Here is a 57,671-nt window from a genome sequence, read left to right on the forward strand (position 1 = left end):
GGTATAATCAGCGCTTTGCGACACGATGTCATATTGGTTTCGATCAAGCTCGCGCAGAACTACAAATGATGTTTAAAGCAAACTAGTGGGTAACGTTCATAAGAAAAGGAAACTCCCATTTACACAAAATTATTGACGGTCCCTGATATTGTGAATGACTGATGTTAAATATCCTAGTCCTAATGAAATTAAGAATAATATACATATCAATTTTATTTTTTTTATTGAAAGCATTTATTATATTGCTCCTTGTTAGAATATAGCTAAAAGCTAAGTTTAATATTTTTAAAAAATCTTAGGCAATTAAAGCTATTTATATTTGCCTATAAAATTGAATCGGTATTTAATTTATATAAAAGAATTAGTGGACTATTCATTCTATAAAAATGATAGGATTACTTATTGTTGTTTTGTTATAAATAGTTTTTGCATCAGAAGCTAGAACAATAAAGAAATATAAAAAGCAAATGCCCAAAAACGACAGGTTTTTACCCTGTCGCTTTGATTTATGCTTTATCTTCCTTTCCACGACACACAATCAGTAAGCCTACTGCTATTTTCTAATACAGGGGCAACGCGGTATTGAGTTGCTTGTTCATAATTATATGCCATGCCAAGAAGTTTAACTTCACTCCACATGTCACCAAAAAAAGCCAAGGAAAATGGTGAGCCACTTTTATAGTAACCAGCAGGTACAGTTATGAGTGGCATACCACAGATGTTGATTTCTGGAACAGTTGTTGCTTCATGTATTCTTTCTCCTTCAAGAGTAGGAATAGCTTCAGACATTTGTGGATATGCAAATCCATCAAGATTATACTGTTCCATGACATTACGGATGATTTGTAGATATTCTTTACGTGTATTGTTGAAGGTACTTAAATCGGGAATCTTATGCGGATCTTTTAATCCTTCTTCAAAATTGGCTCTTCTATTTTGAAAGTAGTAAAGGGGACCACCTGCTTCCCATGGGATTTCATCGACTTGCTTGAATAACTCTGTAATAGTTGCTTGGTCTTCATCTAGATCCATCCTATTCAAGTAAGACTGAAAATCACTCACTAAAGCATCATAGCCTATATCACCTGTTTTTTTAGACAATTCAGCAAAGCCTGAATCAGCAAATGGGTCAACGATAACCTCTGCTCCTAGTAGTTCAATTTCCTTAACAGCTCGAGCATATAATACTTGAGTCTCCTCAGATAGATTCTGGTCACGCCATCCAAAACCATAAAGTCCTAAACGCTTACCTTTAAGAGAGAAAGCGTTTAGATAAGATGTATATCCACCCTCTGGTATGTAACTATTCGCACCCTTTGTTTTCGGATCCTGTTTATTATATCCCGCGATGATATCTAATATCATGGCTGCATCTTCCACAGAACGTGCGTGTGGCCCAAGTACATCTCGTGTATTGCCACCTAAAGGAGTTGTACCTGTATTTGGAACGAGACCGAAAGTTGGTTTTAAACCGACTAAGGCTTGTGCAGCTGCCGGATTTTGAATGGATCCTCCTGTTTCCTCTGCAATGCCGACAACAGAGAAATTTCCAGACACCGCCGTGGCTGTCCCTGAGCTACTTCCACCTGGTGCAAATACATGATTAACAGCGTTATACGTATTACCATCCCAACTTGTATTTGCACGTGTGCCAGATCCACTAAAAGCAGGCATGTTTGTCTTCCCAAGAATGATGGCTCCTTCTTCTTTTAACAATTGAACAACTGGCGCATCGGTCTTCGGTATAATTTCAATACCTCCTGCTTCTTTACTGAAGCCTTTCCAACCAAAGGTAGAGGGAAAACCCGAGACATCGATTGCTTCTTTAATAACAATAGGGACACCAGCCAACTTACCAACAGAATTCCCTTGTTTAAGCAGACGATCAATTTCCCGAGCCTGCTTCAATGCATCCTCATTCAGAAAAGTAAATGCATTATATTTTTCTTCATACTGATGTATTCGGTCCAAGTATGCTTGAATGACTTCTTCTACTGTGTAATCTCCATTTTTATATCTCTTCGTTAGGCCAGATATCGTAATTTCTTCAAAAGGAAATTCATCTTCTTTCTTCTCTGCAGACACAGTAGGTACCATCTTTTTCTCCCCCTCTATCATAGGTACTGGTTCTAAGAAAGGTGCGCTGTTCTTTAAAATAGAATTAATCTTTTTCATAATTATATCCTCTTTCACCGAGATTAATTTTTATTTTAAGCTTTGTAAGCCAAATTATCTGAAGTTGGAGAAGTTTAATTTTATTTTTGAATGCGCATTCTAAAAATAAAATATTTCCCATGTTATTTCTAAATTAAATAAAGATAATTTTATTTAAAATACTATGCTAAACTAGATCTAATTTTTATTCCATATGACAAGTTTCATTTCAGTCATTTCTTCTACTGCATATTTAATTCCCTCACGTCCAGTCCCACTTTCTTTTACACCCCCGTAAGGCATTTGATCAACACGAAATGTTGGAACATCATTAATTATGACGCCTCCTACCTCCAGTTCATCAGCAGCATGAAGTGCTGTACTTACATCTGAAGTGTAAATACCCGCCTGTAAACCATAGCGAGAATCATTGACTAGTTCGATTGCTTCGTTTACGTTTTTAATGCGATTGATTATGACAATCGGAGCAAACACTTCCTGACAAGATACCTTCATCGTTTTGTCTACATTTAGAAGAACGGTTGGCAGTAAGATATTCTCTTCTGTTGTACCGCCAGTTGCAACAGCGGAGCCTCCTTTTTTAGCCTCTTCAATCCAAGAAAGGGAGCGTTCTACATCTTTCGGAGAAATTAAAGCAGAAATATCTGTACTTTCATCTAAGGGGTCTCCAATTCTCAGTCTTTTTGTCGCTTTGACAAATTTTTCTACAAACTCATCATAAACATTCTCATGTACATATACACGTTGTAAGGAAATACATACTTGTCCTTGGAATGAAAATGCACCCATGACACACCGAGGAATAATTTTATCAATGTTTACATTGTCATCAATGATAACAGCTGAATTTGATCCAAGCTCCAATGTCACACGCTTTAATCCAGCTTTATTTTTAATCGCAATTCCAACACTAGGGCTTCCAGTAAAAGTAATCATATTAATACGTTCATCTTTTACTATAAGGTCTCCAATTGAGCTTCCACTTCCAGTAATAATGTTTAACGCACCTTTTGGAAGGCCTGCTTCTTCTAATAATTCAGCAATGAATAAAGCCGAAAAAGGGGTTTGCGTGGCCGGCTTTAATACCATAGTATTACCTGTTGCAATTGCTGGTCCAACTTTATGCGCCATTAGATTCATTGGAAAGTTAAATGGTGTAATCGCACCGATAACACCAATCGGTTCCCGAACGGTATAACCTAAACGATTTACCCCACCTTCTGCTGCATCTAATGGAATAGTTTCACCGTGGATTCGTTTTGCTTCTTCTGCTGCAAACTTGTATGTTTCAATACTTCGAGCTACTTCAGCCCTTGCAAATACTAAAGGTTTTGCTGCTTCCTGAGAAATAATACATGCTGCTTCCTCTTTTCTTTCTTGTAATAATTTGACAAATTTCTCTAAAATATTGGAGCGCTCATATGCTGGCAATTTTGCCATTTTTATTCTTGCGTCATATGCTGATTGAATTGCTTGTAATACTTCTTCTTTTGTCGCAGCAGGAACCTCACCAATCATTTCTCCTGAATATGGGGACATAATACTTTTATATTCTTTTCCTTGTATCCATTCTCCATTAATAAATAGCTTCTTTTTCTTGATTTGAGTTTTATTTAACATAATAAACCCTTCACTCCTAATTTTTTTGAGTTTCTCACTCTATCTACCTCTTGACTTAAAAAGTGTTTACTGTATGTCATACAATAAAACACTAAGGAAATTAAAAGTAAAACAAATAACCTCACATGAATCTCCTTTATTAGGTAACTATCTCTTATTATAAATATTCTGTTATCACTGTTAGTTTAGAAGAATGCAGATCTTAAGAATGATTTTTTGTGCAGTGTTTACATGATAGTAAGCAATTACGTTCGTAATTCTTATCAGAGGTGTGAATCATCGAGTTACTTCGTTTACATATGGTTAGTTTACTTTCACTGTTTTTTTTTTGTATGGTTCTGCCGTTTTAACAAAAGAGGAAAAAGTGGAAGCCAACATGGATGTTCCAACTATACCTACATAAACAGCTCCCTTTTCATACTCTTGGCACATCACCTTTTGATTACTTGCTACTGTTCCTACTGGAACGTTTAATTTCTCAGCCTTCTGATAAACAAGAGAGATTGCCTCTTGTACTGGTAAGTGATGAGCCCCATCTAAATATCCCATGTTAACTGATAAGTCTGTAGATCCTAGAAAAGCCATATCTATTCCCTCTACACTCATAATCTCCTCGAAATTTTCAACAGCTTTAGGTGTTTCGATATGAGCAACTACTAAAATATCTCTATTAGATAATTCGAAAAATTCTCCTCCTGAATTATTACCGTATTTAGCTGCACGATGGGAATAGGCCGCACCTCTTTCCCCTAAAGGAGGAAACTTTGCTCTTCTAACAGCATGAACAGCATCTTCTTTTGTGTTAACCATTGGAACTTGAATACCTTTTGCCCCACGGTCGAGTGCTTTTTGAATACTAGAAGGATCATAAGATACCCGAACAATAGGCGTTAGATTAACCAGTTCTGCAGTACGAATCATATTTTCAAGTTCACTATAACTAAAGGCTCCATGTTCATCATCAATTACAATAAAATCAAATCCTGCATAACCTAACATCTCCACAAGTCCTGGTGAATAAATTCCAAGAAAAACACCGGATACTTTCTCTCGACTTTGGATTTTTTCCTTCAATGATTTTCCCATTATAAATACTCCTTTTAAAACTCTTTAATTTATAGCTATCTATTCCTAATTTTTTTATAAACTTTTAAAATGTAAAAAATTATATAATGCTCACTTAGCTGTCACTTAACCAATGACGTAATACTTGGGAAACTTCCTTGGGCTGCTCTAAGGTAGTCATATGCCCACTGTTTTCAATAACAACGAGTGTTGATTTAAAGATCTGTTTCTTCATTTTCTCATGTAAATCTACGTTACAAAGTACATCATAACGACCCGTTAATAACATTGTTGGACAAGTGATTTTGGACAATACTTCTCTTCCATCCGGTCGATCTATTAAAGCAGTCATTTGGTTAATCATATTACTTTGTCCTATATTATCTGCCATTTGAATAATTAGGGATGTAATATCTTTTTTATCATAATGATCCGGTTTAATCATATTCGGGAGCAAATACATAGGTGTAATCTTTAAGAAATCCCCTTGCTTAGCCATTTTAATAAATTTTTCCCATCCAAGAATTTGATCTTGCCGGGGAGGATTGGGATTAGTATTCATTAAGGCAAGTTTAATAACTCGTTCAGGAGCTTGTCTAATTACTTCGATAGCTACATTTCCTCCCATTGAAAAACCAGCCAAAGCAAACTTTCTAGGTGCCTGCTTTAGCACAGATTGAGCCATTTTCTCTATTGAATTCTCGTTTAGACTCATCACTTTGCAATCACTTACATCTTGTAGTTCATTTATTTGAAATTCCCACATCTTTTGATTGCATAATGTGCCTGGGAGCAAAATTAAAGGTATTTTATCCATCAAATTTCTCCTACTCTATTAATTTGTAAGAGGACCAGTAGTTTTTCTCACCATGAGTTTTGGTTCTAACACAACTTGAATAGGGGTACGCTGCTCTGGATCTTGAATTAAGCTAATAAGATTTTTTAAAGCAAGATCAGCCATTTTCTCTTTACTTTGAGCAATCGTTGTTAGACCAATGTGGCTATTTGATGCAAGATTTATGTCATCAAAGCCGATAATAGATATATCTTCTGGTACTTCAAGGTTAAGACTCTTAACTGCGTCTAGCACAGCGAGAGCCATTTGATCTGAAATAGCAAAAAAGCTAGTTGGTCGATTTTTAGATTCTAAAATCTTTATTGTATAATTAAATACTTTTTCATAGGTATACTCATCTTTATAAACAAGGTTTTCTTGATATAATAAATCAAAGCTTTCTAATGCTCGCTTGTATCCCTTTAACCTTTGAACCATTGAATAAACGCTTTCGGGCCCCGCAATAAAGGCAATCTTTCTATGTCCCAGTTTAATTAAATGTTCTGTAGCTTGATAAGCGCCTTTTTCATTGTCTACAATGACATAGTTTGTATCCATTCCCTCTAAAGATGCATTATATAAGACTAATGGAAATCTAGATTGATATAATTCTTCAAGCCTGTGGTTATTTTTATTAGTTGATGCGATAATCATACCGTCTACACGTTTTCCAATTAATGTTTGTATAGATTTTTCAAGTAAATGGTCTTGATGATTAGTATTACAGATTATGACATCATATCCTAATTGTGATGCTTGTTTCATCATGACACCTACAGACTCAGCAAAAAATGGATTTTCAATATCCCCTACAATAAGACCAATTGTATTTGTTTTCTTTTGTGCCAACCCTCTTGCAATCTCATCCCTTGTAAAACCCAGTTCTTCAATGGCTGCTAGTACTTTTTTTCGAGTTTTTTCCTTGATAAAAGGATAATTATTTAGTACTCGCGATACAGTTGATTGTGATACCCCTGCTTTTTTAGCTACATCATAAGCGCTAACTCTCATTTTTTTACATTACTCCTTGTCTTTATTGTAGTAGATGAAAAGGCAGTATCTAACCTGCCTTTTCAACTGCCCTCAGACAATAGTCGGAACCTATTCTTTGAGAGAGTCTACTACTTCTTTAGACCATTCTACTACCACCCGTTCATCTCCGCCACTGACAATATATAAGAAACCATCTTCTTCTCCTACACATTTGATACTTCTGTATACATTTGTTGGAACAGACATAATATCCCTTTCGGTTAACACTACGTCACCTTCTTCTCCGTCTTCACTTTTCCATGCTACTTTCCATTGCCCACTAAGAACCATTAATACCTGTGGAACATCTTGCTTATGAAATTTAAATCCATTTCCTGGTTCGGCTTCAATTAATTCAAGGGAGAAGCTATGAGGATTATTTACAAGTGCTGGTCGTGCTGTTGCCATTCCATCTCCAATGATTCCATAGCTCTTTTTCTTTCCCCCTGGAAGATTTGAGTCGAGATAAGCATTTTCAACAGGTTTACGATCATTAAAACGGAAAACCCTTGCTTCCATCTCTTCTAAGCTTACTTTACGCATTTTTTGTAGAACTTCTTTCGAAGCTGATTCAACTACTTTTGCATCTACAGGGACTTCCATACCTGCTAATGTATCAATTAAACGTCCATCTTCTAATAAAACTAACCCATGTCCTTTTGCCTCTTCTAATACTCGAGGAGCCCAAATTACTTTTCCAGGATTATCTTCTCCTAAGATACACAGTAAAAATCCATCATCGGATCCAACATTTTTAAAGCCACGAAACATGTTAGTAGGTAGTGAAATAACATCTCCCTCATGTAAAATAGCTTCTCCTTCTTTCCCATCTTCCCCCCATACAAAGGACCATGTGCCCTTTGAAACAAGGAAGACTTCTGCAGTCTCGTGTGAATGAAGAGAATTTATACAACCATTAGGCATTGCTGCTGCACCAATATTAAATCCATGTGCCTCTTTTAAGTTAATAAAACGATTGCTACTTTCTGATACACCGGGACCAATAATTGTATAGTTTTCCTTTTTGTCAGACCCAGGAGTGCGAGCATCGATAAATGCTGTTTTATCGGCTACTAAATCTTCTTTGCGAATAATACGTTTTTTCATCTTTTCACTAATTTCTAATGCTTTCATGTTTCTTCCTCCTATTTTTGAATGCGGATTCAAATTAGTTTTGTAAATTAAATTTAATAAATACTTTGAAATATATATCGATTATTAATACTTATCCATATCTTTTATGTTATGACTTTAAAACATAATTTAATTTCAATGGATAAATAAATAGAGATATAAGTTCTTCTCCTCCAATAATGCACCTATTGGTAGAGGATTGTATGCCTAAGCTTAATTTATAAGCTAAAATAAAAGTATTAAATGTTAAGATACTGATAACAAACAATAAACTTATCGCAAAAACACACAGTGTCCAATCGAAATAAAATTTTCTGCAAACTACCTGCTCAGCTAGCTTCTCTTTATTTTTCCAGTACACCCTGATAAGCATTTTGATAAATGGATAATACCTCTTCCTCACGTAAACTGTATGGCGTGTTTGACAACAAACGATGGATGGCCATCACTTGTTTTGCCATTTCTGGTAGAGAGCCTTCTTCCACTCCGAGCTCTTTTAATGTAGTTGGAAGATTTAATTTCCCTAATAGGCTAAATAAGTATTGAACAACCGCATTTTGTGCATCATGTGGTCGATTCTCATAGTCTCCGAGCTTTAAGAAAGAAGCCACTTCTACCATTTCTTTCGTGCATGCAGCCCCTGTTAACGCAAAGACATACGGCATAAGAAGAGCATTTGCCACACCATGTTCGATATGATATTTTCCCCCAAGAGGATACGCTAATGCATGCACAGCACCAACTCCGGCATTTGCGAGAGATACCCCTGCTAACACACTAACCCAGCTCATATTTGTTCTTGCTTCTACATCGGAACCGAAATGTACTGCACGAGTGATGGAAAGCGGAAATAACTTCATGGCTTTTTCAGCATACATTTTTGTTAAAGGTGTGGCTCTTACCGCTACATATGATTCAATTGCATGTGTAAAGGCATCCACACCTGAAGCCGCTGTTACACGTTTTGGACATGATACAGTTAAAAGGGGATCAATAATCGCAAGATCCGGTAAAAATGTAGTACTAATAAGCCCGCGTTTTAATTGTTGCTCTTCATCTCCAAAAATGGCATTCATCGTGACTTCTGACCCTGTACCAGATGTGGTTGGAATTAGGATAAGAGAGTGTGTCCGGGATTCAATAGTTTTTTGTCCACTTAAAAAAGGGTGAATCTCATCTTTATCCAACAATGCAGCCACTGTTTTGGCTACATCTAAGGCACTTCCTCCACCTATTCCGATAACGGTATCACAATTCTCCTTTCTAATTCGTTTATAAACGTGTTCTAATAAAGTAAAAGTAGGCTCTCCTGCAAGATCAGAAAAAGAGGTTGTTCCAACTGGAAGCGTTCGGCATAACTGGATGGTTTGAGAGACTAAACCTGCTTTTTTTAATCCTTTGTCACTGATAATTGCTACTTTTTTCGCTTGGAGATTTTCCAATACCTTTGGCAGCTCAGCAAAAGCCCCAACACCAAACCGAAGGTTTTTAGGTATTCTAAAATCGTGAGAAACAATTGTTTGTGTACTTAATGAACTAATGGTTTCTATCATAATTTTCCTCTCCATTTCTTTTTGATTGCGCATTTAAAATAAAAGATATTTTTTTGATGTTTTACCAAACTGTCCAACCCCCATCGACTACGATAGTTTGACCCGTAACCATATTAGATGCATCGGACGCAAGATAGATGATTGCCCCAAATAAATCTTCCTCTTTTGCTAAACGTCCTAATGGAATACGAGATAATACCTCTTGTTTAAACGCCTTATCCTGAAACATTTTTTCTGTAAAAGAAGTTTCAATAAAAGTAGGTGCTACTGCATTTACTAAAACATTATTCTGTGCCCATTCAACCGCAAGAGCTTTTGTAAGCTGTGTTAAGCCACCTTTACTGGCACAGTAGGCACTACGCCGATAATAACCAACGAACGCCATCTGAGATGACATATTGATGATTTTTCCCTTTTCCTCCCTCTTCATATAATTGCCTACGTTTTGGCTAAGAAAAAAGACACTTTTCAAATTAATATCTAATACAGCGTCCCAATCCTCTAGTGTAGTGTCTTCTGCTTTTTTAGGAATGTTTACACCAGCATTGTTGATTAAAACATCAATCGTACCCATTTCTTCAATAATTGTGTTTACCGCATTTGGAATCTCTTCAAATTCTGTTAGATCAAGTGATATGGACATTACTTTTTGTTGTCCATTTGTCATTTGTCGAATTTCCTCTTGTACCTGCACTAAATCCTCTTTATTTCTTCCTATTAGTACGATATGAGAACCTTGTTTTGCCAAAAAGATTGATAAAGACTTTCCAATTCCTTTACTTGCACCTGTTATAACAATGACTTTTTGTTTTAGTGAAAACAGCGTTTCTAAATTCACTATTTGAACTCCTCCCCTTTCAAAAATTAGCTAAATTAACGAAGACGCAGTAACTGAATGTCGTTTAGTTAATTTACATTTGTTAAAATTCATGGTGGAAAAGTCCTCAAGATTTTTATATCTCATATGTTGAAGATCATAAATAATCTCTGACTGTTTGCAAAGAACCTTCTAATAAACAATTCTAGATACTTTTTTGAATGCGCATTCAAAATTTCGTTTTAAAAATTTTCACACAAAATGATATATTGTATTGATAAGTAAATTCAAATAATTAGATTTTTTTCTATTAAATTTATTTTTATATCTAACACTTCCATTTCATTTCTTGTTATATAATCATGAAAACGCATTCACTTAACTAGATTATACATAATAAAAAAAAATAGTAAAGATATAATTTCAAATTTTCGAAAAATTAACCCCCAAAAGAGCACACGTATGGTCAACTCAATCATCTAATCAATTAATCTAGCCTGAGCGACTTTTTGCCATTCGCTTACTTTAAATCATATATCCGAAATCTTATTAATCATTCCGTAATTATATCGTGCGTTATATCTATCTTTTTAATACCACAGGGAATTTACTGCTATTATTATATTACCTTTAAGTCTTACTGAACTTGTAGTTACGACCCTATTCTAGTTAATCTCTAAACAAAGTATTATAAATCTATTATTTTTTACAAGGAGATACAATAGACAATTAATAAAATTTAATTGTTTATAATGAGATTAGATAAAAATAAAATTATTAGAATATTTTTTATTGACACAATATTATCTTACAATTAAGATAGTAGCTGTAGGGAATAAGTATTCATTATGGTTTTCTTTCTTCAAAAATTAATTGTTTTTTCACATTTTGAATCCGCATTCAAAAAATTGAATGCGCTTTCCTTAAGTAGGAATCTACTAATCTTATGCATTGTAGTGACATGCAATAAGACAGTAAATTTTTATTAGTTTTTTAATGTTACACATTTATTGTCAGGCGGAATTTCCAAAAAATAATTACTCTATACGAAAAGGATGGTTATTATGTTAGAAACAAAGACAGATTCAGCTGAATTAACTACACGAGAAAAAAAGAAAGAGCCAACAAAGGCAACTCATACCCTAACGAATTCACCAAACTTTATTTTTTATGCTGATGCTGATGACGTGAATATGATCGATACAAAAGATGATTATGACTACACTAATATAGAGGAAACAAATCAAAAGAAACAAAGGATGAATGGTTTTAACCCTGAATACAACAATATCGTTGATTATATTGTGAAAATCACACGTCAGATTTGGAAAGAAAAAGACATCGGACTTATTTACGATACATATAGTACCAGTATTTCTGTTCATAAAGGGTTGGTTAATAGCCACGGAGTTAACGAAGTCATTTCAGGTACGCTACAAACGTTGCATACTTTTCCCGATCGGAAAGGGTTGGGATGGAGTGTAATCTGGTCTGGAAATGATGAAACAGGCTTTTTCACATCCCATCGAGGACGTTCTGTTGCTACACATCTCGGAGATAATAGTTTGTATGGTCCGGCTACCGGGAGGAAAGTGGTGTTTAGAACAAGCGCTGATTGTATGATTTTAAATAATAAAATTTATGAAGAATGGCTGGTAATGGATACGTATCATCTGGTGGAACAATTGGGATTGGATCCGGTCGACATTGCGAAGAAGATTGCGAAAAGTACACAAAAACTCGCTCCTTCTATTCAATTCGGTTTAAGTGAGACAGCCGAAACTGGACTCCCTCCCAAAATCTTTACTCCATCTTCTGATGAGTTTGAAATAGGTGAGTTTATGCAGCTTGTATTTAATCGAATTTGGGCTCGACGCTCGTTTAATTTTGTCAGAGAGTATTATGAGGAAAATGCAGTTGTTCATTATGTCTGTAATAAAGATGTCATTGGCATAAGTGAAATTCAAGGGATGTTTATTAGCCTCTTTGCTTCTGTGCCGAATGGGAAAGTGATTCTTGAACGCGTAACTTGCAATAAACGAGGATCTGACAATGACTGGGATGTGGCGGTCCGTTGGAGAATTCAAGGAATACATGAGGGATCGGGTTACTTTGGTAGTCCTAGTGGAAAAGCCATAGATATTGCTGGAATTAGCCACTATAAAATTCGCAATGAGAAAATCTCAGAAGAATGGCTATTATTTGATGGAATGGAAGTGTTACGTCAAATACATTTGCCTGATGAGCACGAACTAAAACAAGATAATGACTCTACAATTGAAGATGGGAATTTCACTGGGGTGTCATAAAAAGTTAGAAGAATGGCTGTCTTACAGCCTTCTCTTTATTAAAATTATTAGGGGGAAATAAGATGGATTACATGAAAAAAGCACAAGTATTTGAACAAACTTCTTCAAATGAAGTAGAACAAACGGTAAAGTCCATTATTGCAACAGTAAGAGCAGATGGAGATGTAGCTGTACAGGAGTACGAAAAGAAGTTCGGTAATTCTGATCGTCCAGTGCGAGTTAGTGAAAAAGAAATTGAGGATTGTTTAAGAACACTCCCTGAAGAGACAAAAGTGTTAATCGATCGTGTTGTAGACAGAGTATCTGAATTTGCTCAAGCACAATTGAGTTGTTTATCTCCGTTTGAAAAAGATTTTGGTGAAGGCATAAGAATGGGGCATAGAATTGTACCAATTGAAAAGATCGGAGCCTATGTACCGGGTGGGAGATTCCCCCTATTATCATCAGGTCCCATGGTGGTTGCTCCAGCAAAGGTGGCTGGAGCCAAACAAATCGTTGCTTGTAGTCCTGCTAATTATAAAGGCGGGATCCATCCAGCGGTTTTATACGGTTTGATTCGTTCAGGTGCTACAGACATCTTTGCAATTGGAGGCGCCCAGGCAATTGCTGCAATGGCATATGGTACTGAATCTATTCCTGAGGTAGATGTTATTGCAGGACCTGGAAATCGGTTTGTAGCGGAAGCAAAGCGTCAAGTATTTGGAAAAGTAGGAATTGACCTCATTGCAGGACCGAGTGAGGTGATGGTCTTTGCGGATGATTCGGCATCACCAAGGAAAATTGCTGCTGATTTACTTGCTCAAGCAGAACACGATCCATACGCACGTGCCGTTCTTGTTACAACTTCTCGAACGGTTGCTGAGTCGACTATACAAGAAGTGGAAAGTATTTTACAATCATTTTCATCCACCTCTCCTGCCCACGAATCATGGAAAGAAAGAGGAGAAGTGATATATGCAGACTCGTTACAAGAGGGGCTAGATATTTGTAATGAATATGCTATTGAACATTTGCATGTGCATATTCAAAATAGCCGCAAATTTATGGATAAACTCTATAATTATGGTTCACTGTTCCTTGATGAAGGAAGCTCAGTTGTTTTCTCTGACAAAGTCTCTGGAACAAATCATACGTTACCAACTCAAAAGGCTGCGAGGTATACAGGAGGATTATGGGTCGGTAGTTATGTAAAGATTTTGACACATCAGGAGATTACAGGTCAAGGGATTCAGTTTCTAGCCTCTCACGCAGAAAATCAATCAGAAATTGAAGGATTAGAAGGTCATAAATTATCTGCAACAGTTAGAATAAAATAAAGACACATGCATTATTTCTGTTTTTTCATTAGAAGCTACACTTTATAGAAATTAATGAATCCGCATTCAAAAATAGAGTAAATCCCTAAGGCATAGTGAAAAAAGTAATATTCTCTCACTATACCCCTAATTTAGAAAACAGATAGAGGATTTTGGAGCGTAATAACAAGGTTCAAAGAATGCTTTGTTAACGTATTTGTTTCATCTATTCCCACGTGGAAATCTATTATAGAGACCCTGACGTCAAAGCGCAGATATTATATGCTAATACTACTTAGAGTTTTCTCCCTTTAAAAATAGATTGAGCATAGTATCCGCGTTTTTGACTCTATCTGATTTGTTCCTAGATGTTGATGCAAGGGGAAAGCTAAAATGCATAGGAGCTTGAGTATCAGCCATTTGAAAGTTGGTGAGTATAAAAATAAAGAGGTTTTTATATAGTGGTTATTCATACTGCCACTATTTTTTAAAAAAGGCAAGGTAATGAATCTATTGTTTTTTTAAATATAATTTTCATAATATTTTAAAAATTTATAATATTATTTAAAATTCAGATAGATTTTTTATTCATTTTAAAGCATTTGATAAAGCTCATAAGGCGTCATGAAATTTCCAAACTAAATCAACCGCACATTTTTTGCAAGAGCCAAAAAATAAAATAATCAATGAGGTGACCTAATGAACAAAGCCCAATTTCAATCAAATATTATATTATTTTTTATCATAACCGTACTTTTTTTTATTAGTATCTCAGCTTTTGATCCATTTATTTCATCGTATGCCAAAGATATAGGGATCTCACCGACAGTGATAGGCAGCATTATGGGGATTACAGGATTAGCATCAATGTTTGTTCGATTCCCCCTTGGCGTTTTTTCTGAGGTTATAAACAAAAGAAGATTAATTATCCAAGTAGGGCTTTTAGTTACAATTATTGGTTGGACAATTGCTTTTATTAATCCAAATGCTACTACTTTATATCTTGCAAAATTTCTGGATGGCCTAACGGGTGCTACATGGGTTCTTTATACTGTAATGTTTGCCTCTTATTTTGGTGTCGATAATTCGGCAAAATCTATAGCCTTTTTAACTTTGGCTGATTATATTGGAGCTTTAACAGGCTCTATAACAGGAGGAATTGTTGCAGAGGAGTATGGTTATACATATTCCTTTCTGGTTGCAGTATTTGCTGCTTCTATTGCTTTAATTTTGACTTTTTTCTTGAAAGAAAAAAGCGTTATAGAGAAAAAAGAAAAATACGATCTAAAGAAAATCGTTATAGAACAAGTTACTGATAAAAATTTATGGTTGTTATCTCTCTTAGCAATCATAGCACTGATGGCTTCCTTTGGAATGAGAGTTACATTTACACCTCTTGTGGCAAGGGATCTAGGAGCTAATGCTATTGATTTAAGTTGGCTATCAAATACATTCTTAATTGCTGGAGGCGTTGCTGCTGCTTTATGTGGAAGCTTTTTTTATAAAAGGATAGGTTTAGTGAACACAGCTGCCATAGGAGCATTTTTACAATTCGGTGTTGCCATCTTAACACCAGTTGTACCGAATTTAGTATTACTCTATTGTTTGCAAGCTTTTTCTGGAATTGCATTTGCATTAAATTTTACAGTTTTAATGTCGTTAAGTATTACGGGTATTCCAGAACATAAGCAATCTACAAGAATGGGTCTTTTTCAAAGTTTGTTTTCATTTGGGATGTTTTTTGGTCCTGTTTTAATGGGGTTACTGACAGCTACTTTCTCAAGAAGCTTGAGCTTTATAATAATAGGAATTCTTTCAGCTATCTCAGGTATACTAATAAAACTTTTTATTAAAACGAAAACAATTGAAAAGCAAACCCTTCTCCCCGAAACTGATCGAGTTGGTTAATAGAACTACTTAGCCCATTGATATATAGTACAAATAAAATTGGGTCTATTAAATGTCTAGGTTATAACCTCTATAGTCTATAAGTAAGAATCTGCGGTAGAGATATCTAAATAAACGTGGAGGTAATAAAAATGTCTTTTAAAATCAAAAAGTTTCCACTAGCAGCGGGTATATTATCTGCCTGTCTGCTTCTTTCAACAGCTTGTTCGAATGAGAATGCATCCAAAAATACAGCTAGTAATAATAATAAAAGTGATAAAATAGTGGTTGACGTTTTTCAATTTAAAGTTGAAATCGCTGACCAATTAAAAGCTTTAACGGACCAATATACAAAGGAACATCCGAATGTTACCTTTAATATTGAGACAGTAGGCGGCGGTGCAGATGGTACTTCCGCATTGAAAGCTAAATTTGCGTCAGGCAATCCACCTGATCTCTTTACAAATGAGGGAAATCAAGTAGCCCAAACATGGAAAAATAAATTAGAAGATTTATCCGATCAGCCGTGGATAAAAGATGCATATGACTATGCTTTAGAACCAATGACAATAGACGGTAAAATTTATGGGCAACCAGTTAACCTTGAGGGTTACGGATTTACATATAATAAAGAATTATTTAAGAAAGCCGGTATTAAAGATCTTCCAAAAACATTCTCTGAGCTAGAGGCAGCAGCGAAAAAATTGAAGGCTGCTGGCATTATACCTTTTTCAGTGGGATACAGTGAGGCGTGGACATTAGGACCCCATGGTATTAACATTCCATTTGCCTATCAAAAAAATCCAGATGCATTCATTAAAGGATTAAATGAGGGTACAATTAAAATAGAAGAAAATAAAGAATTTAAACAGTATCTTAAGTTATTAGATTTGACTGTTAAGTATGGGAATAAAAATCCGTTAACAACAGACTACAATACACAGGTAACAAAATTCGCAAACGGAGAGGCGGCAATGATTCAGCAAGGAAACTGGATTCAGCCCTTGATTGACAAACTTAACCCAGATATGGATCTAGGAATTCTCCCTATGCCTCTTAATGATAATAAAGAAGAAACAGATAAGCTAGCTATTGGCGTTCCAAATAGCTGGGTTATTTATAACAAAGCACCTGAGGCTGATAAAAAAGCAGCAAAAGATTTTCTAAATTGGATGGTTACATCTGAGGAAGGTAAACGAGCAATAGTTGAAGATTTTAAGTATGTACCAGCCTTCAAAACAATCGAAGTAAAAGGTATAGGAGCATTAGGTGAAGAAATTGTGAAATATTCAAAAGAAGGAAAAACTCTCGATTGGGAATGGACTAAATTTCCAGATGGCGTGAAAGAGGAATTCGGCGCACATCTACAGGAGTACATTGGAGGTCAACAGTCTAAAAAAGAAGTTCTAAAAGCCTTGGACAGCAGTTGGGATAAGTTAAAATAAGGATACCAAGTAGATGAGCAAATTATGAAATTTTAAAATTAGACTAAAAGAGAACGTTTAATTTATCAATTGTATTATAGATACCTATAAATTAAAATGAACTTTCTTCCTCGGTTCTGGTGCAAAGGTTAAATTTATTTGATAGAGGTATATAGATTCCTAATGGAAACTGCTCTCATGTAGCTATTCCAAATAGTTGATGATTAAACTTCAATTGATTTTGGACAGACTTATCCTTTTTGAAAGTTTGTCCTTTTTCATCATATGCACGAGTTTATTTGTAATAATACTTTTATAGTACATTCTTTTGAAAAAACTAGTTGATTTCTACTACTAACATAAGAAATTTGTTTTTCATTAAAAACCCTTTTAATTTGAAAAGCTTTTGCCTATAATGGCAAAGGCTTTTTTGACGAGTTTCTTCTATTGTATGATATTTTTATCAAGATAAAGATTTAGGTTCCTCTGTTAAAAGCAAAAAAGCATCTTTGTCTTTATTTTTTAATGATTGGTCGATTTCCTCAAGGATCTTACTTTTTTTAAAATCCTTCATCACTTGATTCAAAAACAATTCAGGCAACATTTCATCAGATATATTTGTTTCTATACGCTTAATTTCATTAGATAAATTATTTTCCATAAATCGTCAACACCTTTATCTTTTCTCTCTTCCAGGCATTATTCCCTTTTTCGAATATTTTAATACAAGATTGATAGATAAAATGGTACATAGAATAATATTCAAGATATGCATATGAAATCCTGTTTTCTTTCTGCTCCTTACTATATATGTGATGACCTATAAGGAAATAAAAAATTATTTAATTATAGGATATTATATTGAAACCAGATTATATACATAATGAAATAGTAATAGATTCCACCAGCTAGAAAAACCTAAAAACTCACTTATAAAAATGTAAGTTTAGTCATTTACACTTACTGACGACAAATGACGATTTTCACTTCTTGTCATATACCACTCTATATTCTACCACCCTTTTAAGAAATTTTTATATTTATGATAATCAAACATAAAATCTATAAGTATTTATATTTAATAAGTTTTTAATCATGTAAATTTAATCAAAAATACAAATTTAAAATAATTTATAAAAAAGATTAGATTAATAAACTACCTTATAAAAATAAATATTTTATCATTTACTCTAAATGACGACAAATAGGCGATTTTTCTACAAAGTATGTAATTGTTAACGTTATTTTCACTAAAATAAGTTAATACTTACTCTTATATATAAGATAAAATTAATCATTATTTAAAACATAAAATTAATTTTATAATATATTTTTATAAATAAACACTTCTTATTTATTTATCATTTAATGTTGTTATTTCAACATTTGTTTGTAAAAAAGTATGTATCTTAAGATGCACATATAAAAATTTATCTTTTACTCTTTAACTTTATAATTAGGTTAATTTTCTGAATTTTATATCAGATTATTTTAAAAAGGTTAAATTATCCACTCATCTCTTATATACTAAAAATAGAAAGCTACTCAACGTATATAGGGGAGTGATCCAATGTCAAGTGTAAAAGAAGCTGTATATATTCATTGTGGAACGAAAATGGGTGTTTTTAAACCCGAAGAAATCACAACATTCAGCTACATGCATTCCAGAGGATTTTTTGCTTGCCCAGGTTGTGGTGTGAAAGTCTTTCATAAAAATCAAAGGGGACAACCAACATTTGTTGTCTCACCCACTAATACTCATGCCTATGATTGTCTTTATAAAGAATAGTAAAAAAAGTAGCCTTCGCTCCACAAGAGCAAAGGCTTTTTTTAAACTCGGCGATTGGGAAATGTTTTATCAGTTTAAGCCAAGTTTAATATATACATACATGTTTTTAAAACAACATAGGGCTGAATTTTGCAGTGAATGAATCATTATATAGCATGAACGAGTTTCATTTTGTCACAGTGCTAATCTCAGGCATTTTTTTATAATGCATTTTTATAATTATTTGATACAAAGACCATACGTTTGACTAGTATGAAGAATATATGATATATTCTTCACCTATACATACTATATCCAGTAAGAAACGAGGTAGTTAACTATGAAAAAAGCTGAACTAATCGATGCAGTTGTAACAAAAACAGAACTAACAAAACAAGATTCTAAAAAAGCAATAGATGCGTTGTTTGCAACAATTTCTAATACACTTGCAAAAGAAGAAAAAATCCAAGTAGTTGGATTTGGTACATTTGAGGTACGTAATCGTGCAGAGCGTACGGGTCGTAACCCCCAAACAGGTGAAGAAATGACAATTCCAGCTTCAAAGGTTCCTGCTTTTAAACCAGGGAAAGAGTTAAAAGAAGCTGTTAAATAAGTATTTTAGAAAGCACTTAGATTTATTCTTTGAGCTTTTTTCTATTGAAAGTTCACAAAGTTTACACAATAAAATGTAAGCGTTTGCTAAAAACTGCTGTATAATAAGTATAAAAGAATATAACGTTTAACTTGTATGATTTTCTAACAAATTTAACATGATAATTACTTATTTGAATAACAAGTTCCTACATTAGTTATTGGGAAGAAAGGAGAACTGAGCATGATATTGAAAGCATTAAGAAAGAAAGGTGTCATTACCATTAATTATTATCAAAACGGTTTATTACAAACATGTAAGGGACGAGTAAGTAATCTTAATCTTCATGATCAAACTCTTTCTCTAGAAGATGAACAACACAATATATTTTCTATTCGTTTATCAGGCATTACTGAAATTCATTAAGTCTATCATCGTGTAGTTACATTATTTAATATACTTATTACGTGGAATATTAATGATAACACTATAAAAAAGAGGAAGAGAACTCTCTTCCTCTTTTTTATAGTTATTTACCTTTTTAGTACTATTTCTTACGTCCGCCAAGTTGTTATTCAGCTAATGCTATAACATTCTATAATAAATAGAGAACTATCCTGGGGGGAGAAGACGTTAAATAAAAGAAGAATTAAAGGCTATTACGAAACACTTTGACTTTATCCATAAATTCTTTAACACGTCTAATGTCCACATGATTTTCAAACTTTCCTTCATATTTAAAAGTAGTTCCAACAACTGCTCCATCCGCAATAGACAATTGTTCTTCAAGATTGCTTAACCTTACACCCGTGTTTGCTAATACAATTGTTTCTGGAACTATATCTTTTACACGGCTTAATATCTCTGTATCTGTTTGTGATCCAGCCGTTAATCCTGATACACATAAAGCATCTGGTCTATTATTAAACACGGTAGACTTAGCAATACTTTCGATATCTCGATCTGCTAAATATTTAGCTGCTTCTGGTACAATGTTAAATAACAATTTTACATCTTCTGCTCCAATCCTGTATTGATGTCTAATAGTATCGCCCACATTTGTATTCCATGTTCCAAAATCACTTGCGTATACACCGGTAAAGATTTCTCTAACAAACTTCGCCCCTGTGGCAGCAGCTAAGTCCAATGACTTTTTGGCATCCCATAATACATTTACACCAAATGGCACTTTAATATCTACCATTAGTTCACCAATAATACGAGCCATTGCAGCAACAGTTTCTGTCTTCACTTCTGTTAGATAAGGCAAACTAAATTCATTTGAAAACATAACTGCATCCACGCCTCCATCTTGAAGGGCTTTTAGGTCTTTTCTTGCCATCTCCACCACGTAGTCCATACCCTTTTCCTTATGGAAATAAGGATCACCTGGCAATGGAAGAAAATGGCACATCGCAATAATGGGTTTTTCAGTACCAATGATATCTTTTAACCAAGTCATATTATTCCTCCTAATAATTCACAGTATATGATTCGATAAAAATTTTGAATTTTATACTTTATTAAACTCTAATTTCACATTTTTCAACTTTTAAGACCACTTTTTTTGAAAATCAACTAATTCTTCGGAGTCTGTAGTAATATTTTTTGCTATGCGTGAATAGATGAGTTTCAATTCATTATAGCAAGCCACTTCTTCTTTATTCGGCTGATGATAATAGCTATTTCCAATCATTGCGGAAACAACTGATAGACTAATTACTTCATTGAAGCTATACAAAGCAAGTACCATAGCACCTAGACATGAACTTTCATAATTCTCAGGAATATATACATCCTTATCAAAGATATCCGCCATCATTTGACGCCAAAACGAAGAACGTGAAAATCCACCGGTTGCATAGATTGCACTTGTTTTCCCAGTGAGTTCTTCCACTATTTCTACAATTGAATATAGATTTAATAAAATTCCCTCAAATGTTGCACGTATAATATGTTCACGTTTATGCTGAATACTTAACCCAACATACGAACCTCTTGCATCTGCATTCCATAGTGGAGCGCGTTCACCCGTGACATACGGAAAGAACAGAAGCCCTTTTGAACCCGAATTTGCCCTAGCAGCTGTCTCAGCAAATAAATTGAATGCATCGGCACTATTTTGTTTATTTTTCTCCTCTTCTTGTCCAAATTGATTAAGAGCCCATTGAAGAACCATACCACCATTATTTGAAGCACCACCTATAACCCAATGCTTCTCTGTTAAAGCGTAACAAAATATTCTTCCCTTTGGATCCACAATCGGGCGATCCACCACTGTACGAATTGCCCCACTTGTACCAATAGTCGCAGCAATTACTCCTGGTTCAATGGCGCCTACCCCAAGATTAGATAGCATGCCATCGCTTGCCCCAATTACAAACGGGGTAGAAGGTAAGAGTCCTAATTTACTTGCAATTTCTTCATTTAGTCCTTTTACTTGATATGTTGTAGGTACTGGCTTGGAAAGTTGTTTTGCAGATATCCCAGCAATACAGAGTGCTTCCTCATCCCATGTTAAATCATTTAGATGAAACATGCCCGTTCCTGATGCAATAGAATAATCTACTATATATTTTCCAAAAAGGCGGTGAAATATATATTCTTTAATTGATATAAACATAGTACTTTTTGTAAAAATATCAGAGTGTTCATACCTTAACCATACAAGTTTCGAGAGAGGGGCCATCGGATGAATAGGTGTGCCTGTCCGCAGATATATTTCATGACCATTCCAATCTTTTTTTATTTTTTCTGTCCATTTTGCACTTCTACTATCTGCCCATGTAATACATTGTGTAATCGCTTGTCCTTCATCATCTATAGCAATCACACTATGCATTGCTGAACTAAACGAAACAGTAAGAATATCTTTTGACGCTACTTTACTTTTCTTTATAACGTCTTGAATGGTCTCGATAACAGCATTGTAGATTTCTTCTGGATCTTGTTCTGCCGCGCCAACAGTCGGTGTTTCTAACGGATAGTCTACTCCATGGCTTTCTATCAACTGACCATTTTTTTTATATAATGCTGCTTTTGTACTTGTGGTACCAATATCAACACCAATAATATAAGTATCTCCCACATTAATGTCCTCCTCATTACTCCCTATTGGATCTCTTCTATTTTTTTTTAGTAACCCCCCGCCTTACAATCCTTTGATTGATTATACAAATAAACTCCCTCTACGAATATGTAAAAGGAGTTTTGTTTTTAAACAAACATATCAAATAATAAAGCTCCCCCGAAAGCGATAAATGAAAGTAATGTCTCTAATATAGTCCAAGTCTTAAAGGTTTCTTTTACTGTTAATCCTAGATATTCTTTTACTAACCAGAAACCTGCATCATTTACATGTGAAAACATAAGGGACCCTGCACCTGTTGCAATAACTAATAATTCTAAGTTTACACCCGACATATGCTCAATAATTGGTGAAACAATGCCAGCTGCTGTTGTTAACGCTACTGTAGCTGATCCTGTTGCAACTCGGATTAATCCGGCTACCATAAATGCCAAGACAATTGGTGATAAAGACAAGTGTTCAGACATTTGAGCGATCGACGTACCTACACCACTATCAATAAGAATTTGTTTAAATCCACCACCAGCACCAATGATTAAAATAATTGATCCAACTGGAAGTAAGCATTCTTCTGTTAACTTTTTAATGATATTCTTATCCATCCCTTGACGAATTCCAAGAAGATAAAATGCTGCAAAACAGGAAACTAGAAGTGCAATTACCGGACTACCGATAAACACAAAGAATTTCGTCAAGCCACTAGGTAGTGACATATATGGTACAACAACTGATATTACCATTAAGATAACTGGTAGTAAGATAATAAAGAACGAAACTCCTGTTCCTGGTAACTGTTTTGATGCTGTGGTAACACGAATTAATTCTGGCTCTCCTTCAGGAATTACACGCTTATGCACCCATTTTGCGAACAAAGGGCCTGCAATAATAGCTGCTGGTAATGCAATGAATAGTGAGTAGAGAAGCACTTTTCCTAGATTGGCATTATAAATTCCGATAGCAGTCATCGCTCCTGGATGTGGTGGTACAATGCCATGTACAATGGATAATCCAGCGATTACGGGTAACGCAATTAATAAAATATTTTGCTGAGTTGTTTTACGAATCGAAATGACTAAAGGTAATAAAATTACAATTCCCACTTCAAAAAATACGGGAATACCAATAATAAACCCTGAAAATAACATAGCCCATGGTAATTTCTTGACGCCAAAGAATCTAACAAAGAAATCTGCTACTTGCATACCAGCACCAGAATCTGACATCAACTTTCCTAAAATGGTACCTAACGCTAAGATACCGACTAAATGGCCTAAAACGCTTCCTACTCCAGTTTCATACGCTCCAACGATTTTATCCATTGATAACCCAGACATAATAGCTAAAAATAAACTTGCTACAGTTAAGCTAATAAATGCATGCCATTTCCACCATGATACTCCGAGAATAACAATTACAATTGCTAATAATGTAATTATTAACAAATACATATCTGTACCCATAAAAACCCCCACCTTCTCCCAAATGTGCAAACGCTTACAATATATTCCTAAGAAAAAGATTATAAACCTTTTTCTTACTGAGTTTTATATATCATAATTGACAACATAATCTTGTATTTCTGTGTTATAGTATCCTTTACTATATTCAAGCAAATTTCCCACTTCATCATAAGAATAACGTGATCTTTTTAATAAATTTGTGCCCTTTTTTACACCTAGTTTTTCTTCTAAAAGATAAGAAGCAGTAGTAACAGCAAATTGATCTCGAAACTTTTCTAAAGAAATACCTTGCGCTTCTACCAAATCGTATAAGGATTGAACATTTAAATCTGATAGTTCAATATTCTCCATAAGCTGTATTGTTAAATAATGTTCGTAATAAATATACGGCATATCATTTAGATGATACAGACGTTCGATTCGAAAACACTGATCTCCGAATAATTGATATTCTTCTGTACCTTCTTGGTTAAAGATTACTTCTGCCCCTAATAATTGTTTACGAATTTTATGACCTTTTTCCACCAATACTTCTGTAAAACGTTTTCCTTTAGAGAGTTTTGAAATGGATTTATTTCGAATTACTTTCGTTCCTTTACCACTCTTTGTTTCAAGATAGCCATCTTTAACAAGCTCTTTGATAGCATTTCGAACGGTAATTTTACTTACATGAAATTCATCTTCCAATTGAGGCTCTGAAGGTATATTTTCTCCCATAGGGTACACACCGTGTAAAATTCGATCCTTCAAGATATTCTTTATCTGTAAATATAAGGGTCCTTTTTTTCGAGATACATTCACTTTCACTATTCTATTTCCTACCTTTCTACATCGTTCACTGCTTCTGTCATGGCCCGCATTACATCATCTTTCGAGGACATTGGAGTATCTCCTACAGTTGTATGGGCAAGCATTCCTGCTGTAGCAGCAAATAAGACGGTTTTTTCTGGCGAAAAGCCTTCTAGCTCACCATATATAATACCACTTGTATAAGCATCTCCTGCACCTATTCGGTCATAAACAGAGAAAGTAAGCGTTTTAGAAAAAGTAAATTCTTGATTTTTAAAGATATATGCGCGTAATGAATGCGTATTGTTATCATTAATAGAACGGTGTGTGCCTGCTACTACAGAGATGTTATATTTTTTTGCAACAGTTGGAATCAAATCCATAAGCTGTTCTGTCCGATCTTCCTTGTCGGTTTTCATACTTAAGACAAACATAGCATCTTTTTCGTTCATCATAACAATATCAGCTAAATGCAGCATTTCTTCATAATGTGGTTTTGCTTTTTCATATCCATCTGCTCCCCAAAGTGACGGACGATAGTTGCAATCAAAAACAATTGTTCCCCCATTTTCCTTGACGGCTTTCGCAAATAATTTCATATGGTTACGAACGGAATCGTTCATAGCCAGTGTAATTCCGCAGAAATGAACAACATCTAATTGCTTTGCAATTTCTTTAAAATCATATGTTCCTTCAGAAGCTGTATTAAAGCTACTTTCTAAGCGATTGGAATAGGTGACGCGACTAGATCGCGCCCCAAATCCATTTTCTAAAAAATACATACCAACGTAATCTCCACCTCGAGTAATAAACGAGTGTGTAATACCTAATTTTCGAAGGTATGACACTGCAGCATCTCCCACTGCATTAGATGGCAATGTAGAAACCAGATAACCTGTATGCCCATATCGAGCTAGTGCTGAAGCCACATTTACTCCTGTACCAGAAAACGAGTAGCTTAATGTATTAGCTTGAGAAAGTAATTCATATCCTGGCACTTGCAAGCGCATCATTACCTCTCCAAATGCAGCAAAATTCTTAGCCATGCTGATCAACTAACTTCTTCATTGTTTCAAGCAATTCACGTACATCCTCTACATTTGTTTTTCCTGTTTCTTTGTCAATGATTGATGAGTAGACATGAGGAATGACTTGTGGGACGTTAGCTTCTAAGGCAATACGTAAGATTGCTTCAAAGTTCTCCTTATCGATACCACCAGTCGGTTCTAATGCAAATCCTTCTTCACCACATGCTTGTGCAACAGCACGAAGCTCATCTTCTCTACTTAATCCTTTCATTGGGAAGTATTTTAATGCATTTCCTCCCATGTCACGTACCAATGCAATTGCCGTTTTGATAGGTACAATAGCATGCTCGCCTTGTGCTGCACTAACTGGACCAGTTGAGATATTTACATAACCAACTTTTCCGGTTGGAGATACTAAACTATTAATCCAGCTATCCTTTTCCCCCAGATTCGCACGTGTTGCTCCAACGGCAGGAAACACTTGATTAATGTGACTGCCAGGATAATGCTTTGCAATTTCTGCTACTACAGCTGCCTGACGGTTATCTCCAGCCCCTAAACCGATTGATACTGCTTCATCAATTTCCTGTCCGTACTCTTTCATTGCTTTTACTGCTTCTTCGACAGTAGAATAATCCTTGGATAACACACCTACTAATACATGCCCCTCTGCAGCTTCAAATACTTCTTTGGCATTTTCAATACTATTTGCTAGCACATTTAGTGCAACTCGCTCTTTGTAAAATCGTTTTGTAATGTTTGACATGTTAGTTTCCTCCTACTATTTCGCGTATTCTAGACTCAATTACATGTATATCGTCACCTTTTAAAGGTCTTGGATCGATATCAAAATACCCTTGTCTTATCCCATAATCACGTGTATAAACAGCAATCTCACCTTCACGCAACTCTTTTACAACCTCTTTTGCGGTTGTATTAGCCTGGTCTGGAATGATTTGAATTCGTGCACGGAATATAGATCGACCTGCTTCATCTTGTACAATTGTCACATTAACGCCTTCCATGTCTTTTAATGACATCAATGCTTGTAAACTTTCTTTTTCTTGTTCACTTTTATCTTCTTTCTCGCGATACTCATTAAGTGCTTGAAGTAATCCAAACGTAGTTTCCTTACCAACTTTCATACTTCTTCCTATACAATGTAATTGAACCTTCAACCATTCAATATAGTTACGTTTACCGCCAACAATCCCAGACGTTGGGCCTTCAATTGCCTTTGAACCACTATAAATCGCAAGATCTGCGTATTTTACATACTTTTGAAGGTCTTCTTCTGCCGCGGCATCCACAATCAATGGAACATTATTCTTCTGTGCAATTTCCCACGCTTCTTCCACAGAAATCATATTTTTTTGAACAGTGTGATGAGATTTCACATAAAGAATAGCAGCTGTATTTTCGGAAATCGCTTCTTCAACATGAGTTGCTCTACCCTCATTAGCATAGCCAACTTCAATAAGCTTTCCGCCACCTAAATAAACCATGGTTTCAACCGGTGCCCCGTACTGTACGTTATGACCTTTTAGCATAATAATTTCATTTTTTGAAATGACTTCTTGATGAAGGCGCTCGCTTTTACGGCGGTTTCCTTGTGTAACAAGAGCAGCAATAGAGAGAGCAATTCCACTTGAAGCTGAGTTAACAACCACAGCTGCTTCTGATCCTAGAATGTCAGCAATATGGTCACCTGCTTTATCAACTAAATCAGCAATCTCAACATAATTTTGTCCGCCTTGTTTCATCGCATCCATCACGGTATCTGTTGGTGCTGATACACCTAAAATGCTCATCCTTCCACTAGCATTAATTACTCGTTTCAGCCCATATTTAGCATTCAATGAATGTTCCATTTACTACCACTCCTTTTGCGTCTATTCTTCTTTCCCCTATTCGTTTGTCTCCTTGAGAATCAACCAGTGTAATTGGATCATCTTGAACGGTGAATAATGTTAAGTTAGCAACATCTCCAATTTGTATTCGTCCAAGCTCTGGCTTCTCAAGCCAATCCGCCGCATGTACGGTCACAGCTGAAATCACTTCTTCAAGCGAATACCCCAAGTATAAGAATTTAGATAGTACGTTTGCCATATTGTATACAGGACCATCCAATCGATTTTTACGATAAATGTCAGTGCTTATTGTATTTAAACCAATATGGTATCGTTTGGCCGACTCAGCGACTTTAAATGAGAAACTTGCATTACCATGACCAACATCTAAATGTACACCTCGCTTAATAGCTTCAGTTAGTACTTGAAGTGGTTTTCCTTCATCATCAAAAAGATTATTTTCCTTTCCATTCAGATAATGAGTAATCACATCTTTTTTTTCTAGAAGAGGAATAACTTCTTCAATACTTGGCGGAGCTGAACCTATGTGTACCATTAGAGGTAACGATGTCTCAATAGATAATTCTCTAGCAATACGCAATGGTTCAATACCGTTATCACAAACAACACTCTTACTGATACGCGCCTTTAATCCAACAATAACATCCCCATACTGATCAACAGCTTGTTTTACTTTCTTTTTATCTATCCATTCAATCTTAGATAATTCATCGACTCTTTTTAGGCCGATTCTTGAGATATTCAAAAATGCAAATAAATTTGTTTTTGCCTGCTCTCTACTCTTAACTAAATCAGCAATACGATCGGCTCCACAACTGCCAGCGTCCACAATGGTGGTTACACCATGTTTTATTCCTATTTCGTCTATTTCATCTCCATAAGGACTAAATTCAGAAAATGCATGAACATGTAAGTCAATCCATCCACTGGATACGTACATACCTGAACAGTCGAATAGTAATTCCCCAAACCCACTTCCAGCCTTCGTTATCTCAGCAATCTTACCATCTTCAACTACAATATCAATTTGGTCTTCATTCACACGTTTTACATTACTTAATACAAATCGTTCTTTCATTTATGCCACCCTTTTCTGTTACTTTATCTAAATAAATCACAATGAATTACATTCATTGGATTTTATACATATAGTACAGTTCAGAAAACCAAAATAATTAATAACGTTATAACGTTATGTTAACACAAAAGCATCACAAAGTAAATATAACATTATAATGTTTGTTTTCTAAAAAAATCATAGCTATCTATTCTTGTTACGCTTATAAATATATCCATAATGTAAAAAGTTTATTTGATTCATAACGCTCTTTATTATTTTTACATTTGTAAAGTTGTAAGAGAATAATCTAAACATTTCCTTGACTGTGCTTATATTCTGTAATTATGTGACTTTTATGTACACCCTGGCTGTGTTGAATCTAATAAAAAAGCTTTGCCTAGACTAATTTTGATTATTAATCGTGAGAGGGTACCCACGGTACAGCCTTAGCTTTTACGATTTGGTTGAAATAATGGATGAACGAGGCTTATCGATGGCTCACACCACAATTATGCGTTGGGTTCGTCAATATAGAACAGAATTAGACAGGCGCGTACGAAGCCATCTTAAGAAAACGAATAACTCTTGGAGAGTGGATGAAACCTACATGAAAGTGGAAAGCCAATGGATGTATCTGTATCGTTCCGTTGATCCAGAATTAACTACCATTTATTTCCATATAAGTAAAACAAGATACTATAGGGCTGCAAAGCGCTTTTTCAAGAAAGCTTTTTGGTCTCTTCATGTTTCCAAGCCTCATATGATTACAGTAGACAAGAACTTATTCTATGGCTATTGAAGAGTTGAAGAACAAAAAAAAGATGCCTGTAGGCATCCATATAAGACAAATGAAATATTTCAATAACATTGCCGAACAAGGTCATGGGTTTATTAAAGACGAGTTCGTTTCATGTTAGTATTAAAATCTTTTAGTACTGCTACATCCGTTATTTCTAGAATAGAAGCAATGCATATCACCCAAAAGGGAAACTGATTTTACGAGACAAGTCTGACCAAAATCAAGGGGAGTTCATTCATTAACTATTTAGAGTTGCTGCTTAAAAGTAGAGTCGGTTAGGTCTCTATACGCTACTTTCAAATAGACATATTTTTTGCACCCAAACCCCAAATTTATATATATTACATACTTAGCTAGTTTTTATATGTTGATTCATAACATTACATAGTTATTTTAGTCTTGCAATATCTTCACAATGGAATGGAAAATATCATCTATCTTTTTAATTTACCATTATCGATGATCAGTTGATCATCGATAAATACACTTGGTTTTTTAACAACTCCATCAATATGAACGCCTGCCACAATGGTTCCCCCGAATGTATTGTTGCTTCCGAATGCGATATGAATGGTTCCATATACTTTTTCATCTTCAAGAACGACACCAGTTATTCTTGCTTTATCATTCGTTCCGATGCCAAATTCACCTAGCTCTCTGCCGCACCTGTTCCCTAATACCTGAAGTAATTGATTAGCTGCTTGTCCTTCAGCCTTTACGATCCTTCCTTTTTCAATCGTTAAAAGTAAAGGCGATTCCAATTTTCCGATTCCTGCTAAAGACCCGTCAATCAGAATTTGCCCAAATGCCGTACCTTCTATAGGCGCAATGTATGCTTCACCCGATGGCAAATTCCCTGATTCTCCCGGATTTAGATACATTCCTGTGCTTGAAATTCCTTTACGTCCTTTAATCGAAAAATTGAGTGAATAGCCATCTTTTTCAATCCGAACATAATGCCCCTTCGTTAATACAGTAGTCATTTCCTCCGTTAATTCTTTTACCTTTGAATAGTCTGCGGAGATTGCCCCTTCTAAAAACATATCTTCTGTAATGCCCGGCATTGTGGCTAATCTCGCACCAGCTGCAGTAGCATTTTTTCGGGCTTGTGTATGAGTTAGGGAGTGCTCGGTAATACAAATTACTACATTGGACTGCTCCATAGCTTGGGCAATTGGTGGAGGAGGTTCTTGCCCAGATTTCTCCCTTTCCTTCATGGCAACAAGCATCGCTTCCGCTCCCAGCTGCTTTCCCGCCTCATACACCGATTCAGCAAGATTTCTCTTTACATCATCAGTAACAACAAGAAATAGCTCCTTTTCTTTAAGTCCAAGACAACTTTTGAGGACATTTTTACTTACTTTAATTAGCTGTTCATTCATTCTTTCCCATTCTCTCCTTTGAACTTCCTGTTTAAATCATTTCTGATACTAATTTTGCCATAATAGCATTAGATAAAATAACCGGTAATCCTGATGCCTTGGAAACCAGCTCCCTTGCCTGTTCGGTATAACCCATGCAATCAAGTAAAATAACATCGACTTTGTCCTTCAATTCTTTAGCGACTTCTTGAAAACTAGAGATATCCTTTTCATAAGGTGATATAACAGCAAAAATCGGACGAAGCCCAAGAGAAGTATATTTTGGTTCTAGATTCTCTTCTTGCTCTTTAAGCGGAACAATGACACCAAATCGACGTTTCCTGACAAGTGCTTTAACTGTGTTCGGAATAATATGATCAGGTTCAATAAGATAAGCACGCTTTGTTGTCAAACCGGGAAATACCCCTGTACATAATAGAAATATTTGTTTAACGCCGACATCTTCAAGCTCATTAATTTTCCTTTGCAAAATGGGTTGCATCTTTTTCCTGGACATTATGACAGATTCACCATTTGTTAATCGAGAAGTTAAGACATAGTCTCCTTTTTCTGGATACAAATGCTGTTCAATATAGTCCTTTTTCAATCCATCCAATACTCCAACTTGAACGAGTTCAGCGCGATCCTCCAAGTATTTTTGAACAATTGGAGCTACATCTGCACGTGGCGCTTGACCAATTGTGATCATCCCAAACTTCTCCATATCTAATACCTCCAATGAATATACAGGAGCGAGGTCTAGAGGTACCTGTCCCGCAACGTCAAATGATTATTTCCCCATCGTTTGCAAAATTTTCATCGATCCGTAGAGCTTTGTCATATGTTCAAATTCTTTTTTGTCGTAAAATTGACACGTTCCATTAGTTACTTCTTTTGCCACTTCAACAGAAAACCTTGCTGCCGCAGCGATATCGACTTCGTGGCTTGCACCCGTGCCGCAGCCTGGTACTGCTGATTGGGCGGTAATCGCTACACCGACGACAGGAGAATCCGTTGCTACACACGGTTGTAAAATCGAATTAATATGATAAACATCGTTGCCATAAGGCGTAATATCTTGCATTGTTACTGGGAATGTAACTGGTAACTCCCCAGTCGTCATTTCCATAATTCTTAGCAAGTCCTCACTTACACGAAGTATATACCCTTCCTTCACCGTAGGAGAAATGGCAATTCCTTTATGATTGATTACACGATTTCCTTTTGTCGTGTCAATGGATAATATGACATCCATTGATGGGATTACTTCATGTTTGTTCATTTCCCAAATATCAACCGGGGAATCCATAAAATCAACCGGTTCATGTGGACGCGTTGGGGCGTCGGGACAAATATGCGTGGAAATAATCACATCACCTATTAACATATCTCCCTTAGTTTGCATATCAGCAAGTTTAAGAGCCGAAGCAACCGCTGCAATTGCGCCATCAGCGTCAGAGACAAGTCCGATTCGACTTGGACGCGCACCAATACCTCCGAGGCGACCAATTATTCCAACAGTCGGCGAAGTTCCACCTTTTTGTTTCCCTTCGGTTCCTGGAATCAAAATCTCAATAAAATCTGTACTACCTTTTTCACCAATTACTTTTTTAACTGTTACAGTAACGTTCGGATACTTGTTAAAGAGCTCTTTCACCGTTTCTCCATTAACATAAGCACTGCCCATTGTTTCTAATACAGTAAATGTTTGTTTTAGTACCATTTCATTTCCCTCCAGATCTTCTAATCTATAAAAATGTTTAATTTGCCTCTTAAAGATATGGAAGTATAGGCTTCTTAATAATTTCTTCAACAGGTTTCATTAGATTTTCATTTCTCATTGTACTGCTCAAGATTAAATTTTCTTTCGGGACAGATATTACAGCTAGCGATTGACCTTTTTCCACCTCTGCTGTCACAATTGGTTTAGCCGTTTTTGCATCAAGCGTCATAATAAGATCTGGGAATGTAGCAATCCTTTCACCATTCAATTCTAATGTCATATACTCATTCCAAAATGTTAGTTCATGTGAACCAATTGTTACACTACCAACATCGAAACCTCCTGTAGTTTCCAAACTAAATTCCCTTACCGTACCTTCAGCAACTACTTTTCCACCTAGTTTTGTTACAACGGCGTCAATAGCAGCCTCGCCTTTGTTGTTTAGTAAAGCTTCACCGACTTCAATCGCTTGACGAATAGCTCCAGGGGCACCATTTTCTTTAGCATAAGCAACGGTTACTGGGTTTCTTGCAACTGCTACAAGGCCGCCAGCTTCGACTGATGCAGTACGAACTATAGATGCTGCTTTAGAAAGTGAACCTGAAACGCTTAGTTCAACATATTTGTCGCCTTTACCTCCTAAGGCAGCTTGATGTGATACATAATTCGGACGTTCAGATAAATTAAGAGAACCCATTGAACCTGTCGGATGAGCTCGTCCATTACATGGTACATCAATAACCGGAATTCCCATTACTGAAGATTGAAACCATCCGTTTACAGTTGTACTGGCACCATTTTCATTTGTTGTGATGCCTTTAATGGACTTATCGATCTTTTGTGTAAGTAATTCTAATGCCCTAGAATAATGAATCGGTTTAAGAAATTTTTCTTTTGCTGCAGGTGCACCCACCAGCGACACAGTTACCAGTAAGTCCTCATCATGAAGTTCATCGACGGTTAGAAGTTCAGGCTGTCCGATTTCAAGTGCTAAGCGGCCAATTTGCAATCCTTCTTCGATCCATCCGCCACCGCCTCCTCCTAGGACGGCGCCGCCATAAACCGCATATTCTACCATTTTTTCATCCAGTTTCATTTTCACCATACAAACACTCCCTTTACTTTTTCAAACTGCCAAATATTGAATTAAAGAAACTATATAGCGCATCACCCGCGATAAAACCTGCTGCTAAAATGCTCATTGGTGTTTCAGCTTCTTTTCCTTTAACCTTAAGAACAATCATTCGGATTAAAATCCCCCCAAGAACCGCCCAACATGCGTTAGGTGTCAAGATGAGAAGCCCAGTAGCAAATAGAACGCCTAACTGACGACCGGGACCACCAATTAATTGGATGATTGCTCCTGGAATTGCCCACATTAACAGATGCTTGGCCACTTCAGAAGAAGCACCTGCCGTAATGGTAGAGGCATACACTTTATCAATTGGTGGAACAAGATTTTGTGCAAAGTAACCTTTGTACGTAAAAATAACGGTTAGAAGAGCTACACCAAAAGCAATCATTCCCGTTATATATTGGTGCTTTCTTCCTTGTAGTTCATACTCTGGGTCCTTGCCCTTCCCCCGAAGGATATATCCAGTTTTCAAATCATAACCCATGTCGGCAAAAGCTGGGCCTGTCGCAGCACTAAATCCAGCAAGTAATGCAAGAGCTTCTGTTGGAAACCCTATGAGCATTCCGAAAAGAAGGGTAATAAATGCCACTGCGAAAGCCGGAAACCACCCAGAGTGCATAGCTGCGATTCCAACAATCAATTCATGGATAAATGCGGCAAAAGCAGCGAAGATTAAAAAGCCAATTAACATACCAATGGACATCTTCGTTACAATTCCACCTATCAATGCAATAATAAGCGCGATGACAAGGTATGCAATAAATCCTAAGCCTAATGATCTTCTTGCCTCATTGATTGGACGGGTAACAGGCGCTTGCACGTTCTCAGATGCTATAGAAATCTCACTGAGTCCATTCTTTGCATTTTTTTGTTTACCAAAAATAAGTATGGCAACTTGAATTAAAGCAACAATTCCTGCTCCAACCATAATACCGTGGGGAATGTACAATGCATTAATATCCACTCCGAACCAAGGAATAAAATATTGGCGAATCATAAGACCAATACCAAACATGGTTAAAGCCCAAATATTCCCAATGAAAGCTACACCAAACGCTGACATTGAAATATGAAAGTAGGAACCAATTAGCCCAAGAGCCGTTCCGATTCCGAGAAGGCCTGCTCGTTTTCCACCTTTATCTCCGGCCATAATGGATTCCGCAGTTGCCACACCCGGTGCCCAAGTCTCTGATGCGGGAAAAAGCTTCGAATCAAATATCTTATATAAAATGGCTGCGTCTACAAACATCGCCAAAGCCGCACCAACTAGCATTGGAACGATTAATTCCGGTTTTCCTAGTGTATAAGGGATTCCGATCGGAATTAGCAAACTGTTAGCTGCACCGAAAGTAGCTGAAGAAATAGATGTTTGGACAAGATTTTGCCTGTGAACGGACTTGAATTTCCGTAAAAAGGCTACGGGAATTCGAGCAATTAACATTGCTACTAGGGCCCCAATAATTGATGTGCTTGGCGTAACCCCGAGCGTGGTGACAATTTGCATTCCGATGATTGCCCCTAGAACTGCCGTTAAAATGTTAAGAATAAGAGCGACAGCTTCAAAGACGCTCGGGTGTTTTTCTTTGTTATTCATTGAAACTCCCCCAATCTGGATGTCATTTAAGTTGTTCTTCAATCGTGAAGGTCGATTGAAACATATCGCTTTGTTTTAATAAATCAATTAATTATTTCCTTCCCATAATTGCTGATTTAGCATTAAAATAGTTAAATTATATAATTCATTGAACCTTCAAACACTAATGTAAATCAGAGGCGAATGGTCCTTCTACTTCAACCGCGTCACATAGCAAGAAACCAATTAGCATACCCGGAGAAATTTAAGGAGTTAATACACCTAAAAACAAGGTAATAAGTGCAGTATCCATGTATACGAAATATCTAAAAATAAGTAAGCATTGATACTTAAATTAAAACTTTCATTTATTTTATCCTGTATTAACCAAGCTCCTACTTTTACTTATTTGAATTTTGTTTAAAAAAATATGGCTTTCAAAAGATGGCTAACCATTATAAACAGCAGTTTGATTAATTAATTTTTCTTATCAAAATTTCTTTAATTTCTCATCTCCTTCATTATTAAAATTTTTTCCAATTAAGTTTATAAAATAAGTCAGTATTTTTAATTCCACCTCTCAAATGGTTCTAATATAGAAACAGTGTTTCTATATTTGTTGATAGTAGAATTATTATATAGTTTAAAAATAAAACTTTCAATAATTTTCTGATTCTTTTCATTAGTTTTTCTAGTGTAAAAAAATAGGAATATCTAGGAACTCCTACGCAGAAAACTTTATAAATAGATATCCCTTTCTATTTGGATGGCATAAAAAACCTCGTAGGTTCATAAATGTAAACCCACGAGGTTTTTAATAAAGGAAAGTATAAAATTGGAGTATGTCTTACTTCAGTGATAAAGTTTAAGATGATATTTCTCCATAATGTCCATTAATTTCAGGCTTGTTTCTTTCATAAGCAGCAAATTATGTTCAATAGTCGTATCACTCATACGATAAATAGGACCAGAGACTGTAAGAGATCCGGCGATTTGATTATTATAGAATAAAGGAACAGCAATAGCTGTCACATCAGGAGTATATTCCCCACTGCTTTTTGCCCATCCTTGCCCCTTTATGATTTCTAACTCTTTATGCAATTCTTTGGGATCGACTATGGAGTCTTTCGTATAAGGACGCAAGCCTAATTCAATGACTTGATTGATGGTATCTTGGGGTAAATAAGCGAGAATAGCCCGATAAGTAGCGGCAACATATAAGGGTGCTCGACTTCCCATAGAAGCAGTAAATTTCACTTTATTATCCGTTTCAACAATATCAAGTGTAATAGCTTCTAGGCCATCAAATGTCGTTAAAAATACAGACTCTCCAGTTTTTTTCATTAAATCGGTTAAAAGAGGAGTAAATAACTCTCTTACATTTAAACTTTCATACATGGTTAATCCAAGTTCCCATACGGCAAATCCTAATGAATATTTTTTCGTATCTGGATTTTGTACTAAGAAACGATGCTTTTCAAACGTATCCAATATACGGTAAATATTCGTGTGATTAGTATTTAGTTCCTGTGCAAGTTCCCTTACTCCCCACGACGGCTTGTCTTTTGTAAACATCTTCAAAACTTTTAGTGATTGATCAAGTGTTTTTAACATTTCAATCTCCTTAACATGCAAAATCGGTTTCATGCATCCCTATAGAATTATATTAAATTTTCTATAATAAAGATAGAAAAAGTGGTTCTAAGGCGAAGAATGCACGGAAAACATTCAGTACAAAAGGAGTTTCTTTTTCTTGTACTTTGCTTTGCTTTAATGTTTCTCTTATAAATGCCCATAATTGAGATACGATAGAAGCTGCTGTTCCCAGTAAAAAGAAAGCAATAAAAGCTAAAAAATAAAAGTTACGGATGAATTCAAATCCAGAGTATCCTAAAATGGCAGCGCCCGTAGTGAGTAATAATAACAGCACCTACTGAAATAATGTTAATAAAAAAGCTAAATTGTATATTGCTCATTCCGACTTCGTCAATACCAAACAATGAGGAATATGGAGCAAAAAAAGATGTAGCTAACCCGTATACAAAATTCCCCAGAAAGAGCACCTGAAACGTAGGAATGACCTATAACATCTCAATAGTTTTCTAACTCCCTTTCCTTTTAGCATAATCACGCTTCCCTTTTATAAAATAAATATGAGTGAAAAGATTTTATAATGGATTTACACTAAATTATGCAAAACTTTTCTTTTTTACTTCTTTATCATCATCTATTACTTGTCTCTGAAAATAGGTAGAAGCAAGAGCTTCTCCAAATTTAATGGACTACCCTTATTCTAATTTTTTATTTATTAAGGCATTGTGGATTCCCCCAGAGCTCTTGCTTACTTTTCATTAATTAAAAAAAGTGCCAAGTTTCAGCACTTTCGAAATGGTTTAGCTTTTATCCCTTATGTATCATCGTTTTCGAATAAAAAAGAGCATAAGGGGTTTTTGCTATCACATAGGGTGATAGGCTAGGCAAAGCCTAGCAAAACCGTGATATCACGAAAACCTCTAAAGTGTAAACCTACTGTTGACCTAAGTACTTCCATGTGAAGCTACTGTGAACATAAAAAATTAATGATGTGAACCTGCTGTGAACCTCAAAAAAACACATGTTGACCTACTGTTAACATGTGTTTTTTCACCTTATGGCAAAATCCTGTTGCTTTTCACTTAATTTTTGGATCTTTTCTTGTAGACTTTTTTGGTCACCCTCATAGAACTGAATGCTTTCATCATTAGATTGAATTGCATCTTTTTTATCACAATTTTTGATTCTGTCTCGGCTTTTCCGTAGCCTTTCATTTTCTTTTTTATAAAATCTTTTTCTAACCCATGTGAACATGAAAAAAATAAATATCGACTTCCTGTGAGCGTGTATTTTTTTAGAACGGTAATCGTTTATAGAATAAAATTAATTCATGAATGATGAAAAAGCACGCGTAAATCACTCGTATGATAAGCAAAAAGAAATGACCGTTTTGACCATGAACGTGCGAAAGAAGTTAAAAAAAAGATCGTTTGCTTCTGTCTTATTTTTTAAAAAAACACTTCAAAACGAAGTGACCCTTGAGGGGATATTTATCAACTATGAAGGGTCGGCGAAGGGGTTTCTGGCACAAATGTTGTAATCGCTGAGGGGCCGATGAAGGGACTATCCTCTAATTTGAGGGTGCGCTGAGGGGGTTCTTGCAAGCATTTCCTTGTACCCAAGGTTTTGTTAGGCTCTGCCTAATCCCACACAGTCTGGGGGGGCAAAAACCCCTTATGCTCTTCTCTCTATTTTTAAAAGGGCACCACTATTTTAGGAATTTTAAATAAAATATGGAACTTAAAATAAGAAATGTTGATCCTACTACTGTTAAAAAAATTGATGAGAAAGCAAAGAAACCCGATCAATCATGACAGTATCTTTTAAAAATCAAGTTCACACATTAGCTATTTTTAGTCAACACTCTTCCTCAGAAGAACCACTTGAAAATTCGCTTGGGAATCACATTAAGACAATAGGATAGTATACAACTTCAATGGAAAACCTGAATGATATGTTAGAAGAATTAATCAGAGGATATGAAGATGATGAATAAAACACGCCAAATGATTTCACTCGATGAAGACACTTATCAATCCATTCAAAGTTATATGCTTAAATAAAAATGAGATATCTTAGTGATGCCATATCTAACATTTGTATCAAATTTAGTTATGAATAAAAGAAAGAATAGAATGTAACAGCCATTACAGAAACTATTTCCATTGAGTTGAAAAACGATTAAAAAAAGGAACTTAAAAAGCTACAACTTTGCGTTAACAATACTCTTAAGCATGTGCAAATTGCCAACGATATAGGACAATTTCCACCCTCAGAATTCAATAAAAAAGCAGCTTCTACATAAGGTAGAAACTGCTTTTATTATATCTTTAACTTTTTGCATAGGGTGATTTCCCCTCACCCTCTTCACAAAAAAGGACTATAAAAAATCACCCTACCTTGGAGAACCATTTGCGATTATCATTGAAAGTATACGAATCAATAAACCTTCAAAGTTATTAAAAATCAGGCATTATAACATACTTTTAGATACTTGGGGAGGGGTAAAAAATTACCCCTCCCCAGATTCCACAAATTCAGCTATGATAAAGGCGACTCCTAAAGAAATAACGAATGGATCGTAGCTAATAATACTTGTTTTGATATATTTTGCTAATTTTTTATTGAATTATGAGACGACTTAACGCTATAATAAAACTAACAAAAACGTGCGGAATAGAAAAAAGACTTCAACTGTTTAAGAAGTGCGGGTAACACTCTTAAACCGTCCCCCCTATTTACGGTAGGGAAAACACTTGTCGAAGTCTCTTGTTAATAGAGTTAGTTTTGTACAAAATAAAACTTATGGTTTTATTTTATACGAAATTGACATCTATTTCAAGGGCTTAGTTCATCTAAATCACGGCATTGTTTTCCTTTTACAAGGGAGACAATGTCTTTTTTGTGTTCCTTAAAGGAGAAGATGAACAAATGACAAAGCTATTGACTTGCTATTTAAAAGATGTAGAGACCTTCAATGGGCCATTCACATGGTTATGGAAACAGAAACCTACCCTTCGTAAAAAGAAAGAAGCGTTTTTAGAAACCCTTCGTACTTACTTTAAACAACAACAATTGGCCTTACATAAAGAATTCCCTAAAAAACGGATGGAAATGTTAGATCACGTGATTTATAACCTTGTAGCTACGGGTATTCAGGCGATCCGTTCAGAAACCCTTATGAAAAAATTTAACGTATCTAAAAGTACGGTTTCCCGTTTTGTGAAATCATTAAAAGATACACCCTTTATACTTGTTGCACGTTACATTAAAGAAGATACAACAGGTGCTCATCCTGACAGCTATGTATTTGTTCTTAAAAGTCATAAGAATTTTAACCAAATTTGCGATGAGATCTTTTTTGCCCATGATACAACAGGTGTCCAAATGGTTCAACAAGAAGAAATGACAACTCCTGTGACAACTCCTGTGACAACTCCAGAGAGTGGTGAAAACGTTGATACATCAAGCTTTGAGGGCGAAAAAGTACCGTCTCCCTTTATTAACCTTGATTTACCTGTAAATCATATTAATAATCATTTAATATCTGCTTCACAGTCATTTGCTTATATCAAAGGTGTGCCTAAGAAAGTAAATAATGTGTATGCAGGGAAATATGGTCATCAACTAAAAGACTTTTATGCTCGTATTCAAAATGCAGCCAAAGCAGTAAAAAGAGATACAAAGATTGAGATTGTGAAAGAACAAGTTCATGAAGTCGCTTATACAGCGATTGTAGGCTTAGATAAATATGTCCATGAGGCGAATCATAAGGGTACTACCCTCTCACTGGATGACATGTGCCGTCTTGTTTATCAAATTGCATTCAATCAATTTACCAATCTACTAAAAGGGAATACAGAAGAACAAGCATCTGAGTCAGACATACATACTGAAGCTGAAACAGCAGCCTTATTTACGCCTAAACATATCATCCGTAAGGAATTGGTTCCTGCTTGGTTAAAAGCTGAACAGGAGCAAAAAGAGTCTACACAAGAAACAGCTATTTCTCTGGATCAACAGCTTGAGATGATTCAATTAAAGCAAGATTTAGGACAACAGTTAACACCAAAAGAGGAAACCTTGCTCCAAGAGCACAGTTCTATGTACAGTTCGTTTGAAATGGCGCAGCTGAAGCAGGATCTAGGACAAGCCTTAACACCAGAAGAACAAGCTTTACTGCACCAACATGACCAGTTAAAAGGCTCAGTTTCTTAATCAAAAAATGTAGAAATCCCTTAGAAGCTAATATTTTAATAGATTATGTTTATTTAGATGTATGTTCTAAATAAACAATAATTATACATCTACCTAGGAGGAAATTTCGATGCCCCATAAAATGACCCTAACAGGATCTGCGACAGGCCCATTACGAGAATACGATCGCTACGTTGCCTTTGATATGAGAGAAAAAGGTTCACCTTCTGCGCCTAAAGGTTTAAAAAAGAGCACGTTTATTTCGTATACCGTGTTTGTTGCGAAGAAAGCCTTTAATAAAACCGGACTAACAAAGAAAAGTATTATGCATGAAAAAATCTTAATACAGGGGGAACCGACGTTAGATATTCCCATTGACGAGTGCCCTGGGGAAATTGGTATCATCTGCTTCCAGATTACCGTTCTCCCGAATAAAAATGATAAAGAAGCCAATGATTCAAACGATAAAAAAGAAGCGAAGCAGGAGGTTTCTAAGGCACAACAAGAGGTTGTAGCTACCAAGCAGGAAGAAAAACCAGCATCTGTTTCCCAACCTGTAGCAATAGAAGAGAAGAACGCTGAAATGGTACAGCCAGAAGCGAAGGAAACACCTGTTCAAGAGCAACAGACCGCTTCACAACAGAAGCAGCTACCAACTCAACCAAAAGGAACACAGGATATCGTGAGCTTTGATGAGATAATTGTTCCCGAAGCCTTCTTAAAGACACGCCCAAACCCTGAAAAAACGCAAAAGGTCATTGACTTTGTGAAACGTACTGGGCACTTAGATGAGCCGTTAACGATTGAAAAAGGAACCAAGGTTTTAAAGGATGGTTATCGTCGTTATGTTGTAGCCAAAACCATTAAAATGGATAAAGTTCCGGTGATATATGAGCACCAAAAACAAGAAGGTTAAGGCTTGGTTAAAGAGTCTTTTAATACGAAAAATAAGTAAGGATAGGAACTTTAATGAATAAGCCCACTACTTTAATAGATATTGGAGTAACAAGAACATTTCTAAAATTTTTTTGAGAAATTGTTTAGGGTTCTAGAAGCAAGGGGTAAAGTTAAACATATCTTTTTGTGATCACCTGTTTAATATGTTCGATCTCTCCGTGGAATCCAGTTATCTTTATGGTGACTGGATTGTCTTTCTGTAATTAAGTCATACGGGTAATTATAGCGGTGTATATGGCTAAGACCCCTATCCCCCAAGGGTTCGGTTAATACACCGTTATTTTCCGTTAAGATATTACTATGGATTTTCTCAGCCATTACTCCTACAATTTGGACAATGCATGTTAGATCAAGAACTACCCCTATAGGCTTGGTGTCAGGGTAGCTATCAGTATGCCTATAACGGCTTTTTAAAATAAGCCAAAACGCTTTTTCCTTTTTGATTCCGGTTTTTGTTCCAACATTCTTTTGTTTTGTTCTTGAATTTGTTTGTAGCTTTCAATCAACAATCTGTCGCGTGCCTCAGCTCGTTCATTTTGTTCATCTAATTTCTTTTCTAACTGACTTATATCTGAATTAGGATCACTTAGCAACTCAATTTTTTCTTCCATTATACGATTTCGTTCTTCACTTGCTGCTAACTGCGCTTTTGTCGATTTCAATTCTTTCATAACTTCATCCAAGGTCCGTGCTAGAACCATATTAAATTGTTCTTGTCTTTCGTTGAAGCTTTCTTGATTTTCTTCTTTTTCTAACAATCTATCAATTTTCTTTTCTAATCTACTTTTTTCTTCTATTTTAACAAAGACTTCTTCATCCCCGTTTTTCCACGATAGAACTTGATCCCAAGAGAAGTTCTCTTCCCTTACTAGTCTTAATATTTCTCCTAGTTCTTCGATATTTTCCTTCGTGTACTTTCTATAGCCTGTACCATCGTCTTTTGAGCGTTCAGTTTGAATATTAAAATGGTCTGTATATTTCCGAAGAAGATCTGTACTTACATCTAAAATTTTAGCAACTTCACCGGGTTTGAAATATTTTTTTTCGTGTTTTTGTTCCAAGGAAATCTCCTCCTGTTTTTAAAAACGGAAATGCTGCATCCGTTGGTAGAGTAAGGAAAAATAAAAACGGAATAGAACTTGTTTCGGAAATCATTCCTGTTTTTTCTTCTCATTGTTAATGAAATTGTTTATGTAATAAATTTCTTCTCTCGTTCAGTTTTTCTTCTTTAAAGAAGAAAAACTGAACGTTGTTGTCTTTTTTGTAGGAGTAAACTTAATAACTTTTTATTAAATAATAACAAAATGATTATCGAGAAAAGTTCTACTAGCAAGAAAAAAGGTTTCCTGATCTATTCCAAGAAAACCTCTTCCTGTTTTTAAAAACGGAAATGCTGCATCCATTGGTAGAGTAAGGAAAATAAAAACGGAATAGAACTTGTTTCGGAAATCATTCCTGCTTTTTCTTCTCATTATTAATGGAATTGTTTATATAATATATTCCTTATTTCATATAGTTTATCCTTTTTAAACGGAAAAAGAAAGGAACGTTGTTGTCTTTTTTTTTATAGGAGTAAACTTAATAACTCTTTATTAAATAATAACAAAATGATTATCGAGAAAAGTTCTACTAGTAAGAAAAGGTTTCCTGCTCTGTTCCAAGAAAACCTCTTCCTGTTTTTAAAAACGAAAATGCTGTATTCATTGGTAGAGTAAGGAAAAATAAAAACGGAATAGAACTTGTTTCGGAAATCATTCCTGCTTTTTATTTTTAAAATTCCGGAAATGTTTATGGAATATATTCTTTATTGTGTTCAGTTTATCCTTTTAAAACGGAAAAAGAAAGGAACGTTATTCCTTTTTTATGTAGAATTATTAAACTAGTTGAACATATAGTTCAACTTAATCTTTTGGTTTTTTCTTCAGGTGATTAAGTCCATCTTAAGTTTAACTTAATTAATTGGAGAAGAGGGTGAATGGTAAAACGAATAGAGAGTTTAGAATAAAAGAGGTGAAAAAGCCATTTATCAATTGAAAAGAGAATACTTAAAGAATATAAGTAAGTATTATTGAAAAGAGGGGGAGATTATTTGCAACAAAATGATATAGAACCTTAGGTTTTGGCACCAAAACTTAAAGTTGGCTGTAATTAATCTCCTAAAATTGGACATACTGATACTATAAAATGTTTAATACTTTATAGTATCAGTATGTCTATTTCTGAATTTTTTATGTAAAATGATTGAAATCATATCATACCCATAACAAAGACCGCCCATTACTTATCAGTGTATAAGGCGGTCTTAACTGTATTCATGCTATATGATTATGACAAAAATATCGACATTATTCTAAATAACATTCCACTTTTGTTTATTATCTATTTCATAGCCATCGTAAGAGTTGGAGATTCCTTGTTAACTAACAGCTTTTATAACATCTTAATATAGTCTATGAATCTTTACCTGTCCAATATGTGTATTTTATTCTTCAAAATGAGTATTTTTCTTCTCATTTTAGGCAAATATACTTTTAGGAGGGTGATTTAAATGTTCGGACTGGGTAAAAAGAGAAGTAAGTTAGGTAAATTTCTTGATAAACATAGTATTACTACTACAGAATTTTCTAAAGCCTGTGGAGTTAGTCGAAAGACAATAGGTATAGTTTGTAATGACAAAAATTACATTCCCCGACAAGATATAATAAAGAAGATCTTAAAAACAGTCCGTAGAATAGATAGTAGTGCTAAAATAAATGATTTTTGGGATATATAAATAGATAGAGATAATGTTAATTACATATTGATTATTATTTATCTATTAAATAATTCAAAACCTAACTAATTAAGTTAGGCTTTGAATAGCAGCTTAATTTGAAGACATAAGGTCATGTTAAGTTGATTGTTATTCCACTAGAAGAAGTGTTGGATTTTACTTTTGCATCATGCTGCTTATTGGGACTTTTATATTCCTTCATCAATTCATGAATACTTGCCACTTGAATAATTCGGAGATGATCTGAAGACACTGCATAGCGAATAGGCGTAACCATGATAACGGAAGGGAATATGGCTGCTCAATTCTCTGGCTGCCAATGCAACGTTTTCCACTCATCTGAAAAGAAATACGCCTCATATAAATTAATCTTCGCTTGCATTTTCTGATCTGAATACTGATTTCGTTGAATTTCAATCCAAAACGGAGATCCTTTAAAGATACAAAAGAGATCGGGTTCAATGCCTTCTTTTCGTCCAGTGGGCTTATCTTCGACAATCACCTGTTTAGGTGCACTATACGTACACATTTGTTTATAGATTTCCAAGATAGAAAGGAAATGTAGTATTTTTTGAGAGTTCTTTTTAATCTTCGCGTCTACGGGCAAGTAAACCGTCGGAGAATACTGTTGTGTGCGTTCAATGAGCCCTAATCGATATAAACGTACCATCACGCTATTACATGCATTAATAGGCGATTTCAGCTGTTTAAAGAACAGGTCAACTAATGAGTCGCGATCTACAGCCCGAAATTGATTGATAAATCCTATGATGTCTTTATCACGCTGAGATAACCGAAAGCTCATCGCTGTTCCTCCTTCTCTAATAAACCAAAGATGGACTGTGGTACGACCCCTAGGTCAGGTTCAGGATCTTTTATGCGTGTTTTATAAGGAGAAAGCATTTCCTTACAAGCTCCTTCATCTAAGAAATAAGCTTGAAACTCTTTGACCTCATCAATTTTAATTTTCATGCGCCCTCTGGCTGCAGCATCAATTTCTTCGGCGCCAATTACTCCGGCTACTTTCGCATTTATCGCATCTGCCTGCCTTCCAGAGATCCGAACCCGTAAGTTTGCTTTGAGTGCTGAATTCAACAAATCGGCATCGGGACGCTGCATCGCAATAATCGTATGAACACCTAACGCACGACCTTGGCTGGCAAACTGTTGGATCATCTCTACGAGATCGGTTTCTCTCTTCACGATGGACATTTCATCAATGACCAAAACGATACGAGGTAGCTTAAACGGAAGCCTGCTGATATGCGTCACCCCATGCTCTAACAATAAATCGGCTCGTTTGAGATCGACTAATATCAACCGAAGATCGTCAGGCGATGTATATTTCACCCATGTTGTGAGGATAACCCGCATGAGACTGCTCTTTCCGGCTCCAATTTCGCCAGAAATCAGTAACGTTTCTAAATCAGCAAAATCCCATGAAACGGGGTTTCCATAGATATCTTGACCAATGCATACCGGAAGCTCCATTTTCTCAATATGAGGATGAATGGCATCATACCTATAATCGAGCATCTTAGGTAGGCTTTTGTGATGAACGATAATACTAAAGTTCTTTAAGCTGCCGTTTATTTCGATATTACTGCCTAATACTTGTCGTAATGCCCACCTTTTTTTCGTTAAATGCTCAGGATCGATCCCATTTAGTAAGGAAAAGGCGTACCGCGTATAGGTGAGGTGATGATCGATTTGATGAATTTTCGGAAACAGATAGGAGGTATGGTCTCCACGTTTCACCACCCGGTAAATCTCTGCCGTACGAAACGCCTTAATCAACTGGCCACGCAATTTTAGTTTTTCAAACATCAATATTCCTCCTTAAAACATAAAGGTCGCAAAAAAATAAAATAAGGCCCCATAAAAGGTGACAGGCAGGATAAACCGCATCACTTTCGCAAACTGGTCAGAAAGATCGATGACACCCCATCGCTCTAATATTCGTTCGATGATAGCAATCCCTAAGACAATGCCTCCTATGGTTAGAATAGTGGGGTCAAGCATGGCAAGTGGACTAAATGGGACAAAGGAATATGCCTTGAATGGACGAGGTTTTGTGGAGGGCTTAAAGGATGGTTGATGGAGGAAGTTTTGAAAACCAATATCGTGTGTTTTTCTCATGCTGGTACCTTCCTTCATTCTTTAATTTTTTTGTCTTTCAGGTATGAATAATTTCAGCTCACCGCATCCGGTCGCCCCCTTCGCCTCTTCGGCTCAGCTCCCTTACAGGTTTCAACAAGGGCTTCACTAGGCGTATACAGCTTGTATTAACGCGGTAGCGATACTGAACTAGATACTGATTAGGTAACGGAGTTATAATTCTTTAGATACTATGTAGCTATAGCAGTAAGCTTGCCTGTCCAATCGGAAAATAAAAAATACCTCTTACTGCAGTAGGTAAAGGGTAAGTAGTGATGTAACATGTGCTTGGCTTTTGTATGCTGGGGGTTTGACTACTGGGTTTTATTTTTCATGAAATGGACAAGGAACCAAAGGGTGCGCGAGTGAAAAGATATGGAAAGTTTAGATAACATCTGACCCCTCTACCTTATCTGGATTGATTTATAGTTTACATTGAGTTTACATATATAATTTATGATCTTTATATAATCAATTGCAGATAAAAAGGGAGGATTTTCATTGAATTACATTTCTAACAGAAAATTAGTTATAGAAAATAGAAACTGGGCAGTGGAAGCGCATGGATTGGTCAAAACATTTGGAGATAACCGTGCAGTTGATGGAGTAAATTTAAACGTTGGTACTGGTATGATTTATGGTGTACTTGGACCGAATGGAGCAGGGAAGACGACTACGATTAGAATGCTGGCAACATTGCTTAAGGCAGATGCTGGTTCAGCACGGATTTTTGGATATGATGTGGTGAAGGAGCCGCAGCTTGTTCGTCATTTAATCGGCGTGACAGGCCAGTATGCCTCTGTCGACGAGTCTCTCAGTGCTACCGAGAATCTAATTATCTTTTCTCGACTATTAGGTCTAGGGCGTACGGATGCAAAGCGTAAGGCGATGGACTTACTAGAGGAGTTTGGTTTAACAGAAGCAGCAAAACGTCCCTTGAAAAATTTCTCAGGTGGTATGCGTCGCCGACTAGACTTAGCTGCAAGTCTAATTGCCCAACCCCCACTTATATTTTTAGATGAGCCGACTACTGGACTAGATCCACGAACACGTAATCAAATGTGGGATACGATTCGGCGATTAGTAAATGGAGGATCAACGGTACTATTAACAACGCAGTATCTCCAAGAGGCAGATGAACTAGCTGATCGAATTGCTGTTATCGATCGTGGTAAAGTGGTTGCGGAAGGTACAGTGAATGAATTAAAAGAATCAGTCGGCTCATCATCCTTACATTTAAGCATTCAAGACGAACAAGATATGCAGGAAGCTCGCTTAATTGTTGAGCGAGTTCTTAATACCCAGTCGGCGGTTCCTATGGAAGGTGGAAAAATTATGGCTCCAATGGCAGATGCGGATCGGGTAACGGACTTGTTAATCACGCTTAGAGGGGCTGGTATTCGCCTGTCAGAGTTAAGTGTGCAAAAACCAACCTTAGATGAAGTTTTTCTATCTATCACTGGTTCAAAGGAAGATGCATCAAGCATTTCTAATAACTCTACTAAAGAGGAGGGGTTAGCATGAGTGGCACCACAATAAAATCAGTCAATGAAAGAAAGCTTCGTAATAAATCGGGCTTTCGGCAAGTAGTAAGGAATTCGTTAACAATGGCTTATAGAGGTCTGCTTAAAATTAGACGCACACCTGAGCAATTATTTGACGTTACTCTGCAACCCATTATCTTTACTCTCATGTTTACCTATATCTTCGGAGGGGCTATTTCTGGAAATGTACAAAACTATTTGCCTGTCATTATTCCAGGGATCCTCGTCCAGACTGTGATTACAACCTCTGTTGTTACAGGTGTACAGTTACGAGAGGATATGGATAAAGGGGTATTCGATCGATTTAAGTCACTGCCTATTGCACGTATAGCTCCTTTGGCGGGAGCTTTGCTAGCTGACACAATTCGGTATACGATTGCTACGATACTTACATTTACCATGGGATATATCATGGGATATCGTCCTGAAGGTGGCTTAGGCTTTGTAATCCTTGCTGGTCTTCTTGTGATTGTCTGTTCTTGGGCTATGAGCTGGATTTTTGCTTTCTTCGGTGTCATTTCGAGAACTGCTTCAAGTGTACAAGGGATCTCAATGATTATCCTATTTCCACTTACGTTTCTCTCTAATGCGTTTGTACCAGCCAATACGATGCCTGAGTTGCTTCAATGGTTTGTAAAAATTAATCCAATTTCTCACCTTGTTACAGCCGTAAGGGATCTAACCAATTCTGGTACAATGGGCTGGGACCTTACAATCTCCCTCCTTGGAGCAACAGTAATCGTAGTTTTCTTTGCACCAATTACCGTACGGGCGTATATGCGACGGGCGTAGTTATCAAAAAGCCGTGATAGTGTAAACTAAAGATAATTCAACATTAAGAACTGCCTATTGTTTTGGCGGTTCTCATTATTTTTAAAAAAGGAAGGAACAACATGGCAAAAATATTAATTGTAGACGATGACCCGTATATTCGGGAATTAATACAAGTCATTCTATCTAAAGAAGGCCTAGGCTTATCAATTTTAGAGGCGGCAGATGGGGAAGCTGCGTTATTATTACTTGAAAAAAATAAGGTGGATTTAATAATACTGGATATTATGATGCCTAATATGGACGGATGGACATTTTGCCATGAGGTAAGAACCTATTATGCTGATACACTGCCCATCTTAATGTTGACAGCAAAAGGTGAGATAACTCAAAAAGTGAAAGGGTTTGAACTCGGCGCAGATGACTATTTAGTAAAGCCGTTCGCTCCAGCTGAACTAGTAGCTAGGGTAAAAGCACTTCTAAAACGTTATCAAATTATCCTTTCGAATCAAATTAATATTGGAAATGTAATTATCGATCGTGAATTTTATAAAGTATCTATGGGAAACGAGGAAATTACTTTGCCTTTAAAAGAATTTGAATTATTGTTTAAGCTAGCGACACATCCAAAGAAAACTTTTTCTAGGGAACAATTAATTGAAGATCTTTGGGGAGTTGATTATGAGGGGGTTGAACGAACGGTGGATGTTCACATTAATCGTTTGCGTCAACGATTCTCTCATGAGGAAAGTCCTTTTAAAATTACTACGATTCGCGGACTCGGTTATCGTTTGGAGGTAAAACATTGAATCTTCCTGAAAGGATAAAACGAATAGGAGGAATCCTTGCTGTCATTATTTTTTTATTTTTATGCTGGTCCTTAGCTTATTGGTTAACATTATGGTTCTACAATAAGGTGAATATTAATCCGCATGAATTTATCAGGCTGCTAATTAGCTCTTTTTTAGGATTTTTCATTTTTGGATGTTTTATATCTATTATGACAAAGGTTCCCTGGGTAAAATCTAGACAAGATAAATTTCTGTATCCCATGATTCAGGCAATGAAAATGATAGCCGAAGGAAACTTTAATATAGATCTTTCTTTTTACGGAAATCAATGTCGTAAAAAAAACGATGATCATCCATATTACCAGATTATAAATAGTATTAGTCACATGGCTGAAAAATTAGGCGAAATGGAAGAAATGCGCCAGGAATTTATCTCAAATGTGTCGCATGAAATCCAGTCTCCATTAACCTCAATCAGTGGTTTCGCACATACTTTGAAGGATGAGGATTTGAGCCCAGAAGAACGTAAACATTATCTACAGATTATCGAAATGGAAAGTATTAGACTATCAAAATTGAGTGAAAATCTATTAAAACTTACTTCTCTTGAGTCTGGACATTTACCTTTGGAACGAAAAAAGTATCGATTAGATCATCAGCTTCGTCGCATTATTCTTGCCAATGAACCACAGTGGACTGAAAAAGAAATAAACATGGATATTTCGCTTGAAAACGTAACGGTTACTGCTGATGAAGACATGATGGATCAAGTCTGGATCAATTTAATTCATAATAGTATTAAATTCACGCCAGAAGGAGGTACCATCAAAGTTAAGGCGTTTAAGTCAAATGAAGATAGCTTAACTGTAGAAATAAGGGATACGGGTATTGGTATGGAAAAAGAGACAATGATGCATATTTTTGAGCGTTTTTATAAAGCAGATCGATCTCGAAATCGGAATGCTGGGGGCAACGGTCTTGGCCTTTCCATTGTCAAAAAAATTATTGATTTACACAAAGGTGAAATCCAAGTGCAAAGTGAAGTTGGAAAAGGAACTGAAATAACCGTTACTTTAAGGTGATTTTAAGCAGAAGCTACAAATGATTCGTTGGGTACTATGTAGCTTCTCAAATAACACCAAAAAGCACAACTATATATTGTAGTTTGTGTTTTTTTATTAATGGCTCACTATTCCAAAGTGACTATAGGGTTAAATATTATATAATGGGATAAATATAATCTCTATCCGCCCTATAATATCTATAAAGATTTAGAAAGGTTAATATATCTTACGTAAATTTAAACTTATTTCACGTAAAATCTTTTTTTACCAATGCAGCTATAAATGGGAAAAATCGATAAAAATATCTTTATCTTTTCTATCCGGTAATGAAAGGACATTTATGTTTTCTTATTAAAGATATACATCCGTTAATTTAATATAATCTCCATTTTTCTACTCTTTGTCTTCATGCCAATTGACTCATAAAATTCAATTGCGTAAGGATTTTTCTCTGATACCCCTAATTCAATACTATCAACTTTTCGGCTTCGTCCAAAATCAAAAATATACTTCATAAGTCTTTTTCCTATCCCCTTATTTCTCTGTGCTTCAGCAATACATAAACTATTTATAAATAGTATCTTTCTTGCTTTCACAAATGAATTTTCAGTTATTTCTTCTTCCTTCATTACAACGACTCCAACTATTTCATTACCAATGGTAGCCGCAAAAATGTGCTGTTTGACATCATTTAGCTGACTTTTAAAGAACTCTTCACTTATAGGAGTGGCATTCTCTCTGTACAAATCTGGTCTTTCGCAAACGTGTAACTCATGAACTTGCCTGAATAAAGCTAATAAAGATTCGTAATCACCTTTATTAGCTTTTCGAATAGATATATCCATATTTTTCTCCTACCTCTCAATAATTGTTTAACACGTAACTACCCTTTGTAATCTTTTAAGCTATCTCTTCCTCCAGTTAGCTCAATAAGCCTTCCTCTACACTCTGATTATCTGGTCCTTTAACGGAACGACTCTACGTCAGCTGATTCACAAATAAAACATAATGAAATCGAATAATTTCTATTTTATATTCCGAAATTGAGATGGTGTATATTTCTTCTGTTTTTTAAAAGTTTTAATGAAATAACTTGGACTATCAAATCCGACTTCCATAGATATGTCAATAATCTTTTTATCTGTTTCTTTTAATAAAGCTGACGCTTTATTCACTCGAATTACATTAATATATTCAATAGGTGTCATATTTACTATTGATTTAAAAAAACGACTAAAGTGCCCTTCACTCATATTTAAAAGAGAGGAAAGATGAGGAATCGTGATCTTTTCATAAAAATGCTCTTCAATGTATTCTAAAACTTGTTTTAACCTATTTAATTTCCCTTCATCATTAGATTTTTTATTAAAGACTAAATAGTTATTTTTTATCATCAAAGATAGTATTAAAAGAAGGCGTGCCTTAATATTCAGTTCAAAAGCTGAATCTTTATCTTTATATTCATCTATAATGCATGCTAAAGATTCAATTATTGAGCGTTTCCATACTGATTCACTTTTAATTGCTGAAGGAGGATTTACGCCTGGCTGCTTTAGCAAATCAATATAATTTCTTTGGATTCTGTCATATGTAAAGCTGCTTAATAGGGCGTCACTAAAAACAATAGCATATAAAGTAAAAGGATCATTTGTTAACGGGTAGGCTGCATGAAGCTGTCCCTTTGGGATGTAAATAGCCTCTCCAGCATTTAATTCGTTATAAGAAGTTCCAATTTGGACCGAAATTTTACCTTTCTTTAAAAAGATAAATTCCAATTCTTTATGCCAATGATAATGGATAATTGCGTCTCCATCTAAATAATCTACCATATAAACTTTAAAAGGAAACATTGTGTGGCCATGCACTCGTTCCTCAAGAAATTGATCTTTTTCCACTTTCCTCTCTCCCTTTAAAACAAAAAAAATAAACATTTATCTTATGTTTTAACTATATCAGGATTGTTATATAAAATAGCAGAAAAAGATGAGAAAAACTTAAAATAAATCATTATCATATTATGTATAAAGATATAAAATTTCTGTTGAAATCAGTTTATTTCTTACATAAGGAGAGGTTGTTATGAAATTTAGCAATGGCTGTTGGTTAGATAAAGAAGGAGTTACACTAAAGTATCCAGCAGAAGCGTATGATGTAGAAGTTGCAGAAGAGAACATAACTATTTATGCCCCATTTGAACGTATTGTACATAGAGGTAAAACTCTGGATGATGGCATGATGACTGTACAATTATCATCTCCTTTAGAAGATGTTATAAAAGTAAGAATATATCATCATATTGGAAAACAAAATGTAGGTCCTCACTATAAAATATACAAGAAAAATGAAAGGGCTCTCACGATTAAAGATCTCGAAGATCAGCTAATATTCTCAAGCGGTGACCTTCACGCTAAAATCAATAAGAAAGATAAGTGGAATGTATCTTTTTCCAACAGCGAAAAAACGCTGACTGTGAGTGGAAATAAAGGAATGAGCTATATTACAACGGATCATAATGAAAATTATGTAAGGGAACAGTTGTCACTGGATATAGGTGAATTAATTTATGGTTTAGGAGAACGCTTTGGCTCGTTTATAAAAAATGGACAAACCATTGATATTTGGAATGAAGATGGTGGCACAGGGAGCGAGCAGGCATACAAAAATATTCCTCTTTATATTAGCAATAAAGGCTATGGTGTATTTGTTAATCACCCTGAAAAAGTTTCCTTTGAAATAGGTTCAGAAAAAGTATCAAAAGTTCAATTTAGCGTGGAGGGAGAATACTTAGAGTATTTCATAATAAACGGACCTACTTTAAAAGAGGTTTTAATGAGATACACTACACTAACTGGTAAACCAAGTTTACCACCAGCGTGGTCATTTGGATTATGGCTAAGTACCTCTTTTACCACAAACTATGATGAAGAGACGGTAAATAGCTTTATAGATGGAATGGTTGAAAGAGACATTCCGTTGGATGTATTCCATTTTGACTGTTTCTGGATGAAGGAATTTGAATGGTGTAATTTCACATGGGATGAACGGGTATTTCCTGAACCTCAACAAATGTTAAATCGCTTAAAAGATAAAGGTTTGAAAATCTGCCTATGGATAAACCCTTATATTGGACAAAAATCACCTTTGTTTAATGAAGCAATGGAAAAGGGATATTTGCTTAAAAGGACTGATGGAAGTGTTTGGCAATGGGATAAGTGGCAGGCGGGACTGGGCATTGTAGATTTTACAAATCCAGACGCTTGCAAGTGGTTTCAAAGCAAGCTAGAAGTACTCATTGATATGGGAATAGACTCCTTTAAGACGGACTTTGGGGAAAGAATCCCAATTGATGTTAGCTACTTCGATGGTTCTGATCCCCAAAAAATGCATAACTATTATTCTTATTTATATAATAAAGTTGTTTTTGAGTTATTGCAAAGGAAGCTAGGTAAACAACAGGCTGCTGTATTTGCTCGTTCTGCAGCAGTTGGAAGTCAACAATTCCCAGTTCACTGGGGAGGAGATTGCTGGTCAACCTATCCTTCAATGGCGGAAACACTACGTGGAGGGTTATCTTTTAGTTTATCTGGATTTAGCTACTGGAGTCATGATATTGCAGGGTTTGAACATGGAGCCACACCAGACTTGTATAAACGCTGGACTCAATTTGGTTTGCTCTCGTCTCATAGCCGTTACCATGGAAATACAGAATATAAAGTTCCTTGGATATACGATGAAGAAGCAGTGGATGTCACTCGGAAATTCACCAAATTAAAGTGTAGTTTAATGCCATATCTTTATCAAAGTGCTTGCCAAGCATCAATGACTGGTATACCAATGATGAGGCCTATGATTCTAGAGTTTACAGATGATGAAACATGTCACTATTTAGATAGACAGTATATGTTGGGGGAGAGGCTCTTAATTGCTCCGATTTTTAATGAATTAGGTAATGTAAACTACTATCTTCCAAAGGGAAAATGGACAAACTTTTTAACAAACCAACTAGTTACGGGGGAAAAATGGCATAAAGAAAAGCATAGTTATATGACATTGCCACTAATGGTGAAAGAAAATTCCATTATACCAGTTGGATCTATTGACTATAAAGCAGAATACGACTATACACATAACCTTACCTTTCATGTATTTGAATTAGAAGAAGACGGAAATGCTAAAGCCGACGTACATGACATCAGTGGAGAGAAGGTAGCAAGCATAAAAGGTCGGCGAAAAGATAATGTACTGGTGTTTAAAACACAGGGGATAACAAGCACATACAACATTTTATTGCGTAACGTATACAATACAAAGACTTCTCTTGAGAATGTAACTTTAATAGAAGGACAAGGTACACTTATTAGTACTGATAGTAATTTGGTACAAATAGAATTGACTAACTATTAATGCGAGAAAGAAAAGAATTAAAACTCTTTTCTTTCTCACTTGATCTTAAATTATAGAACATTTGAAAGAGTGGGATAATAGATGAGTAAAAATCAAGTGGGTTGGAAAGAAAGAATTAGCTATGGTTTGAGTGATACTGCCTGTAATTTAGTATTTCAAGTTATTGGTACGTATTTAATGTTTTTTTATACAGATGTATTTGGATTAAGCATGGCAGCAGTAGGGACATTGTTTCTTGTAGCTAGAATTATAGATGCATTAGATGCACCAATTTTCGGAATTTTGATTGATCGAACAAGTACTAAGTGGGGGAAAAGCCGTCCATTCTTTCTATGGTTAGCCATCCCCTTTGGAATAATGGCTACTCTTACTTTCTTCACCCCTGATTTAAGCAATAATGGGAAGTTAATATATGCGTATATCACATATATTTCTGTAGGAATTATTTATTCAGGTGTAAACGTTCCTATTACATCTATTCTTCCAAGCTTATCTAGTAACCCACAAGAGCGAACAGTTCTTGGAACAGTTCGCTCTATAGGGGGACAAATAGGTGCCATTGTTGTAACGATAGCAACTTTGCCTTTTGTAAGCGCTTTAGGTAGAGGTGATGATCAAAAGGGTTTTTTCTGGACTATGCTTATCTTTTCAATTTTTAGTATAGCTATGTTGTTGATAACATTTAAAAATACAGAAGAACGCGTTATTATACCTGGAAAAACAGTGGTTCCATTTAAAGAGGGGATAAAAGCTGTAAGAGGAAATGTCCCATGGTTTATTATGATATTTTTAAATTTTATTTATTGGATGGGACAAACTATCAAAAATCAGACGACAGTATACTATTTTGCTAACAATATAGGAAATACGAAGTTAATACCAATTATGATGAGCTTTAACTTTGTTGCTCTTTTTAGTTTGCTTTTAACACCGATATTTTCTAGAAAAATAGGAAAGAAAAACACTATGGTTCTCGGACTGGTAATAGGAGTAGTAGGACAAATTATAATGGGTATTGGAGGTAAATTAACTAGTGTGTCCTTGATCATGACAGGAAATATTATAGGTACTTTTGGAACCGGATTTATTTTAGGGTTAATTTCGGTCATGCTTGCTGATACAGTAGATTATGGTGAATGGAAAAATAATGTACGCGCGGCAGGTTTACTAACTTCAGCTTCCAGTTTTGGAGCAAAGTTTGGCATGGGTATTGCTGGAGCACTAACAGCTGCCATTTTATCTGCAGGAGGATATGTTGCAAACCAAAAACAAACGACTTCTGCCTTACATGCTATTGAATTCAACTTTATTTGGCTTCCTATTATTTGCAGCGTTTTAGGGGTTTTCGCATTACTTTTTCATAAATTTGATAAACTAGAAAAACAAATTATTACGGATTTAAATAATAAAAGAAAGGTCTTTAAAAATGAGGAAAATAGTAAGATTGTATAATTTCTTAAACTAACCTGTAAGTTGTAAGGGAAGCAATTATTATTTAGCTGCTGTGCCAATATTGTATGACTTAAGCTGTAAAAGAGGGAAAATATGATTGAATTAAAAAAGAGGGGGGGTTTTACCTTCTCTTTTTACTGTATAACATTTAAATCCTTTGATGTTACATTTTTTTACTTTATATCCTTATAAATATATTGAAAATAAAAGAACCTAGAAAGAAAATGAATATTATTATCATAAACAAGTAAATCATAAGTTTTTTTCAAAAATAGGGCAAAAAGGCACATTAATTAATAATAATATTAACAAGTATAATGATACGTAGAGAGTACATATAAAAGAGGACTTTAAGAACATCTAATGGTTATTACATGATGTTAAATTCCTCTGTTAAAAGGCCGGGATGAACTATGAATACAGCTATATATCAAGAAATTCAACAACATATGGAACGGAATAACTGGAACAAAACAGAGCTTTCTAGAAAATCAGGTATCCATATTAGTGAGATTAGTAGAATTCTTAACCATAAGCAGCCTCTTTCCCTGCACAATTTAGACGCGATGACTCGT

46 protein-coding genes and 1 pseudogene (1 of these 47 running past the window's edge) are annotated in these 57,671 nt (G+C 35.5%); 18 read left to right on the plus strand and 29 right to left on the minus strand.

Annotated elements, in window-relative coordinates; genetic code table 11:
• Positions 1-513 precede the first annotated feature (513 nt).
• From AC1D0Y_RS24620 to AC1D0Y_RS24655, 8 genes are all read right to left on the minus strand, one after another.
• Positions 514-2,175, minus strand: coding sequence for an amidase (locus AC1D0Y_RS24620; RefSeq protein WP_477707981.1), 1,662 nt, complete (start codon positions 2,173-2,175; stop codon positions 514-516).
• 177 nt (positions 2,176-2,352) lie between these two features.
• Positions 2,353-3,795 (minus strand): aldehyde dehydrogenase family protein, encoded by a 1,443-nt coding sequence (locus AC1D0Y_RS24625; protein ID WP_477707982.1) that lies wholly within the window; start codon positions 3,793-3,795, stop codon positions 2,353-2,355.
• 303 nt (positions 3,796-4,098) lie between these two features.
• Positions 4,099-4,881, minus strand: coding sequence for an HpcH/HpaI aldolase family protein (locus tag AC1D0Y_RS24630; RefSeq protein ID WP_477707983.1), 783 nt, complete (start codon positions 4,879-4,881; stop codon positions 4,099-4,101).
• Between the two features lie 94 nt (positions 4,882-4,975).
• Positions 4,976-5,677: an alpha/beta fold hydrolase gene (locus tag AC1D0Y_RS24635; protein ID WP_477707984.1), complete on the minus strand. Its 702-nt coding sequence runs from the start codon at positions 5,675-5,677 to the stop codon at positions 4,976-4,978.
• Between the two features lie 18 nt (positions 5,678-5,695).
• The gene (locus tag AC1D0Y_RS24640) at positions 5,696-6,706 is read right to left on the minus strand and encodes a LacI family DNA-binding transcriptional regulator (protein ID WP_477707985.1); all 1,011 of its coding nucleotides are present in this window, start codon (positions 6,704-6,706) and stop codon (positions 5,696-5,698) included.
• 90 nt (positions 6,707-6,796) lie between these two features.
• Positions 6,797-7,861 carry a cupin domain-containing protein gene (locus AC1D0Y_RS24645; RefSeq protein ID WP_477707986.1) on the minus strand — a complete coding sequence of 355 codons (1,065 nt, stop codon included), beginning with the start codon at positions 7,859-7,861 and terminating at the stop codon, positions 6,797-6,799.
• 344 nt (positions 7,862-8,205) lie between these two features.
• The gene (locus tag AC1D0Y_RS24650; protein ID WP_477707987.1) at positions 8,206-9,414 is read right to left on the minus strand and encodes an iron-containing alcohol dehydrogenase; all 1,209 of its coding nucleotides are present in this window, start codon (positions 9,412-9,414) and stop codon (positions 8,206-8,208) included.
• Between the two features lie 61 nt (positions 9,415-9,475).
• Positions 9,476-10,252: an SDR family NAD(P)-dependent oxidoreductase gene (locus tag AC1D0Y_RS24655; protein ID WP_477707988.1), complete on the minus strand. Its 777-nt coding sequence runs from the start codon at positions 10,250-10,252 to the stop codon at positions 9,476-9,478.
• Positions 10,253-11,286: 1,034 nt separating this feature from the next.
• Here AC1D0Y_RS24655 and AC1D0Y_RS24660 point away from each other — a divergent pair.
• From AC1D0Y_RS24660 to AC1D0Y_RS24675, 4 genes are all read left to right on the plus strand, one after another.
• The gene (locus AC1D0Y_RS24660; RefSeq protein WP_477707989.1) at positions 11,287-12,540 is read left to right on the plus strand and encodes a nuclear transport factor 2 family protein; all 1,254 of its coding nucleotides are present in this window, start codon (positions 11,287-11,289) and stop codon (positions 12,538-12,540) included.
• Between the two features lie 62 nt (positions 12,541-12,602).
• Positions 12,603-13,856, plus strand: coding sequence for a histidinol dehydrogenase (hisD, locus tag AC1D0Y_RS24665; RefSeq protein WP_477707990.1), 1,254 nt, complete (start codon positions 12,603-12,605; stop codon positions 13,854-13,856).
• A gap of 678 nt (positions 13,857-14,534) precedes the next feature.
• Entirely contained in the window at positions 14,535-15,743 is a 1,209-nt protein-coding gene (locus AC1D0Y_RS24670) for an MFS transporter (protein ID WP_477707991.1), read from the plus strand.
• 131 nt (positions 15,744-15,874) lie between these two features.
• Positions 15,875-17,167 (plus strand): ABC transporter substrate-binding protein, encoded by a 1,293-nt coding sequence (locus tag AC1D0Y_RS24675; RefSeq protein WP_477707992.1) that lies wholly within the window; start codon positions 15,875-15,877, stop codon positions 17,165-17,167.
• 442 nt (positions 17,168-17,609) lie between these two features.
• Here AC1D0Y_RS24675 and AC1D0Y_RS24680 read toward each other — a convergent pair whose 3' ends face one another.
• Positions 17,610-17,807 carry an IDEAL domain-containing protein gene (locus AC1D0Y_RS24680; protein WP_477707993.1) on the minus strand — a complete coding sequence of 66 codons (198 nt, stop codon included), beginning with the start codon at positions 17,805-17,807 and terminating at the stop codon, positions 17,610-17,612.
• 909 nt (positions 17,808-18,716) lie between these two features.
• On the opposite strand from AC1D0Y_RS24680, the gene AC1D0Y_RS24685 reads away from it, so the two are divergent.
• From AC1D0Y_RS24685 to AC1D0Y_RS24695, 3 genes are all read left to right on the plus strand, one after another.
• Positions 18,717-18,935, plus strand: coding sequence for a hypothetical protein (locus tag AC1D0Y_RS24685; RefSeq protein WP_477707994.1), 219 nt, complete (start codon positions 18,717-18,719; stop codon positions 18,933-18,935).
• 319 nt (positions 18,936-19,254) lie between these two features.
• On the plus strand, positions 19,255-19,527 hold the full coding sequence (locus AC1D0Y_RS24690; protein ID WP_477707995.1) for an HU family DNA-binding protein: 273 nt from the start codon (positions 19,255-19,257) through the stop codon (positions 19,525-19,527).
• 222 nt (positions 19,528-19,749) lie between these two features.
• Entirely contained in the window at positions 19,750-19,932 is a 183-nt protein-coding gene (locus tag AC1D0Y_RS24695) for a YolD-like family protein (RefSeq protein WP_116078868.1), read from the plus strand.
• A gap of 223 nt (positions 19,933-20,155) precedes the next feature.
• On the opposite strand, the gene AC1D0Y_RS24700 is transcribed toward AC1D0Y_RS24695, so the two are convergent.
• The 8 genes from AC1D0Y_RS24700 to AC1D0Y_RS24735 form a co-directional block, all read right to left on the minus strand.
• Positions 20,156-20,968 carry a BtpA/SgcQ family protein gene (locus AC1D0Y_RS24700; protein WP_477707996.1) on the minus strand — a complete coding sequence of 271 codons (813 nt, stop codon included), beginning with the start codon at positions 20,966-20,968 and terminating at the stop codon, positions 20,156-20,158.
• 90 nt (positions 20,969-21,058) lie between these two features.
• Positions 21,059-22,579 (minus strand): gluconokinase, encoded by a 1,521-nt coding sequence (gntK, locus tag AC1D0Y_RS24705; RefSeq protein WP_477708035.1) that lies wholly within the window; start codon positions 22,577-22,579, stop codon positions 21,059-21,061.
• Positions 22,580-22,722: 143 nt separating this feature from the next.
• Positions 22,723-24,054, minus strand: coding sequence for a GntP family permease (locus tag AC1D0Y_RS24710; protein WP_477707997.1), 1,332 nt, complete (start codon positions 24,052-24,054; stop codon positions 22,723-22,725).
• A gap of 84 nt (positions 24,055-24,138) precedes the next feature.
• Positions 24,139-24,855, minus strand: coding sequence for a GntR family transcriptional regulator (locus AC1D0Y_RS24715; RefSeq protein ID WP_477708036.1), 717 nt, complete (start codon positions 24,853-24,855; stop codon positions 24,139-24,141).
• A 17-nt stretch (positions 24,856-24,872) separates the two neighbouring features.
• Positions 24,873-25,889 carry a sugar kinase gene (locus tag AC1D0Y_RS24720; RefSeq protein WP_477707998.1) on the minus strand — a complete coding sequence of 339 codons (1,017 nt, stop codon included), beginning with the start codon at positions 25,887-25,889 and terminating at the stop codon, positions 24,873-24,875.
• Positions 25,882-26,637, minus strand: a complete 756-nt coding sequence (gene dagF / locus AC1D0Y_RS24725) for a 2-dehydro-3-deoxy-phosphogluconate aldolase (protein WP_477707999.1) — start codon at positions 26,635-26,637, stop codon at positions 25,882-25,884. The genes AC1D0Y_RS24720 and dagF overlap by 8 nt, the downstream gene beginning before the upstream one ends.
• Before the next feature lies 1 nt (position 26,638).
• Complete coding sequence (locus AC1D0Y_RS24730) at positions 26,639-27,742, minus strand: DgaE family pyridoxal phosphate-dependent ammonia lyase (RefSeq protein ID WP_477708000.1); 1,104 nt, start codon at positions 27,740-27,742, stop codon at positions 26,639-26,641.
• Positions 27,720-28,820, minus strand: coding sequence for an amidohydrolase/deacetylase family metallohydrolase (locus tag AC1D0Y_RS24735; RefSeq protein WP_477708001.1), 1,101 nt, complete (start codon positions 28,818-28,820; stop codon positions 27,720-27,722). The genes AC1D0Y_RS24730 and AC1D0Y_RS24735 overlap by 23 nt, the downstream gene beginning before the upstream one ends.
• Before the next feature lie 400 nt (positions 28,821-29,220).
• On the opposite strand from AC1D0Y_RS24735, the pseudogene AC1D0Y_RS24740 reads away from it, so the two are divergent.
• A pseudogene (locus AC1D0Y_RS24740) lies at positions 29,221-29,843 on the plus strand (IS6 family transposase).
• Positions 29,844-30,035: 192 nt separating this feature from the next.
• Here the strand turns inward: AC1D0Y_RS24740 and AC1D0Y_RS24745 are convergent.
• The 6 genes from AC1D0Y_RS24745 to AC1D0Y_RS24770 all read right to left on the minus strand — a co-directional run bounded on the left by AC1D0Y_RS24745 (position 30,036) and on the right by AC1D0Y_RS24770 (position 37,007).
• Positions 30,036-30,983: an aminopeptidase gene (locus AC1D0Y_RS24745; protein ID WP_477708002.1), complete on the minus strand. Its 948-nt coding sequence runs from the start codon at positions 30,981-30,983 to the stop codon at positions 30,036-30,038.
• A gap of 31 nt (positions 30,984-31,014) precedes the next feature.
• Positions 31,015-31,686 carry an AroM family protein gene (locus AC1D0Y_RS24750; protein ID WP_477708003.1) on the minus strand — a complete coding sequence of 224 codons (672 nt, stop codon included), beginning with the start codon at positions 31,684-31,686 and terminating at the stop codon, positions 31,015-31,017.
• 66 nt (positions 31,687-31,752) lie between these two features.
• Positions 31,753-32,685 (minus strand): DUF1177 domain-containing protein, encoded by a 933-nt coding sequence (locus AC1D0Y_RS24755; RefSeq protein WP_477708004.1) that lies wholly within the window; start codon positions 32,683-32,685, stop codon positions 31,753-31,755.
• A 49-nt stretch (positions 32,686-32,734) separates the two neighbouring features.
• A complete protein-coding gene (locus AC1D0Y_RS24760; protein ID WP_477708005.1) occupies positions 32,735-33,790 on the minus strand; it encodes a DUF917 domain-containing protein in 1,056 nt (351 codons plus the stop codon).
• Between the two features lie 13 nt (positions 33,791-33,803).
• Complete coding sequence (locus AC1D0Y_RS24765) at positions 33,804-35,414, minus strand: OPT/YSL family transporter (RefSeq protein WP_477708006.1); 1,611 nt, start codon at positions 35,412-35,414, stop codon at positions 33,804-33,806.
• Between the two features lie 831 nt (positions 35,415-36,245).
• Positions 36,246-37,007 carry an IclR family transcriptional regulator gene (locus AC1D0Y_RS24770; RefSeq protein ID WP_477708007.1) on the minus strand — a complete coding sequence of 254 codons (762 nt, stop codon included), beginning with the start codon at positions 37,005-37,007 and terminating at the stop codon, positions 36,246-36,248.
• Positions 37,008-39,917: 2,910 nt separating this feature from the next.
• On the opposite strand from AC1D0Y_RS24770, the gene AC1D0Y_RS24775 reads away from it, so the two are divergent.
• Positions 39,918-41,204, plus strand: a complete 1,287-nt coding sequence (locus tag AC1D0Y_RS24775; RefSeq protein WP_477708008.1) for a replication protein — start codon at positions 39,918-39,920, stop codon at positions 41,202-41,204.
• Positions 41,205-41,313: 109 nt separating this feature from the next.
• Positions 41,314-42,099, plus strand: coding sequence for a ParB N-terminal domain-containing protein (locus tag AC1D0Y_RS24780; protein WP_477708009.1), 786 nt, complete (start codon positions 41,314-41,316; stop codon positions 42,097-42,099).
• A gap of 451 nt (positions 42,100-42,550) precedes the next feature.
• On the opposite strand, the gene AC1D0Y_RS24785 is transcribed toward AC1D0Y_RS24780, so the two are convergent.
• The gene (locus AC1D0Y_RS24785) at positions 42,551-43,201 is read right to left on the minus strand and encodes a MerR family transcriptional regulator (protein WP_207372431.1); all 651 of its coding nucleotides are present in this window, start codon (positions 43,199-43,201) and stop codon (positions 42,551-42,553) included.
• A gap of 1,487 nt (positions 43,202-44,688) precedes the next feature.
• On the opposite strand from AC1D0Y_RS24785, the gene AC1D0Y_RS24790 reads away from it, so the two are divergent.
• Positions 44,689-44,913, plus strand: coding sequence for a helix-turn-helix domain-containing protein (locus AC1D0Y_RS24790; RefSeq protein ID WP_061860358.1), 225 nt, complete (start codon positions 44,689-44,691; stop codon positions 44,911-44,913).
• A gap of 301 nt (positions 44,914-45,214) precedes the next feature.
• Here the strand turns inward: AC1D0Y_RS24790 and AC1D0Y_RS24795 are convergent, their stop codons facing one another.
• Genes AC1D0Y_RS24795 through AC1D0Y_RS24805 form a run of 3 tightly spaced genes read right to left on the minus strand, consistent with a single transcriptional unit; the run spans position 45,215 to position 47,052 of the window.
• Complete coding sequence (locus AC1D0Y_RS24795) at positions 45,215-45,718, minus strand: hypothetical protein (protein WP_477708010.1); 504 nt, start codon at positions 45,716-45,718, stop codon at positions 45,215-45,217.
• A complete protein-coding gene (locus AC1D0Y_RS24800) occupies positions 45,715-46,710 on the minus strand; it encodes an FtsK/SpoIIIE domain-containing protein (protein WP_477708011.1) in 996 nt (331 codons plus the stop codon). Before AC1D0Y_RS24800 ends, AC1D0Y_RS24795 begins: the two co-directional genes overlap by 4 nt.
• A 42-nt stretch (positions 46,711-46,752) precedes the next feature.
• Entirely contained in the window at positions 46,753-47,052 is a 300-nt protein-coding gene (locus AC1D0Y_RS24805; protein WP_477708012.1) for a hypothetical protein, read from the minus strand.
• A 519-nt stretch (positions 47,053-47,571) separates the two neighbouring features.
• Here AC1D0Y_RS24805 and AC1D0Y_RS24810 point away from each other — a divergent pair.
• The 4 genes from AC1D0Y_RS24810 to AC1D0Y_RS24825 all read left to right on the plus strand — a co-directional run bounded on the left by AC1D0Y_RS24810 (position 47,572) and on the right by AC1D0Y_RS24825 (position 51,258).
• Positions 47,572-48,594, plus strand: coding sequence for an ATP-binding cassette domain-containing protein (locus AC1D0Y_RS24810; protein ID WP_477708013.1), 1,023 nt, complete (start codon positions 47,572-47,574; stop codon positions 48,592-48,594).
• Positions 48,591-49,406, plus strand: a complete 816-nt coding sequence (locus tag AC1D0Y_RS24815; protein WP_477708014.1) for an ABC transporter permease — start codon at positions 48,591-48,593, stop codon at positions 49,404-49,406. The genes AC1D0Y_RS24810 and AC1D0Y_RS24815 overlap by 4 nt, the downstream gene beginning before the upstream one ends.
• Before the next feature lie 101 nt (positions 49,407-49,507).
• Entirely contained in the window at positions 49,508-50,194 is a 687-nt protein-coding gene (locus AC1D0Y_RS24820; protein WP_477708015.1) for a response regulator transcription factor, read from the plus strand.
• A complete protein-coding gene (locus tag AC1D0Y_RS24825) occupies positions 50,191-51,258 on the plus strand; it encodes a sensor histidine kinase (protein ID WP_477708016.1) in 1,068 nt (355 codons plus the stop codon). The genes AC1D0Y_RS24820 and AC1D0Y_RS24825 overlap by 4 nt, the downstream gene beginning before the upstream one ends.
• Before the next feature lie 350 nt (positions 51,259-51,608).
• Here AC1D0Y_RS24825 and AC1D0Y_RS24830 read toward each other — a convergent pair whose 3' ends face one another.
• Together AC1D0Y_RS24830 and AC1D0Y_RS24835 are read right to left on the minus strand one after the other, a co-directional pair.
• The gene (locus AC1D0Y_RS24830) at positions 51,609-52,085 is read right to left on the minus strand and encodes an N-acetyltransferase family protein (RefSeq protein WP_477708017.1); all 477 of its coding nucleotides are present in this window, start codon (positions 52,083-52,085) and stop codon (positions 51,609-51,611) included.
• A gap of 180 nt (positions 52,086-52,265) precedes the next feature.
• Entirely contained in the window at positions 52,266-53,135 is an 870-nt protein-coding gene (locus AC1D0Y_RS24835; protein WP_477708018.1) for an AraC family transcriptional regulator, read from the minus strand.
• A 184-nt stretch (positions 53,136-53,319) separates the two neighbouring features.
• Here AC1D0Y_RS24835 and yicI point away from each other — a divergent pair, with 184 nt between their 5' ends.
• The 3 genes from yicI to AC1D0Y_RS24850 form a co-directional block, all read left to right on the plus strand.
• Positions 53,320-55,644, plus strand: a complete 2,325-nt coding sequence (gene yicI, locus AC1D0Y_RS24840) for an alpha-xylosidase (RefSeq protein WP_477708019.1) — start codon at positions 53,320-53,322, stop codon at positions 55,642-55,644.
• An 81-nt stretch (positions 55,645-55,725) separates the two neighbouring features.
• Entirely contained in the window at positions 55,726-57,096 is a 1,371-nt protein-coding gene (locus AC1D0Y_RS24845; RefSeq protein WP_477708020.1) for a glycoside-pentoside-hexuronide (GPH):cation symporter, read from the plus strand.
• A 413-nt stretch (positions 57,097-57,509) separates the two neighbouring features.
• Positions 57,510-57,671, plus strand: the beginning of a protein-coding gene (locus AC1D0Y_RS24850; protein WP_477708021.1) for a helix-turn-helix domain-containing protein. 1,107 nt of this gene lie beyond the right edge of the window; only the first 162 of its 1,269 coding nucleotides appear in the window; the start codon lies at positions 57,510-57,512; its stop codon lies beyond the right edge, outside the window.

This window comes from Priestia sp. P1_B12_1, from assembly GCF_056406695.1.

Bases quoted from the DNA above. Each gene is read 5' to 3' on its own strand.
- AC1D0Y_RS24730 (WP_477708000.1), bottom strand. From the start codon at position 27,742: ATGGAACATTCATTGAATGCTAAATATGGGCTGAAACGAGTAATTAAT.
- AC1D0Y_RS24750 (WP_477708003.1), bottom strand. From the start codon at position 31,686: ATGGAGAAGTTTGGGATGATCACAATTGGTCAAGCGCCACGTGCAGAT.
- AC1D0Y_RS24690 (WP_477707995.1), top strand. From the start codon at position 19,255: ATGAAAAAAGCTGAACTAATCGATGCAGTTGTAACAAAAACAGAACTA.
- AC1D0Y_RS24830 (WP_477708017.1), bottom strand. From the start codon at position 52,085: ATGGATATATCTATTCGAAAAGCTAATAAAGGTGATTACGAATCTTTA.
- AC1D0Y_RS24755 (WP_477708004.1), bottom strand. From the start codon at position 32,685: ATGGTACTAAAACAAACATTTACTGTATTAGAAACAATGGGCAGTGCT.
- AC1D0Y_RS24735 (WP_477708001.1), bottom strand. From the start codon at position 28,820: ATGAAAGAACGATTTGTATTAAGTAATGTAAAACGTGTGAATGAAGAC.
- AC1D0Y_RS24845 (WP_477708020.1), top strand. From the start codon at position 55,726: ATGAGTAAAAATCAAGTGGGTTGGAAAGAAAGAATTAGCTATGGTTTG.
- AC1D0Y_RS24700 (WP_477707996.1), bottom strand. From the start codon at position 20,968: ATGACTTGGTTAAAAGATATCATTGGTACTGAAAAACCCATTATTGCG.
- AC1D0Y_RS24770 (WP_477708007.1), bottom strand. From the start codon at position 37,007: ATGTTAAAAACACTTGATCAATCACTAAAAGTTTTGAAGATGTTTACA.
- AC1D0Y_RS24680 (WP_477707993.1), bottom strand. From the start codon at position 17,807: ATGGAAAATAATTTATCTAATGAAATTAAGCGTATAGAAACAAATATA.
- AC1D0Y_RS24720 (WP_477707998.1), bottom strand. From the start codon at position 25,889: ATGGCTAAGAATTTTGCTGCATTTGGAGAGGTAATGATGCGCTTGCAA.
- yicI (WP_477708019.1), top strand. From the start codon at position 53,320: ATGAAATTTAGCAATGGCTGTTGGTTAGATAAAGAAGGAGTTACACTA.
- AC1D0Y_RS24780 (WP_477708009.1), top strand. From the start codon at position 41,314: ATGCCCCATAAAATGACCCTAACAGGATCTGCGACAGGCCCATTACGA.
- AC1D0Y_RS24685 (WP_477707994.1), top strand. From the start codon at position 18,717: ATGTCAAGTGTAAAAGAAGCTGTATATATTCATTGTGGAACGAAAATG.
- AC1D0Y_RS24710 (WP_477707997.1), bottom strand. From the start codon at position 24,054: ATGGGTACAGATATGTATTTGTTAATAATTACATTATTAGCAATTGTA.
- AC1D0Y_RS24650 (WP_477707987.1), bottom strand. From the start codon at position 9,414: ATGATAGAAACCATTAGTTCATTAAGTACACAAACAATTGTTTCTCAC.
- AC1D0Y_RS24630 (WP_477707983.1), bottom strand. From the start codon at position 4,881: ATGGGAAAATCATTGAAGGAAAAAATCCAAAGTCGAGAGAAAGTATCC.
- AC1D0Y_RS24620 (WP_477707981.1), bottom strand. From the start codon at position 2,175: ATGAAAAAGATTAATTCTATTTTAAAGAACAGCGCACCTTTCTTAGAA.
- AC1D0Y_RS24775 (WP_477708008.1), top strand. From the start codon at position 39,918: ATGACAAAGCTATTGACTTGCTATTTAAAAGATGTAGAGACCTTCAAT.
- AC1D0Y_RS24645 (WP_477707986.1), bottom strand. From the start codon at position 7,861: ATGAAAGCATTAGAAATTAGTGAAAAGATGAAAAAACGTATTATTCGC.
- AC1D0Y_RS24670 (WP_477707991.1), top strand. From the start codon at position 14,535: ATGAACAAAGCCCAATTTCAATCAAATATTATATTATTTTTTATCATA.
- AC1D0Y_RS24635 (WP_477707984.1), bottom strand. From the start codon at position 5,677: ATGGATAAAATACCTTTAATTTTGCTCCCAGGCACATTATGCAATCAA.
- AC1D0Y_RS24640 (WP_477707985.1), bottom strand. From the start codon at position 6,706: ATGAGAGTTAGCGCTTATGATGTAGCTAAAAAAGCAGGGGTATCACAA.
- AC1D0Y_RS24795 (WP_477708010.1), bottom strand. From the start codon at position 45,718: ATGAGCTTTCGGTTATCTCAGCGTGATAAAGACATCATAGGATTTATC.
- AC1D0Y_RS24815 (WP_477708014.1), top strand. From the start codon at position 48,591: ATGAGTGGCACCACAATAAAATCAGTCAATGAAAGAAAGCTTCGTAAT.
- AC1D0Y_RS24695 (WP_116078868.1), top strand. From the start codon at position 19,750: ATGATATTGAAAGCATTAAGAAAGAAAGGTGTCATTACCATTAATTAT.
- AC1D0Y_RS24625 (WP_477707982.1), bottom strand. From the start codon at position 3,795: ATGTTAAATAAAACTCAAATCAAGAAAAAGAAGCTATTTATTAATGGA.
- AC1D0Y_RS24805 (WP_477708012.1), bottom strand. From the start codon at position 47,052: ATGAGAAAAACACACGATATTGGTTTTCAAAACTTCCTCCATCAACCA.
- AC1D0Y_RS24820 (WP_477708015.1), top strand. From the start codon at position 49,508: ATGGCAAAAATATTAATTGTAGACGATGACCCGTATATTCGGGAATTA.
- AC1D0Y_RS24790 (WP_061860358.1), top strand. From the start codon at position 44,689: ATGTTCGGACTGGGTAAAAAGAGAAGTAAGTTAGGTAAATTTCTTGAT.
- dagF (WP_477707999.1), bottom strand. From the start codon at position 26,637: ATGTCAAACATTACAAAACGATTTTACAAAGAGCGAGTTGCACTAAAT.
- hisD (WP_477707990.1), top strand. From the start codon at position 12,603: ATGGATTACATGAAAAAAGCACAAGTATTTGAACAAACTTCTTCAAAT.
- AC1D0Y_RS24660 (WP_477707989.1), top strand. From the start codon at position 11,287: ATGGTTATTATGTTAGAAACAAAGACAGATTCAGCTGAATTAACTACA.
- AC1D0Y_RS24760 (WP_477708005.1), bottom strand. From the start codon at position 33,790: ATGGTGAAAATGAAACTGGATGAAAAAATGGTAGAATATGCGGTTTAT.
- AC1D0Y_RS24675 (WP_477707992.1), top strand. From the start codon at position 15,875: ATGTCTTTTAAAATCAAAAAGTTTCCACTAGCAGCGGGTATATTATCT.
- AC1D0Y_RS24765 (WP_477708006.1), bottom strand. From the start codon at position 35,414: ATGAATAACAAAGAAAAACACCCGAGCGTCTTTGAAGCTGTCGCTCTT.
- AC1D0Y_RS24745 (WP_477708002.1), bottom strand. From the start codon at position 30,983: ATGAATGAACAGCTAATTAAAGTAAGTAAAAATGTCCTCAAAAGTTGT.